Origin of the sequence: Gordonia hydrophobica NBRC 16057 (assembly GCF_001592365.1) — a bacterium.
In the GTDB taxonomy this organism is placed as follows: domain Bacteria; phylum Actinomycetota; class Actinomycetes; order Mycobacteriales; family Mycobacteriaceae; genus Gordonia; species Gordonia hydrophobica.
This window is the reverse complement of sequence record NZ_BCWU01000004.1, coordinates 57,672-113,918: the sequence shown is the minus strand read 5'-3', so window position 1 is coordinate 113,918 and position 56,247 is coordinate 57,672. Positions and strand designations below refer to the sequence as shown.

General features: G+C 67.8%; 56 protein-coding genes and 1 riboswitch (2 of these 57 running past the window's edge). Of the genes, 30 read left to right on the top strand and 26 right to left on the bottom strand.

Going from position 1 to position 56,247, the window contains the following annotated elements; all coding sequences use genetic code 11:
• Both GH2_RS08350 and GH2_RS22125 read left to right on the top strand, forming a co-directional pair.
• A protein-coding gene (locus tag GH2_RS08350; protein WP_066165810.1) for a PucR family transcriptional regulator crosses the window boundary here: on the top strand, positions 1-604 show its final stretch. It extends 1,025 nt beyond the left edge of the window; only the last 604 of its 1,629 coding nucleotides appear in the window; its start codon lies off the left edge, out of view; its stop codon occupies positions 602-604.
• A 212-nt stretch (positions 605-816) separates the two neighbouring features.
• A complete protein-coding gene (locus tag GH2_RS22125; protein WP_157086039.1) occupies positions 817-2,379 on the top strand; it encodes a PGRS repeat-containing protein in 1,563 nt (520 codons plus the stop codon).
• Positions 2,380-2,589: 210 nt separating this feature from the next.
• Here GH2_RS22125 and GH2_RS22260 read toward each other — a convergent pair whose 3' ends face one another.
• Positions 2,590-2,991, bottom strand: coding sequence for a short-chain fatty acyl-CoA regulator family protein (locus GH2_RS22260; RefSeq protein WP_372434453.1), 402 nt, complete (start codon positions 2,989-2,991; stop codon positions 2,590-2,592).
• Positions 2,992-3,002: 11 nt separating this feature from the next.
• Between GH2_RS22260 and prpD the strand changes: the two genes are divergently transcribed.
• Positions 3,003-4,505 carry a 2-methylcitrate dehydratase PrpD gene (prpD, locus tag GH2_RS08335; protein WP_066165800.1) on the top strand — a complete coding sequence of 501 codons (1,503 nt, stop codon included), beginning with the start codon at positions 3,003-3,005 and terminating at the stop codon, positions 4,503-4,505.
• A 71-nt stretch (positions 4,506-4,576) separates the two neighbouring features.
• On the top strand, positions 4,577-5,182 hold the full coding sequence (locus GH2_RS08330; RefSeq protein WP_066165797.1) for an NUDIX hydrolase: 606 nt from the start codon (positions 4,577-4,579) through the stop codon (positions 5,180-5,182).
• A 24-nt stretch (positions 5,183-5,206) separates the two neighbouring features.
• Here GH2_RS08330 and GH2_RS08325 read toward each other — a convergent pair whose 3' ends face one another.
• A complete protein-coding gene (locus GH2_RS08325) occupies positions 5,207-6,862 on the bottom strand; it encodes an FMN-binding glutamate synthase family protein (RefSeq protein WP_066165794.1) in 1,656 nt (551 codons plus the stop codon).
• Between the two features lie 102 nt (positions 6,863-6,964).
• Positions 6,965-9,265, bottom strand: a complete 2,301-nt coding sequence (gene metE, locus GH2_RS08320; protein WP_066165790.1) for a 5-methyltetrahydropteroyltriglutamate--homocysteine S-methyltransferase — start codon at positions 9,263-9,265, stop codon at positions 6,965-6,967.
• A gap of 75 nt (positions 9,266-9,340) precedes the next feature.
• Positions 9,341-9,557: riboswitch (cobalamin riboswitch) on the bottom strand.
• 239 nt (positions 9,558-9,796) lie between these two features.
• Here metE and GH2_RS08315 point away from each other — a divergent pair.
• Both GH2_RS08315 and GH2_RS08310 read left to right on the top strand, forming a co-directional pair.
• The gene (locus GH2_RS08315) at positions 9,797-10,246 is read left to right on the top strand and encodes a hypothetical protein (protein ID WP_239588583.1); all 450 of its coding nucleotides are present in this window, start codon (positions 9,797-9,799) and stop codon (positions 10,244-10,246) included.
• A 134-nt stretch (positions 10,247-10,380) separates the two neighbouring features.
• A complete protein-coding gene (locus GH2_RS08310) occupies positions 10,381-11,775 on the top strand; it encodes an amino acid permease (protein WP_372434452.1) in 1,395 nt (464 codons plus the stop codon).
• Positions 11,776-11,789: 14 nt separating this feature from the next.
• Here GH2_RS08310 and GH2_RS08305 read toward each other — a convergent pair whose 3' ends face one another.
• The 5 genes from GH2_RS08305 to GH2_RS08285 form a co-directional block, all read right to left on the bottom strand.
• Positions 11,790-12,146: a hypothetical protein gene (locus GH2_RS08305; RefSeq protein WP_066165785.1), complete on the bottom strand. Its 357-nt coding sequence runs from the start codon at positions 12,144-12,146 to the stop codon at positions 11,790-11,792.
• A 102-nt stretch (positions 12,147-12,248) separates the two neighbouring features.
• The gene (locus tag GH2_RS08300) at positions 12,249-14,054 is read right to left on the bottom strand and encodes an acetyl/propionyl/methylcrotonyl-CoA carboxylase subunit alpha (RefSeq protein WP_066165782.1); all 1,806 of its coding nucleotides are present in this window, start codon (positions 14,052-14,054) and stop codon (positions 12,249-12,251) included.
• Positions 14,055-14,262: 208 nt separating this feature from the next.
• The gene (locus tag GH2_RS08295) at positions 14,263-15,726 is read right to left on the bottom strand and encodes a condensation domain-containing protein (RefSeq protein WP_066165779.1); all 1,464 of its coding nucleotides are present in this window, start codon (positions 15,724-15,726) and stop codon (positions 14,263-14,265) included.
• Positions 15,727-15,742: 16 nt separating this feature from the next.
• Positions 15,743-16,168: a SufE family protein gene (locus GH2_RS08290; protein ID WP_066165776.1), complete on the bottom strand. Its 426-nt coding sequence runs from the start codon at positions 16,166-16,168 to the stop codon at positions 15,743-15,745.
• Positions 16,169-16,217: 49 nt separating this feature from the next.
• Complete coding sequence (locus GH2_RS08285) at positions 16,218-17,108, bottom strand: sulfurtransferase (protein WP_066165773.1); 891 nt, start codon at positions 17,106-17,108, stop codon at positions 16,218-16,220.
• 201 nt (positions 17,109-17,309) lie between these two features.
• Between GH2_RS08285 and GH2_RS08280 the strand changes: the two genes are divergently transcribed.
• Positions 17,310-18,209 carry a neutral zinc metallopeptidase gene (locus GH2_RS08280; protein WP_239588582.1) on the top strand — a complete coding sequence of 300 codons (900 nt, stop codon included), beginning with the start codon at positions 17,310-17,312 and terminating at the stop codon, positions 18,207-18,209.
• An 87-nt stretch (positions 18,210-18,296) separates the two neighbouring features.
• On the opposite strand, the gene GH2_RS08275 is transcribed toward GH2_RS08280, so the two are convergent.
• Genes GH2_RS08275 through GH2_RS08265 form a run of 3 tightly spaced genes read right to left on the bottom strand, consistent with a single transcriptional unit; the run spans position 18,297 to position 20,870 of the window.
• Complete coding sequence (locus tag GH2_RS08275; RefSeq protein ID WP_372434451.1) at positions 18,297-18,968, bottom strand: Maf family protein; 672 nt, start codon at positions 18,966-18,968, stop codon at positions 18,297-18,299.
• Positions 18,965-19,210 carry an acyl-CoA carboxylase subunit epsilon gene (locus GH2_RS08270; protein ID WP_066165768.1) on the bottom strand — a complete coding sequence of 82 codons (246 nt, stop codon included), beginning with the start codon at positions 19,208-19,210 and terminating at the stop codon, positions 18,965-18,967. Before GH2_RS08270 ends, GH2_RS08275 begins: the two co-directional genes overlap by 4 nt.
• A 34-nt stretch (positions 19,211-19,244) precedes the next feature.
• Positions 19,245-20,870, bottom strand: a complete 1,626-nt coding sequence (locus GH2_RS08265; protein ID WP_066165766.1) for an acyl-CoA carboxylase subunit beta — start codon at positions 20,868-20,870, stop codon at positions 19,245-19,247.
• 133 nt (positions 20,871-21,003) lie between these two features.
• Between GH2_RS08265 and GH2_RS08260 the strand changes: the two genes are divergently transcribed.
• Positions 21,004-21,810 carry a biotin--[acetyl-CoA-carboxylase] ligase gene (locus GH2_RS08260; protein ID WP_066165763.1) on the top strand — a complete coding sequence of 269 codons (807 nt, stop codon included), beginning with the start codon at positions 21,004-21,006 and terminating at the stop codon, positions 21,808-21,810.
• 45 nt (positions 21,811-21,855) lie between these two features.
• On the opposite strand, the gene GH2_RS08255 is transcribed toward GH2_RS08260, so the two are convergent.
• Positions 21,856-22,467 (bottom strand): hypothetical protein, encoded by a 612-nt coding sequence (locus GH2_RS08255; protein ID WP_066165760.1) that lies wholly within the window; start codon positions 22,465-22,467, stop codon positions 21,856-21,858.
• A gap of 115 nt (positions 22,468-22,582) precedes the next feature.
• Between GH2_RS08255 and GH2_RS08250 the strand changes: the two genes are divergently transcribed.
• Genes GH2_RS08250 through GH2_RS08240 form a run of 3 tightly spaced genes read left to right on the top strand, consistent with a single transcriptional unit; the run spans position 22,583 to position 25,257 of the window.
• Positions 22,583-23,191 carry a PH domain-containing protein gene (locus GH2_RS08250; protein ID WP_066165756.1) on the top strand — a complete coding sequence of 203 codons (609 nt, stop codon included), beginning with the start codon at positions 22,583-22,585 and terminating at the stop codon, positions 23,189-23,191.
• The gene (locus GH2_RS08245) at positions 23,188-23,889 is read left to right on the top strand and encodes a response regulator transcription factor (RefSeq protein ID WP_066165753.1); all 702 of its coding nucleotides are present in this window, start codon (positions 23,188-23,190) and stop codon (positions 23,887-23,889) included. The genes GH2_RS08250 and GH2_RS08245 overlap by 4 nt, the downstream gene beginning before the upstream one ends.
• An 18-nt stretch (positions 23,890-23,907) precedes the next feature.
• The gene (locus GH2_RS08240) at positions 23,908-25,257 is read left to right on the top strand and encodes a HAMP domain-containing sensor histidine kinase (protein ID WP_066165750.1); all 1,350 of its coding nucleotides are present in this window, start codon (positions 23,908-23,910) and stop codon (positions 25,255-25,257) included.
• Here GH2_RS08240 and GH2_RS08235 read toward each other — a convergent pair.
• A complete protein-coding gene (locus GH2_RS08235; RefSeq protein ID WP_066165747.1) occupies positions 25,229-25,789 on the bottom strand; it encodes a GtrA family protein in 561 nt (186 codons plus the stop codon). The two genes, GH2_RS08240 and GH2_RS08235, sit on opposite strands and share 29 nt — an antisense overlap.
• A gap of 90 nt (positions 25,790-25,879) precedes the next feature.
• Here GH2_RS08235 and GH2_RS08230 point away from each other — a divergent pair, with 90 nt between their 5' ends.
• On the top strand, positions 25,880-27,109 hold the full coding sequence (locus tag GH2_RS08230) for a 5-(carboxyamino)imidazole ribonucleotide synthase (RefSeq protein WP_084247387.1): 1,230 nt from the start codon (positions 25,880-25,882) through the stop codon (positions 27,107-27,109).
• A gap of 79 nt (positions 27,110-27,188) precedes the next feature.
• Positions 27,189-27,710 (top strand): 5-(carboxyamino)imidazole ribonucleotide mutase, encoded by a 522-nt coding sequence (purE, locus tag GH2_RS08225; protein WP_066165741.1) that lies wholly within the window; start codon positions 27,189-27,191, stop codon positions 27,708-27,710.
• A gap of 16 nt (positions 27,711-27,726) precedes the next feature.
• Here the strand turns inward: purE and GH2_RS08220 are convergent, their stop codons facing one another.
• Genes GH2_RS08220 through GH2_RS08205 form a run of 4 tightly spaced genes read right to left on the bottom strand, consistent with a single transcriptional unit; the run spans position 27,727 to position 30,630 of the window.
• Entirely contained in the window at positions 27,727-28,737 is a 1,011-nt protein-coding gene (locus GH2_RS08220) for an NAD(P)H-dependent flavin oxidoreductase (RefSeq protein ID WP_066166520.1), read from the bottom strand.
• 2 nt (positions 28,738-28,739) lie between these two features.
• Positions 28,740-29,438 (bottom strand): GNAT family N-acetyltransferase, encoded by a 699-nt coding sequence (locus tag GH2_RS08215; protein ID WP_066165738.1) that lies wholly within the window; start codon positions 29,436-29,438, stop codon positions 28,740-28,742.
• The gene (locus GH2_RS08210; RefSeq protein ID WP_066165735.1) at positions 29,435-30,256 is read right to left on the bottom strand and encodes a dienelactone hydrolase family protein; all 822 of its coding nucleotides are present in this window, start codon (positions 30,254-30,256) and stop codon (positions 29,435-29,437) included. Before GH2_RS08210 ends, GH2_RS08215 begins: the two co-directional genes overlap by 4 nt.
• Complete coding sequence (locus GH2_RS08205) at positions 30,253-30,630, bottom strand: nitroreductase family deazaflavin-dependent oxidoreductase (protein ID WP_066165732.1); 378 nt, start codon at positions 30,628-30,630, stop codon at positions 30,253-30,255. The genes GH2_RS08210 and GH2_RS08205 overlap by 4 nt, the downstream gene beginning before the upstream one ends.
• A gap of 90 nt (positions 30,631-30,720) precedes the next feature.
• On the opposite strand from GH2_RS08205, the gene GH2_RS08200 reads away from it, so the two are divergent.
• Positions 30,721-31,434, top strand: a complete 714-nt coding sequence (locus GH2_RS08200) for a TetR/AcrR family transcriptional regulator (protein WP_066166516.1) — start codon at positions 30,721-30,723, stop codon at positions 31,432-31,434.
• Positions 31,435-31,515: 81 nt separating this feature from the next.
• A complete protein-coding gene (locus tag GH2_RS08195; RefSeq protein ID WP_066166511.1) occupies positions 31,516-32,685 on the top strand; it encodes an acyl-CoA dehydrogenase in 1,170 nt (389 codons plus the stop codon).
• A gap of 90 nt (positions 32,686-32,775) precedes the next feature.
• Here the strand turns inward: GH2_RS08195 and GH2_RS08190 are convergent, their stop codons facing one another.
• Together GH2_RS08190 and GH2_RS08185 are read right to left on the bottom strand one after the other, a co-directional pair.
• Positions 32,776-33,468 (bottom strand): TIGR03089 family protein, encoded by a 693-nt coding sequence (locus GH2_RS08190; RefSeq protein ID WP_066166508.1) that lies wholly within the window; start codon positions 33,466-33,468, stop codon positions 32,776-32,778.
• A gap of 58 nt (positions 33,469-33,526) precedes the next feature.
• Entirely contained in the window at positions 33,527-35,266 is a 1,740-nt protein-coding gene (locus GH2_RS08185) for an LCP family protein (RefSeq protein ID WP_244885340.1), read from the bottom strand.
• Between the two features lie 166 nt (positions 35,267-35,432).
• On the opposite strand from GH2_RS08185, the gene rfbD reads away from it, so the two are divergent.
• Genes rfbD through manB form a run of 3 tightly spaced genes read left to right on the top strand, consistent with a single transcriptional unit; the run spans position 35,433 to position 38,352 of the window.
• Positions 35,433-36,350 carry a dTDP-4-dehydrorhamnose reductase gene (gene rfbD / locus GH2_RS08180; protein WP_066165729.1) on the top strand — a complete coding sequence of 306 codons (918 nt, stop codon included), beginning with the start codon at positions 35,433-35,435 and terminating at the stop codon, positions 36,348-36,350.
• Between the two features lie 9 nt (positions 36,351-36,359).
• A complete protein-coding gene (locus GH2_RS08175) occupies positions 36,360-37,241 on the top strand; it encodes a glycosyltransferase family 2 protein (RefSeq protein ID WP_066165727.1) in 882 nt (293 codons plus the stop codon).
• A gap of 37 nt (positions 37,242-37,278) precedes the next feature.
• A complete protein-coding gene (manB, locus tag GH2_RS08170; RefSeq protein ID WP_157086038.1) occupies positions 37,279-38,352 on the top strand; it encodes a mannose-1-phosphate guanylyltransferase in 1,074 nt (357 codons plus the stop codon).
• Positions 38,353-38,375: 23 nt separating this feature from the next.
• On the opposite strand, the gene GH2_RS08165 is transcribed toward manB, so the two are convergent.
• A complete protein-coding gene (locus GH2_RS08165) occupies positions 38,376-39,017 on the bottom strand; it encodes an O-methyltransferase (protein WP_066165718.1) in 642 nt (213 codons plus the stop codon).
• Positions 39,018-39,237: 220 nt separating this feature from the next.
• On the opposite strand from GH2_RS08165, the gene sigE reads away from it, so the two are divergent.
• The 4 genes from sigE (at position 39,238) to tatB (ending at position 42,264) form a co-directional block, all read left to right on the top strand.
• On the top strand, positions 39,238-39,861 hold the full coding sequence (gene sigE / locus GH2_RS08160; RefSeq protein ID WP_239588581.1) for an RNA polymerase sigma factor SigE: 624 nt from the start codon (positions 39,238-39,240) through the stop codon (positions 39,859-39,861).
• A 178-nt stretch (positions 39,862-40,039) separates the two neighbouring features.
• The gene (locus GH2_RS08155) at positions 40,040-40,318 is read left to right on the top strand and encodes an anti-sigma factor family protein (protein WP_239588580.1); all 279 of its coding nucleotides are present in this window, start codon (positions 40,040-40,042) and stop codon (positions 40,316-40,318) included.
• Between the two features lie 3 nt (positions 40,319-40,321).
• A complete protein-coding gene (locus GH2_RS08150; RefSeq protein ID WP_066165712.1) occupies positions 40,322-41,791 on the top strand; it encodes a S1C family serine protease in 1,470 nt (489 codons plus the stop codon).
• Between the two features lie 44 nt (positions 41,792-41,835).
• Positions 41,836-42,264 carry a Sec-independent protein translocase protein TatB gene (tatB, locus tag GH2_RS08145; protein WP_066165709.1) on the top strand — a complete coding sequence of 143 codons (429 nt, stop codon included), beginning with the start codon at positions 41,836-41,838 and terminating at the stop codon, positions 42,262-42,264.
• A gap of 359 nt (positions 42,265-42,623) precedes the next feature.
• Here the strand turns inward: tatB and GH2_RS08140 are convergent, their stop codons facing one another.
• The 4 genes from GH2_RS08140 to GH2_RS08125 form a co-directional block, all read right to left on the bottom strand.
• A complete protein-coding gene (locus tag GH2_RS08140; protein WP_066165705.1) occupies positions 42,624-43,766 on the bottom strand; it encodes an Mrp/NBP35 family ATP-binding protein in 1,143 nt (380 codons plus the stop codon).
• A gap of 82 nt (positions 43,767-43,848) precedes the next feature.
• Entirely contained in the window at positions 43,849-44,955 is a 1,107-nt protein-coding gene (locus tag GH2_RS08135) for a lytic transglycosylase domain-containing protein (protein ID WP_084247385.1), read from the bottom strand.
• A 135-nt stretch (positions 44,956-45,090) separates the two neighbouring features.
• Complete coding sequence (locus GH2_RS08130) at positions 45,091-45,600, bottom strand: DUF1003 domain-containing protein (RefSeq protein ID WP_066165701.1); 510 nt, start codon at positions 45,598-45,600, stop codon at positions 45,091-45,093.
• Positions 45,597-46,877 (bottom strand): magnesium transporter MgtE N-terminal domain-containing protein, encoded by a 1,281-nt coding sequence (locus tag GH2_RS08125; protein WP_066165698.1) that lies wholly within the window; start codon positions 46,875-46,877, stop codon positions 45,597-45,599. The genes GH2_RS08130 and GH2_RS08125 overlap by 4 nt, the downstream gene beginning before the upstream one ends.
• A 37-nt stretch (positions 46,878-46,914) precedes the next feature.
• Here GH2_RS08125 and GH2_RS08120 point away from each other — a divergent pair, with 37 nt between their 5' ends.
• The 6 genes from GH2_RS08120 (at position 46,915) to GH2_RS08095 (ending at position 53,061) form a co-directional block, all read left to right on the top strand.
• Positions 46,915-47,391 carry a YflT domain-containing protein gene (locus tag GH2_RS08120; protein WP_066165695.1) on the top strand — a complete coding sequence of 159 codons (477 nt, stop codon included), beginning with the start codon at positions 46,915-46,917 and terminating at the stop codon, positions 47,389-47,391.
• Between the two features lie 194 nt (positions 47,392-47,585).
• Entirely contained in the window at positions 47,586-49,088 is a 1,503-nt protein-coding gene (locus tag GH2_RS08115; RefSeq protein WP_084247384.1) for an extracellular solute-binding protein, read from the top strand.
• Positions 49,085-50,416 carry a carbohydrate ABC transporter permease gene (locus GH2_RS08110; RefSeq protein ID WP_084247383.1) on the top strand — a complete coding sequence of 444 codons (1,332 nt, stop codon included), beginning with the start codon at positions 49,085-49,087 and terminating at the stop codon, positions 50,414-50,416. Before GH2_RS08115 ends, GH2_RS08110 begins: the two co-directional genes overlap by 4 nt.
• 6 nt (positions 50,417-50,422) lie before the next feature.
• Complete coding sequence (locus GH2_RS08105; protein WP_066165689.1) at positions 50,423-51,253, top strand: carbohydrate ABC transporter permease; 831 nt, start codon at positions 50,423-50,425, stop codon at positions 51,251-51,253.
• A 3-nt stretch (positions 51,254-51,256) separates the two neighbouring features.
• Positions 51,257-52,426 carry an ABC transporter ATP-binding protein gene (locus GH2_RS08100; protein ID WP_066165687.1) on the top strand — a complete coding sequence of 390 codons (1,170 nt, stop codon included), beginning with the start codon at positions 51,257-51,259 and terminating at the stop codon, positions 52,424-52,426.
• Between the two features lie 44 nt (positions 52,427-52,470).
• Positions 52,471-53,061: a suppressor of fused domain protein gene (locus GH2_RS08095; protein ID WP_066165684.1), complete on the top strand. Its 591-nt coding sequence runs from the start codon at positions 52,471-52,473 to the stop codon at positions 53,059-53,061.
• A 19-nt stretch (positions 53,062-53,080) separates the two neighbouring features.
• Here GH2_RS08095 and GH2_RS08090 read toward each other — a convergent pair whose 3' ends face one another.
• Together GH2_RS08090 and GH2_RS08085 are read right to left on the bottom strand one after the other, a co-directional pair.
• Positions 53,081-53,467, bottom strand: coding sequence for a hypothetical protein (locus tag GH2_RS08090; protein ID WP_157086037.1), 387 nt, complete (start codon positions 53,465-53,467; stop codon positions 53,081-53,083).
• A gap of 357 nt (positions 53,468-53,824) precedes the next feature.
• Entirely contained in the window at positions 53,825-54,922 is a 1,098-nt protein-coding gene (locus GH2_RS08085) for a magnesium and cobalt transport protein CorA (protein ID WP_066165678.1), read from the bottom strand.
• Positions 54,923-54,989: 67 nt separating this feature from the next.
• On the opposite strand from GH2_RS08085, the gene GH2_RS08080 reads away from it, so the two are divergent.
• Entirely contained in the window at positions 54,990-55,604 is a 615-nt protein-coding gene (locus tag GH2_RS08080) for a MarC family protein (protein ID WP_066165673.1), read from the top strand.
• A 23-nt stretch (positions 55,605-55,627) separates the two neighbouring features.
• On the top strand, positions 55,628-56,247 hold the 5' portion of the coding sequence (locus GH2_RS08075) for a glycine betaine ABC transporter substrate-binding protein (protein WP_084247381.1). It continues 277 nt past the right edge of the window; 620 of the gene's 897 nt are visible here — the first part of the coding sequence; it begins with the start codon at positions 55,628-55,630; its stop codon lies beyond the right edge, outside the window.

Below are 56,247 nucleotides of genomic sequence, written 5' to 3'. Positions count from 1 at the left end.
ATTGCACGCCAGCGCGTTCGCGACAACAGCGTTGACCACGGTGCTCGACGGTCGCGCGTACCTGCTGCTGCCCGCGGTCCGATCGACAGCGCTCATCCGGTGGACCCGGGGACTGGTGACCCGGTTCGACGGCGATCCGATCCTTGCGGGCGCCGTCCTGCGGGCCGCGGTCGTCATGCCGCTTGCGGGACTCGCTGAGGTCTCGACCGGGCGCGTCGAAGTGGATCGGGTGCTGTCGGCGACGGCGTCGGACACCGAATCCGCTCGCGTGACGACTCTCGCCGAGTCGCGGACCGCGGTCCTGCTCGGGGAGATTCTGGCGGTCCTGTCTCAGCGCGACGACCTGACCGACCCGCGTCTGACGACACTCGTCGACTACGACGTCGAACACGACGGCGACCTCGTCCCTTCCGTCGCCGCCTACCTCGCCGCGCACGGCAACGTGCGGAACGCCGCCCGGACGCTCGGTGTCCACGCCAACACCCTGCGCTACCGGATCGACCGCGCTCAGCAACTCTCCGAGTTGCGGTTCGACGACGCCGACGACCGACTGCTCACCGAGATCGGGTTGGCGATTCGTGCCCGTTCGACGCGCCGGGATTAGCGGATTGGTTCCTGGCGAGCTTCGCCTACCGCCACCGCCGCTGTTCCACCGAACAGGTGATAACCGGTCAATACGGCCAATATTGCCCGGCGCACTGCCTACGGTGTTAGCACCGATCCCGATGCCGACCATCCGCCAACGGTCGTGGCCACGGATTGATCCGCGACGACTCCGTCGACGCACCGGCCGGTTTCTCACCGGAAGGCGCCACCATGTCAGGTCGACACCAAGCACATCCCTCGCATCCCTCCATCCGCACCGCGGGCGTCCGCAGCATTGCGCTCGCTTCCACCCTCGTCCTCGGCGGAGCCCTCGCAGCACCGGTCTCCGCCGCCACCAGCAATGCTGAAAACATCGAACCCGCGCGCACACTCGTCGAGTTGGCGAGGAATCTCGCTCCCGCACCGTCGGTGGGAAGCTCGCTCGGCGCAGTGCACAACCAGAACACCGGCACCACGCTGCGACAACTCCACGCCGCCGGAACGAACCCCGCGGCAAGCGCCGGCATCAAGAACCTCGCGCAGCGAGTCGACACCACCCTGCGCAACCTCACCGGCAACAGCCTCGCCGCGACCGCAGCGACCTTGAGCAACCCGAGGCCTCACACTGCGAACGTTGTTCCACCACTGCTGTTCAGCAACCCGATCACCACCCCACTCGCCACACCCACAGCACCCACCGCGGCGGCGGCACAACCAGTGCGCTCCACCCTCGTCACCGTCACCGACAGCGACGGGTTCACCCTCAACTTCATCATCTTCACCATCGGCTACAACCCCACTGCCAGCCCCGGCACCGGCGGCCTCCAACTCTCCGTCCTCGGCGTCCTCCTGGTCGGCGACGGTGCTGACGGCACCGCGGAATCCCCCAACGGCCAAAACGCAGGCCTCTTGTGGGGCAACGGCGGCAACGGCTACAACGGAACCGCCGGAACCGTGGGCACGGACGGTGTCGACAATGACTTTGGTCCCGGCGGGATGGGTGGGGACGGTACCAACGGAGGCAACGGAGGCAACGGAGGCAACGGCGGTTGGCTCTTTGGAACGGGTGGCAACGGCGGTAACGGAGGCAATGGAGGTAACGGGGGTAACGGAGGCAACGGCGGAGCCTCTCTCGTCGACGCCACTGGCGGCGACGGCGGCGACGGCGGCCAAGGCGGCACGGGCGGTACGTCCGGCCGTGGTGGCCTCCTTGGAGGGACCGGTGGGACAACCGGCCAGAGCGGACTCGTCGGCGACGGAGGCAATGGCGGCAACGGCGGCGTTCGCGGATACGGAGGAGGTGGCTCCGCGAACGGAGGGGCCGGGGGTGCCGGCTACCACGGCGGAGACGGCGGAGACGGCGGCACGTTAGTGGGCGAGGGAAATGTGGCCGGTGGAGACGGTGGAGACGGCGGAGCCGGCGGAATCGGCGTGGTTCAGGGAGGCAAGGGCGGTGACGGCGCGAACAGCGTCGGAGACCTCCAAGGCAACGGAGGCAACGGAGGCAACGGAGGCAGGGGAGGCGATGCATCGGCCCAGGACGGTATGGGCGGGGCTGGTGGCGACGGCGGTGACGTCAGCTCCTTCGACCAAGCCGGCAACGGAGGCAACGGTGGCAACGGTGGCAACGCTCCTTCCGGCACCGGGGGCGACGGCGGCAACGGTGGCACAGGCGCTGGGGGTGGAATGGATGGGTCCGGCGGCAACGGCGGCTACGGAGTGACCGGCGGAGCCGGGGGCGAAGGCGGACCCTTCGGTGGCGGCGGCAGCGACGGCATCAGCACTGGCCCCTGACGACATCGCACCCCGGTACACATCGAACCGTCCGCCCCGAGGATTTGCCTACGCACCCTCGGGAATCGAGGGGCGTTCTGACGGTAGCGCTCCTCGCACCGGATTGGTGAGGTACCTGATTGAGCCGATTGAGGAACATCGCCGGTCGGGCGATCCGCGGCCACTGTCGATGGTGGATCGGGAAATTGTCGGGTCGGGTGAGCTTCTCGGTCAACTCAGCGAGCGCAGGCCCCCTATTCCTCGCCATTCCGCATTCGCGTCAGCGCGCCGGGCGGTAGGGCACCGAGTCGCTGATCCGCTCGTCGATCGCGATGCCGTGGCCCAGCATGGGGAAGGCGCGCTGCGCGCAGTCGCGTAGACGAGTTCGTCGGCGTGCGCGAGATCGCACCCGAGACCGATGGAGAAGTCCGAAGGCGTCGACAGGTATCCGGCGGATCGGCCGCCGACGGTGCGAGCCAAGCAGAGTTCGCGTGCGGCCGCGTCGCCCGGACCTGCGAAGAAGTCGGCGGGCAGATCGAAGTCGCGGTGATCGCCAGCAGCAGGGGCGCGGTGATCGGACACCGATTCCTCTCGAATTGATTCAGGTCTTTCATTGCCATTGGTCTGCTGCATACGGTGCAAATGTGAGAAACCACGAAGTCCGTACCCGCCGCAGCGCGGAAGAGTTTCCGATCACCGACCACCTGGCGTACAAGATCGCTCAGGTGGCCGTCGACCCGGTCGCCGTCCCCGACGACACCGCCGCCATGATCGTGAACCGCATCATCGACAACGCGGCGGTCAGCGCCGCGTCCGTAGCTCGTCGCCCGGTCACCAGCGCGCGCAGGCAGGCCCAGACCAGACCGCTCGACGGCGGTTCGACGGTCTTCGGCATCGACGGTTCATATGCGCCGGAGTGGGCGACCTGGGCGAACGGCGTCGCCGTTCGTGAACTCGACTTCCACGACACGTTCCTGGCTGCCGAGTACTCACACCCCGGCGACAACATTCCGGCTCTGGTGGCCGTGGGACAGCGGGTCGGTGCGAGCGGCGCCGATCTGATCCGCGGTCTCGCGACGGCCTACGAGATCCAGATCGACCTGGTGCGCGGCATGTGCTTGCACGAGCACAAGATCGACCACGTGGCGCACCTCGGTCCGTCGGTCGCCGCCGGCCTGGGAACCATGTTGGGGCTCGACGTCGACACCGTCTACCAGGCGGTGGGACAGGCCTTGCACTTGACGACCGCAACCCGTCAGTCACGCAAGGGGCTGATCTCCAGCTGGAAGGCGTACGCGCCGGCGCACGCAGGCAAGATCGCCGTTGAGGCCGTCGACCGTGCCATGCGCGGCGAGGGTGCACCGTCCCCGATCTGGGAGGGCGAGGACGGCGTCATCGCCTGGCTGCTGGGCGGACCCGAGGCTCGCTACACCATTCCGCTGCCCGACGCCGGCGAGCCGAAGCGCGCCATCCTCGACTCGTACACCAAGGAACACTCGGCCGAGTATCAGAGCCAGGCGCCGATCGATCTCGCTCGCCGCCTGCGCGATCGGATCGGTGACCTGGGCCGGATCGAGTCGATCGTGCTGCACACCAGCCATCACACCCATTACGTGATCGGCACCGGATCGAACGATCCGCAGAAGTTCGATCCGACGGCGAGCCGTGAGACGCTCGATCACTCGGTGATGTACATCTTCGCCGTTGCGCTGCAGGACGGTGAATGGGATCACGAGCGTTCGTACGCGCCCGAACGCGCCGCTCGCCCGGACACGGTGGAGCTGTGGAAGAAGATCTCGACGGTCGAGGATCCTGAGTGGACTCGCCGCTATCACTCGAGCGATCCTCGCGAGAAGGCCTTCGGTGCGCGCGCGGTCATCACGCTGGCAGGCGGTGAGGTCATCGAAGACGAGCTCGCCGTCGCCGACGCGCATCCGCTGGGGGCCCGGCCGTTCGCCCGTGAGCAGTATCTGGCGAAGTTCGCCCGCATGGCCGACGGCGTCGTCGATCCGGCCGAGCAGGAGCGGTTCACTGCTGCCGTGACCGGCCTCGCCGGGATTCCGGCCGGCGGGCTGGAGGCACTCAACGTCCGCGTTATCGCTGACGTCCTCGCCTCCGCTCCCGAGACTGGACAGGGGATTCTCTGACGGCTCCGGGCGACCCGGCCGGAACGCGATGTGGTGGCAGCGGCCGGGGACGCGCAGGGTAGAGATGAAGCATGGACATCACGCGGCAGGTGGCGCAGGAGCGAGTCGAGCACTGGGACCGGAGGGTGATCGTCGATCCCGAAGGTCGGCTGCGTCGGTCGGCGGTCGCCATCACGGTGGTGCGCCGCGGCGACACTCACGGCATCTACATCGCGCGACGACCGGCCACGCTGCGGAACCACTCGTACCAGTTCGCGCTTCCCGGCGGTCGACTGGATCCAGGGGAGACCACGACGCAGGCAGCGCTTCGAGAGCTCCATGAGGAGATCGGCATCGACCTGGGCGACGACGCCGTGCTCGGACTGCTGGACGACTATGAGACGCGATCGGGCTACCTGATGACCCCGGTGGTGTGCTGGGTGGACGACGACCCGGCGGTGACGCCGAGCCCGGACGAGGTGCACCAGCTCTTCTTCGTGACCTTCGACGAACTGCGCCGTCCACCGATCTTCAGTTCCATCCCGGAGTCGCCGAGGACGCTGGTCGCGCTCAACATCGCGGGAACCGTGGTGCACGCACCGACCGCCGCCGTGATCTACCAGTTCGCCGAAGCCGTTCTCGCCGGTCGGGCGACGCGCGTCCACGATCTGGAGCAGCCGGTCTTCGCCTGGAAGTGAGGCGCCCGACCGCACAGTGCGGGTTCACACCGCCAGGCGCGGTGCGAGGCCCTCGTGAGTCGGGACTCGGCGAGACGGGTCGGGGATGTGCTCGGCGGTCAGCACGAACGTCTCGGCGCGTGAGCACTCCCAGTCGCGGAGCCACGAGTCCGGCGGGTCGTCGAGCAATTGCCCCGGCGTGAGCCACTCGTAGATGTCCGCATACGACTGCGACTCGTTGGGGCTCATCGTCCGCATCAGCATTGACGGATGCAGATCGTCGAAGTCGTCCAACCCCATCGACGCCACGAGTTGCTTCGCGTTCTCCACCACGTGTCGTTGGAAGTTGTAGACCCGTTCGGTCTTGTCCGGAACGTTCAACGCCCGCGCGCGGCGCGGATCCTGGGTCGCGACGCCGACCGGGCACTTGTTGGTGTGGCAGACCTGCGCCTGAATGCACCCCACCGCCATCATCATGGCTCGGGCGGCGAGCGTGAAATCGGCGCCCTGGATCACCCGTTTGACGATGTCGATGCCGTTGGTGATCTTGCCCGACGCCCCGACCCGGATCTGATCGCGCAGCCCGGTTCCGACGAGGGCGTTGTGCACGGTCATCAGCCCCTGGGTCAGCGGCATGCCGACGTTGTCCGCGAATTCGATGGGCGCCGCACCGGTTCCGCCCTCGGCGCCGTCGACGATGATGAAGTCAGGCGCGATCCCGGTGCTGCGGATGGCTTTACAGATGCCGAGGAACTCGCTGCGCGAACCGAGGCACAACTTGAAGCCGACCGGCTTGCCGCCGGACAGCTCGCGCAGTTGTGCGACGAACTCGCACAATCCGATGGGTGTGTGGAACGCGCTGTGCGACGGTGGCGAGACCACGGTCTCGCCGACGGGCACGCCGCGCATCCGGGCGATCTCGGCGGTCACCTTCGCACCCGGCATCACCCCGCCCAGTCCGGGCTTGGCACCTTGAGACAGTTTGATCGAGATGCACTTGACCTGGGCGTGGGCGGCCTTCTCGCGGAACGCGTCGGGGTCGAAGTGGCCGTCGGCGGTACGGCAACCGAAATAGCCGGTGCCGATCTCCCAGATCAGATCACCGCCCGGTCGGAGGTGGTAGGGGGACAGTCCGCCCTCGCCGGTGTCGTGCGCGAATCCGCCGCGCGCCGCACCGCCGTTGAGCGCGAGAACGGCGTTCGCCGACAGTGAGCCGAAGCTCATCGCCGACACGTTGTACATCGCGATGTCGTACGGCTGGGTGCAGTCCGGACCGCCGATCCGTGCCCGGGGCACGCCTTCCGGTGCAGGCTGGGCGGCGATCGAATGCCGGACGTATTCGTAACCGACGGCGGTCACGTCGCGCTGCGTCCCGAACGGGTCGACGTCCTTGATGTTCTTGGCGCGCTCGTACAGCGTCGTGCGCGTCTCCCTGTCGTACGGTGTGCCGTCGGTGTCGCGCTCGACGAAGTACTGCTGGATCTCCGGTCGAATCGACTCCAGCAGAAACCGGAGGTGCCCGAGGACCGGGTAGTTCCGCAGAATGCTGTGGCGCGCCTGCACGAGGTCGTACACGCCGACCGCGCCGAGGAAGGCCACCGGCACCGTGAGGAACAGCCACCAGGGCGACACCATGAAGACCAGCAGCAACGACAGTGCGGAGACGATCCAGACCCCTATGACCGATAGCCACCGAAGCATGATGATCTCCTCACTGTCGTCGCTGAGTGCTGCGCGTCGTGGCGGACTCAGCCGTGTCGGACATACGGCCTCACCCTATGCCCGCGACGCCGCGCACCGCAGTCATCCGGCGAGGGCCGCGGCCTCCTCCCGAACGAGGACCGCCGCCGCGACCATGCGTCGCAACGCCGCCGTCACCTCGTCTGTCCGGCGGGTCTTGAGACCGCAGTCGGGATTGATCCACAGCCGTTCGGCCGACACCGCCTGCAGTGCTTCGCGGAGTGAGTCGGCGATCTCATCGGTGCTCGGAACACGCGGTGAGTGGATGTCGTACACGCCCGGGCCCACCTGGTTCGCGAAGCCGGCCTCGTTCAGATCGTCGAGGATCTCCATGTGCGAGCGCGCGGCCTCGATGGAGGTGACGTCAGCGTCGAGCGCCGCGATCGCACCGATCACCTCGCCGAACTCCGAGTAGCACAGATGCGTGTGCACCTGCGTGGCGTCGGCGACACCACCGGTCGCGATGCGGAACGACGTGATCGCCCAGTCGAGATAGGCGTCACGGTCGGCGGCCCGCAGGGGCAGCAGCTCGCGCAGCGCAGGCTCGTCCACCTGGATGATGGGGACGCCGGCGCGTTCCAGATCGACGGTCTCGTCGCGGATCGCCAAGGCGACCTGGCGCGCGGTCACCGCCGCAGGCTGATCGTCGCGCACGAACGACCACGCGAGGATGGTCACCGGACCGGTCAGCATGCCCTTCACCGGTCGACTGGTCAGCGACTGCGCATAGGTGGTCCAGCCGACCGTCATCGGCGTCGGGCGCGCGACGTCGCCGAACAGGATCGGCGGGCGCACGCACCGCGAACCGTACGACTGCACCCAGCCGTTCGCGGTGGCGAAGAATCCGTCGAGCTGCTCGGCGAAGTACTGCACCATGTCGTTGCGTTCCGGCTCGCCGTGGACGAGAACGTCGAGCCCGGCCTTCTCCTGCAGCTCGATCACGTCGGCGATCTCGCGTTGGATCCGATTCCGGTACTTGCAGGCGTCGATGCTGCCGGTGCGCAGGGCGTGGCGGGCCTGACGGATCGCGGACGTCTGCGGGTACGAGCCGATGGTCGTGGTCGGCAGGACGGGCAGATTCAAGGCGGCGTCCTGCAGCGGTCGACGTGCGCTCGCGGTGGTCCGCGTCCAATCCGCGGGTTCCAGCGCGTCGAGCCGATCGTGGACTGCGGCGACGTGGAGCCGCGGATCGGTGGCCCGTGTCGCGAGGGCGAGTCGCGCGGCCTCGAACTGGCCGGCCTGGTCGTCGCGTCCGTGCACCAGTGCACGCGACAGCGTTGCGACCTCGGCGAACTTCTCGTCGGCGAAGGCCAGCCACCCGGCGAGCGCGGCGTCGAGCTGAGATTCACCGCGCAGCGTGTACGGCACGTGCAGGGTGGAGCACGAGGTGGAGACGGCCAGCGAGCCGACGTGCGGGCGCAGCGCCGTCAGGGCGTCGAGCGCGCGGTCGAGGTCGGTGCGCCAGACGTTGCGACCATCGACGACGCCCGCGACGACGAGCTTGTCCGCCAGGTCCGCCGCGACCACGGAGTCCGCGGTTCCTGCGACGAGGTCGACCCCCACCGCGTCGACGGCGGTGCGGCCGAGTGCTGCGAGCCGGTCGCCCGCCTCGCCGAAGTAGGTCTGCACCAGCAGGCGCGGTCGTGCCGATGCCGCCGACAGCTCCGTGTAGACGCGCTCGGCGAGCTCGGCCAGTCCCTCGGCCTGGTCGGTGACCAGGGTCGGCTCGTCGAACTGGACCCACTGCGCCCCGCCCTCGGCCAGCTGTGCGAGCAGCTCCACGTACAGGGGGAGCAGGTCGTCGATCCGCGACAGCGGCGCCTGCGCGCCGCCCACTGCCTTCGACAGTGCGAGGAAGGTGATCGGGCCAATCACCACGGGCCGTGCCGGAACGCCGAGGGCGCGCGCCTGCGCGAGCTCGTTCAGGACGGCGGTCGCGTCGACGGCGAACGACGTGTCCGGACCGATCTCCGGCACCAGGTAGTGATAGTTCGTGTCAAACCACTTGGTCATCTCCAGCGGGGCCACCTCGTCGGTGCCGCGGGCGGCCGCGAAGTAGCGGTCGAGCGGATGGGCGATTCCCGCGACGCGCGGCGGCAAGGCGCCGAGCAGCACCGCGGTGTCGAGCATCTGGTCGTAGTACGAGAACGTGTTGACCGGGACCGAATCGAATCCCGCCTGTACCAGCTGATTCCAGCTGTCGCGGCGGATGCCGTCTGCGGTCTGGGTCAGCGCAGCGGCGTCGATCCGACCGGCCCAGTACGCCTCGACGGCGCGCTTGAGTTCGCGGTTCGCACCGATCCGGGCGACGCCGGGGACGGTTGCGTGGAAGGTGGTGTTGGTGCGTGTCTTGTCGTCAGACATGACTGATTCTTCTCTCCTGCATGAGTTCGTCACGACTGTCGCCCGTGGCCGCGGGGCGAACAATCATCGGATGCGGCGCATCCGATGCATCAGGCAGGTCTTCGGGCTCGTCGGCGCGTGAGCCTGAGGAAAGACAGAGCCCACTTCTACTGGCCGTCGCTTGCCAGGGCCGATGCCGGGGCGGCGGCGGCCTGGTGCGTGTGACGGCGGTCGTTCCGACATACCGCTGCGGGTCAGCTCCGGGTTCTCACCGGATTCCCTCTTCGCGGGCGGACACCGCATCGGCGGTGTTCTCGCGTCGACGCCCGGAGACGAGAAGCAGGGGCTCCATAGTTATCTCGACCGGGCGAACCAGTTGCAGAATCGATGTTAGACGAGCGAGTACGATTGGTCATCATGGCTACCGGTGGTGATTTAAACTCCGCTGTGCACAAGCGCCCAATCGCAGGAATCGTCCTCGTTGCCCGCGGAGATGAGCGTGTTCCTGCAGGTGAGAATGATGTTCCGGCTGCCGCACGACTGATGTCGCGCGTGTCAAGTCTGGGTGCGGGCGGATGCGACGAGATCTACATCGCGTTGGGATCGCGCGTGGTTCGAGCCCCCGACTCGTCGTCGACCACCCTCTATCTGCCCGAGTGGTACGACAGTCTGGACGCCTGCTCGACGGCGGCCTTGAACTTCGTCGATGAGCACCCCACGCTGTCCGGGGCCGTGGTGCAGACGCTGGACAGTCCGGACGTCGGCGAGGTGGCCGTCGAACGCGTCATCGAGGCGTCCGACGACTGCCCGAACACGATCTGCCGAGCCTCCTACGGCGGAAAGCCCGCGCAGCCGATCTATCTCGGCGCGGAACGGATTCGGCACGTGATCAGTCGGCTGGGCGCGGGCCTGTCGGCCGTGCACTACTTGATCGAGAACCGGGACGACGTGGTCCTCGTGGACTGCACCGACCTCGGGAACCCGGTCGACTCGCCGCTGTAGGCGCATCCTGCGTTGTTAGAATTCCTTGTTTGCCGTGGACGGTCGTGCCGTCACCGGCAGTAGCAGCCTTCCCAGAGTTCGATCGGCGCCGACCGTCCGGGTTCGGGGATTCGACACGCGACAGGGTTCGACACGTGACAGGGGAGCAGTTCGTGAACGGCGCAGCGCGGGAACTGAAGCGCGGACTCAGTGCACGGCACATCAGGTTCATCGCACTCGGCTCAGCGATCGGCACGGGGCTGTTCTACGGGTCAGCGGCCGCCATTCAGAAGGCCGGGCCGTCGGTCCTGCTCGCCTATCTGATCGGCGGCGCGATCATCTACCTGGTGCTGCGCGCGCTCGGGGAACTGTCGGTGCGCAGGCCCGTGGCCGGATCGTTCGGCGATTTCGCGACTGAGCACATCGGGCCGCTCGCCGGGTTTCTGACCGGGTGGACCTTCATCTTCGAGATGATCGTGGTCTGTCTCGCGGACGTCACGGCATTCGGCGTGTACATGGGCTTCTGGTTCCCGGAGGTGCCCCGGTGGGTGTGGGTGTTGGCGATCGTCTTCGTCATCGGCGCCGTGAACCTGTTCAGCGTCAAGGTCTTCGGTGAGTTGGAGTTCTGGTTCACCCTGGTGAAGGTCGCCGCGATCGTGGCGATGATCGCGGGCGGTGCCGCCATTCTGATCTGGGGCTTCGGCGTTCACGACACCGACAGCGGGCTGTCGAACCTGTGGGTCGACGGCGGGTTCATGCCGAACGGCGTCGGCGGGTTTCTCGCCAGCTTCGCCGTCGTGATGTTCGCCTTCGGCGGCAGCGAGATCATCGGCATCACCGCGGGCGAGGCGGAGGATCCGAGCAGGACGATCCCTCAGGCGGTGAACACGGTTCCGGTCCGCATCCTGTTGTTCTACGTGTGCTCGCTGCTGGTGATCATGGCCATCATCCCGTGGAACCAGATCACGTCCGACCGCAGCCCGTTCGTGCAGATCTTCTCCGCGCTCGGCGTCGGCCCGGCAGCGACCGTGCTCAACGTCGTGGTGATCACGGCGGCGCTCTCGGCGATCAACAGCGACGTCTTCGGTGCGGGCCGCATGATGTACGGCCTGGCGTTGCGCGGACAGGCGCCGACGATCTTGACGAGGGTGTCGCGCAACGGGGTCCCGTGGTTCACCGTGGCGATCATGGTGGTCGCCTTGCTGATCGCCGTCGTCCTCAACGCGGTGATCCCGGAGTCGGTCTTTCTGATCATCGCCTCGATCGCCACGTTCGCGACCATCTTCGTCTGGGCAATGATCCTGCTGTCGCAGTATCGCTCACGCCGCGCCATGACCGAGCAGGAGCAGCGTGACCTGGCTTTCGGCGTGCCGTTCTGGCCGTACGGTCAGCTCCTCGCGATCAGCTTCCTCGGCGTCGTCGCCCTGTTGGTGGCCTGGGATGCCGACACGCGCGTCGCCTTCGCGGTGGGCGCCGGGTGGTTGCTGGTCCTGACCGCGGCCTATTACGCGTTCGTGGTGCGCGGGAGAGCCGTCGACGGGGCGCAGTAGAGCAGAGGCGAGTATCAGCGACCCGGCAGTGCCGTGCGCAGGGGAGCGGGTTCCACGTCGAGGAGTGCGGCAGCGCAGCGCGTGGCCGGATCGACGGCCGCGGCGAGCGCGTCGTCGAATCCGTCTCGGGCGATGCCGGTCGTGACGCCGTCCGCGTCGACGCCGATCAACGCAGCGAGTTCGCCCGTGGTGGGCACGCACACCGCCCAGATCAGGCGGGACTCGTCGTCCCAGGCGGCATCGGCGTCGGCGACGTATCCGGCCGGATCGCCGACGCCCAACAGGGTCAGGGCGGGCACGTCGGACAGACGGTCGTCGTTGCGCAGGGCGCGCAGATACCAGGCGCCTGCATTCACTTCGACAGCTTCCACAGGAGTACTCCTTCGTCCACAAACGCTTTCTGCCGTACTCCATGGCCCGAATCAGGGCACGGAGTACGGCAGAAGGTCAGATTCGCGGTTGGACCGCTCGAATCACTTGATCTCGAGCAGGACGGTGCCCTGTGTGACGGCTGCGCCGGCCTCGGCGGACAGCCCGGTGACGGTGCCCGCCTTGTGTGCGGTCACGGGGTTCTCCATCTTCATGGCCTCCAGGACCACGACCAGATCGCCCTCTTCGACGGTGTCGCCCTCGGCCACCGAGACCTTGACGACGGTGCCCTGCATCGGCGCGGTCACGGCATCGCCGGAGACCGCGGCGCCGCCGCCCTTCTTGCGGGTGCGTGCCTTCGGCTTCTTGCGGACGGCTCCGTTGGAACCGCCGCCGAGCGCGAGGTCACCCGGGAGCGAGACCTCGACGCGACGACCGCCGACCTCGACCACGACCTTCTGGCGCGGTGACTCGTCCTCGTCGTCGATCGGCTCACCGCCGGTGTACGGCTCGATGGTGTTGTCCCACTCGTTCTCGATCCACTTGGTGTAGATATCGAACGTCTCGACGCCGTTCTCATCGGTGTGGCCGATGAAGGCGGGGTTGGAGACGATGTGACGGTCGAACGGAATGACCGTGGCGAGGCCTTCGACCTCGAACTCGGCCAGGGCGCGGCGGGCGCGCTCCAACGCCTGGGTGCGGTCGTTGCCGGTGACGATGAGCTTGGCGAGCATCGAGTCGAACTGGCCGCCGATGACGTCGCCCTCGCGGACGCCGGAGTCGACGCGGACGCCGGGGCCGGTGGGCTCGCGGTAGACCTTGATCGGGCCCGGGGCCGGGAGGAAGCCGCGGCCGGCGTCCTCACCGTTGATGCGGAACTCGAACGCGTGGCCGCGCGGAGCCGGATCCTCCTTGATCTGGAGCTCCTTGCCCTCGGCGATCAGGAACTGCTGGCGGACCAGGTCGATCCCCGCGGTCTCCTCGGTGATCGGGTGCTCCACCTGCAGGCGGGTGTTGACCTCCAGGAACGAGACGGTGTCGCCCTGAACGAGGTATTCGACGGTGCCTGCGCCGTAGTAGCCGGCCTCGAGGCAGATGGCCTTGGCAGAGCTATGGATGCGATCGCGCTGATCGTCGGTGAGGAACGGCGCCGGGGCCTCCTCGACGAGCTTCTGGAAACGACGCTGCAACGAGCAGTCGCGGGTGCCCGCGACGATGATGTTGCCGTGCTGGTCGGCGACGACCTGTGCCTCGACGTGGCGGGCCTTGTCCAGGTACTGCTCGACGAAGCACTCGCCGCGACCGAAGGCGGCGACGGCCTCGCGGGTGGCCGACTCGAACAGCTCCGGGATCTCCTCGATGGTGTGGGCGACCTTCATGCCGCGGCCGCCGCCACCGAACGCTGCCTTGATCGCGACCGGAACGCCGTACTCCTTGGCGAAGGCGACCACCTCGTCGGCGTCCTTCACCGGGTCCTTGGTGCCTGCTGCCATCGGCGCCTTGGCGCGTTCGGCGATGTGACGCGCGGTCACCTTGTCGCCCAGATCGCGGATCGACGCGGGCGACGGGCCGATCCAGGTGAGGTTCGCGTCGATGACAGCCTGCGCGAAGTCGGCATTCTCTGAGAGGAAGCCGTAGCCGGGGTGGATGGCGTCGGCGCCGGACTTGGCCGCGGCGTCGAGGATCTTGTCGAACACGAGGTACGACTCGGCCGAAGTCTGGCCGCCCAGTGCGAACGCCTCATCGGCCAGCTGCACGAACAGCGCGTCGGCATCCGGCTCGGCGTACACCGCGACGCTGGCGATGCCCGCGTCCTTGGCGGCGCGGATCACGCGCACGGCGATCTCACCGCGGTTGGCGATGAGGACCTTCTTGATGGTCGTCTGGCTGATCTCAGCGGAACTGGTCACTGGCACTCCTGTGGCCGCCGGGCGGCGGGCCGTTGTCGGGGACGGTGTTCACCATCCAGGGTCGACGGGCTGCGTCTCGTGCGGGGGCTTCCCGCTCGTGGCGTCTCACACGTTGTCCGCGAGGGGCGGACGACGTGATTTCCGCGACTCAGATTAACGCACCGAGCGATTGTTCGGTGCCGGGGATGTCACGAAGTCTGCAAATGGTTTACCCCGCTCCCGTGATACTCGCGAGTAATCGCGCAAACGCGTCGAGGAACGCCGGGACCCGGTCGGCTCCCTCCGCGGGGTACCGGGCATGCATGCGCAGACCGCCCGGTGTGCGGTTGACCCACACGTAAACCTCGTCGTCGGCGTAAGAATGGCTGCGTAGGACGCGGGCCAGGCCGGCGTCGGCGAGGTCGGCTCGCGGCGTCGCCCGGGTGTCCATGTACGACACCACCATGCTCGGGCTCCCGACGGCGCCTATGAGATCGGCCACACGAAGGAAAGGGAGTGCCGCGCCGTACTTGGATCGGGCGCATGCGTCGGTGCCGCGGCGTGCGGCTTCGGCGACCTCGGGGGAGTCGTGGATGTCGATCGACAGGGGAGTCAGACCGACGAACCAGCCGAGCGAATGGAGCCACCAGCGATCGGTGCGGGTGTGCTTGGGCATGATCACCACGAACTCGTCAGCAACGGTCGTCTCGCGGAAGGCGACCGACAGAACGCCGAGCAGCCCGCCGATGACGGACGCGTCCGATGTTGCGCAGAAGTCTTCGAAACGGCGCGACTGGGCGTCGTCGAGCAGCAGGCACGTCCGCGACGGCTGGCAGGGCTGCGGCGGTGCGGCCTCGGCGGTGCCGCCTGCGGGGCGGTGATCGACGACCGTCCGAACGGGCGCCGGTGTCAAGGCGTGGGCGGTCGCCGAGTCGTCCAGGAGCGGGTTGCGGGGAAATCGGCCGCCGTGGGGCGCGAGGAACGCGGACCAGACCTGGGCGGCGAGGTGGTCGGCGTCCGCCTGATCGGCCTCACGTCGCTGCGCGTCACTGAAATCCAGATAGCTGCCCGTCGGTTCCAGGACCGGTGGGCGTCGGACACGGGCGGCCCGATACAGCTCCGCGAGTTCGTACTGGGCGGTGACCAGCGAGTAGCCGTCGACCAGGGAGTGATCAGCGGCGAAGAGGAGGGTGAAGCTGCGCGGCCGGGCGACGGTCGCGAACCGGTAGGCCGGCCAGTGCAGAGGCGCCGTGGCGCGGTCGAACGATCCGGCGACCTGCTCCAGCAGGAGCGGGGTCTCGGTGTACCAGCCGATCCGCGACATCTTCAGGTGCACGGTGTCGCGCTCGGTCGAGTAACGCTCGGTCCGATAGTGAGCCTCATGATCGGCCTTCAGCACCACGTGCGTGCGAAGCACCTCGTGCCGGTTGATGTACGCGACCATCGCCGCCCGCACCGAGGGGATCGAGAGCGGCTCGTCGAACTCGATCGCGATGCCCAACCACGATTCGCGGCCACCCTCGCGATGTGTTCGTGCGCGATACTCGAAGGCCGAACGCAGATGCTCCTCGTGATTGTGGGAGGTCTCGCGTGCATCGCGACGCCAACTGCCGAGGCCGCCCGGCACAGCCGGGATCCATTCGACGAGTCCGCCCGGCTCGATCGGTGCATCGAGAATCTGAAGGAAATCCATTGCGCGGGAAGCGAGTTCAGGCTGCGGTCTGCTCTGTGACCTGACGCTTGATCCGGGTGATCATGCCGGCCATACCGTTCAAGCGGAGCGGGCTGATCACCGACGCCAGGCCGAGATCGTGAAAGAAGTCGCTCGGCACCGCGGTGATCTCCGCGGCCGTTGCACCGTCGAGTCCCTCATGCAGGATCGACGCGAAGCCGCGCGTGGTCGGCGCCTCGGGCGGTGCGCTGAAATACAAGCGCACCGCCGAGGGGTCCGACGCGTCGACCGACAGGAAGATCGGCGACTGGCACTCGGGAACCGGCTCCATCGCCTCCACCTGGAGCGAGTCCGGCAGGTCCGGAAGGTCGCCGGCGAACTCGAGCAACAGCGTCACCTTGTCGGGATCGGCGAGCTCGGCGAAGTCGGCGACGATCTCGGCGAGTGCATCGGGCAGCGACATGGAAACCTTCTCTGTACGGACCTGGTCGGTGGACACCGTTACCGGTGGATCAGTCGGCGACGGCGCCGGGCTCTTCGCCGACGGCGATGGGGACGCGCACACGATTGCCCCACTCGGTCCACGAACCGTCGTAGTTGCGCACGTTCTCGAAGCCGAGCAGGTACGTCAGGACGAACCAGGTGTGGCTGGAGCGCTCGCCGATGCGGCAGTACGCGATCGTCGGGGTCTTCGGATCCAGATCCGCGTAGACCTCCTTCAGCTCCTCCAGCTTGCGGAACCGGTGATCGGGCGCCGCAGCCTTGGCCCACGGGATCGAGACGGCAGTCGGGATGTGGCCGCCGCGCAGAGTGCCCTCCTGCGGGTAGTCCGGCATGTGGGTGCGTTCGCCGGTGTACTCCTGCGGGGAGCGCACGTCGATCAGCGGTGTGGTGCCGAGCTCTGCGATCACGGCATCGGCGTAGGCGCGGATCTTGGTGTCGTCGCGCTCGACCACCGGGTAGTCCGACGGCGGGTACACGGGAACCTCGAACGAGGTCTCGCGCTGCTCGTCCATCCACGCGTCACGGCCGCCGTCGAGGAGACGGACGTCCTCGTGACCGAAGAGCGTGAACACCCACAGGGCGTACGCCGCCCACCAGTTGCTCTTGTCCCCGTAGATGACGACGGTGTCGTCGCGGTTGATTCCCTTGTCCCGCATCAGGGCGGCGAACTGCTCGCCGTTGATGTAGTCGCGCGTCACCGGGTCGTTCAGATGCAGATGCCAGTCGACCTTCTGCGACGTCGGAATGTGTCCGATGTCGTAGAGGAGCACGTCCTCGTCCGACTCGATGATCTTGAGTCCCGGCGCCCCGAGGTGCGCCGACAACCATTCGGTCGTCACCAACCGTTCCGGATGTGCGAAGTTGGCGAATGCCGGGTTCGGATCAAATTCCACAGTCACTGAGGGTCTCCCGCCTCTGCTGATTCTCCCTACGCCGTAGCTGGCGCCACATTCAGCATACGGACGTGGGCCGCTCGACTGCTCGTCGGACCTGCTCGACCGTGTCGCGCACCGGAATCCGATCAGTCCTCGGCATTCGATGGAGTCGGACGAATGACATCAACGGCCCTTTCCGACGACTTCAGTGTTAGCGTTCCGATCATGCTGAGTCGGGGATGGGCCAGTCCGCGTGGGATCGCGGGGATGGTGTCGGTAGTCGTCGTCGGAGTGCTCCTGCTCGCCGGATGCGGAGTCGACGGCACACCGACGCGTGAGATGCCGAAGGAGCCGCTGCACTGCTCGATCGCCGACTGTCCCGAACTGCCGGTGTTCTCCTCGAAACGACTCGCGGAGTCGGGGGTCACCGACGCCAACGCCTCGACGGCTGTCCCGCAGTACCTCGGCGACGTGCTCGACGACCTCGACGCGGTATGGCAGGACTGGTTCGCGGCACTCAACATCGAGGAGGCCACGGCGGGCCGCGTCCTGATCCGGTCGGGGAACTCGTTCGTCAGCGACTGTCTACGCGAGGAACTGCCGAACGGGATTCCGAGCGACTTCCCGAACGCCTTCTTCTGCCCGCGCGACAACCAGCAGGACGGTGCGGGCGCCGACCGCCAGGGGTCGGTGATCCTCCCCGTCGACACCTTCGCCGACATCTGGAACGGCAAGCTCATGGGCTCGGACGGATTCCTGCTCGGCGACTTCAGCGCGGCGACGATCGTCGCCCACGAGTACGGACACAACGTGGTCTATCGACTCGCGAAGGCATACGGCCTCGACACCGGGCCCGCAGGCGACAACAGCGAACTCATCGCCGACTGCTTCGCAGGCAACTGGGCCGCCACCGTGTTCGAGCGCAAAGATCTCTCGTTCAAGGAGATGCTGCAGGCGGCCGCGCTGATGATCAGCATCGGCGACGCGAAGGAAGGACAGGGCCACGGAACGTCCGTCCAGCGCGCCCTGGCGCTGTGGCGGGGCTTCAGTGACAACTTGAAGCGACAGGGGCAGCCGGTGGACTGTTTGAAGCAGTACTGGCCGCGCGTGTTGGCGGGGTCGTAGGGGGACAGGCCCGGGAATCAATCGTCTCGTCCCAGCGCACCTCACGTGGTTTCGACCGACGCCTCGGCTTACGCCTCGGAAGTCGGCTCAACCTGGCGCTCCGCGCCACAGCTCTGTGACGTCTACGCCCACTTCGGCTAGGAGTCGGCGGACAAGCGGCAGGCTGATGCCCAGCACCGACGACGGGTCGCCGTCGACGCCGTCGATCAGCCAGCCGCCGAGACCGTCGAGGGTGAAGGCGCCCGCCACCTCCAGCGGTTCGCCAGTCGCCGCGTAGGCGTCGATGACGTGGTCGGGAGCGTCGGAGAAACGGATCGCGGTCGATTCACTGCGGCTGGTCGACGCGACGACCGCGCCGCCGACCACACGGCGCACACAATGACCGGTGATCAGGTGGCCGGTGCCGCCGCGCATCTGCTTCCAGCGGGCCACGGCGACGTCGACCGTGTGCGGCTTGCCTGCGAGCTCGCCGCCGATCAGCAGCATCGAATCACAGGTGAGGACGACGGCGTCGGCCGCCGTCGATCCGCCCGCGGCGAGGACGGCGCCGGTGACGGCGTCGGCCTTCGCCTCCGCGAGACGGGTGACGATCTGTTCGTGCGGTGCGTCGGCCAACCTCTCGAGCAGCGCGTCCTCGTCCACATCCGACACGACGACCGTCGGCCACAGACCGGCGCCCGTCAGCACGCGCAGGCGTGCCGGCGAGGCCGATCCGAGGACGACGGTCGTCGCGGTGTGGTGCTCGGGACCGATGGTCACCAACCGCCGCGGTTGGTGAAGCTGCCCGGCTGACCCCAGGTCTGACGGAACAGATCGACGGGGCGGCCCCACTCGTTGCGATCCTGGGGACCGGAATCGGCCGAACCCCCGCCGACGGTCGCGAAGACGCCGACCAGGGCGGCGATCTCCTCATCGGTGGGATTGCCGTCGACGACGGTCAGGAAGGGGCGGACGGGCTTGTCGTCGCTGGTCGCGTCGACGGCGGGGACGTCTGCACTCATGCATGTCGCCTTTCTCGGGTCGCGGACGGAACGGTCACAGGGGGATGTTGCCGTGCTTCTTCGGCGGCACCTGAACCAGCTTCCGCTCAAGCAGCTTGAGCGCGTTCGCGATCTGCCCGCGCGTGTGGCTCGGCGGGATCACCGCGTCCACGTACCCGCGCTCGGCAGCGACGTACGGGTTCACCAGGGTGTCCTCGTACTCCTGCTGCAGTTCCAGGCGCAGCGCGTCGACGTCGGCGCCGTTGGCCTCCGCCTCCTTGATCTTGCCGCGGTACACGAAACCGACGGCGCCGGAGGCGCCCATGACGGCGATCTGGGCGGTCGGCCAGGCCAGGTTCACATCGGCGCCCATGTGCTTGGAGCCCATGACGTCGTATGCGCCGCCGTACGCCTTGCGGGTGATGACGGTGATCTTGCCGACGGTCGCCTCGCCGTAGGCGTACAGCAGCTTGGCGCCGCGGCGGATGATGCCGTTGTACTCCTGTTCGGTGCCGGGCAGGAATCCGGGCACGTCGACCAGGGTGACGATCGGGACGTTGAAGGCGTCGCACGTGCGGACGAAGCGAGCGGCCTTCTCGGAGGCGTCGATGTCCAAGCAGCCGGCGAACTGGGTCGGCTGGTTCGCGACGATGCCGACGCTGCGGCCGTCGACGCGACCGAAGCCGACGACGACGTTCATCGCCCGCTCGGCCTGAACCTCCAGGAACTCCTCGTCGTCGAGGATGTTCCGGATGACGGCGTGCATGTCGTACGGCTGGTTCGGGGAGTCCGGAATGATCGTGTCGAGCTCGAGGTCTTCGGGGGTGAGGTTCTCCTCGATGGAGCCGACGCGCTCCGGTGCCGGCAGGCGCGGGGCCTCCGCGCGGCAGTTGCTGGGGAGGTAGGAGAGGAGTTCCTTGACGTAGTCGAGTGCGTCCTCTTCGTCCTGACCGACGTAGTGGGCCACGCCCGACTTGGACATGTGCGTGTGTGCGCCGCCGAGGTCCTCCTGGGTGACGTCCTCGCCGGTGACCGTCTTGATGACGTCCGGGCCGGTGACGAACATCTGGCTGGTCTGATCGACCATCACCACGAAGTCGGTCAGCGCGGGGGAGTAGACGTGACCACCTGCGTTCGGTCCCATGATCAGCGAGATCTGCGGGATCACGCCGGAGGCGCGGACGTTGCGTCCGAAGATCTCGCCGTACAGGGCGAGCGAGACGACACCCTCCTGGATGCGTGCGCCCGCGCCCTCGTTGATGCCGATCAGCGGGCGACCGGTCTTGAGTGCGAGGTCCATGACCTTGACGATCTTCTCGCCGTAGACCTCGCCGAGGCTGCCGCCGAACACGGCAGCGTTCTGACTGAAGACGCAGACCTCGCGCCCGTCGACGGTGCCGTAGCCGGTGACGACGCCGTCGCCCATCGGCCGACGCTCGGCGAGTCCGAAATTGGTGGAGCGGTGCCGTGCCAGGGCGTCGAGTTCGACGAACGAACCCTCGTCGAGCAGGTGGGTGATCCGCTCGCGAGCGGTCAGCTTGCCCTTGGCGTGCACTTTCTCTGCGGCGCCCTCGCCCACCGGGAACTCGGCCTCGGCGAGCCTGTTGCGAAGGTCGGCGAGTTTGCCGGCCGTCGTATGAATGTCAGGTGCGGCGCCGTCATCGCGCGAAGCAGTGGTCATGGACAACGATGCTAACTTCCCGAGCGCCCGCTCGGTCAAGTGCCGTGAGAATGTGAGAATATCCTCACATTCGGCCTCACTCCTGCTCATCGATGTGAGTACATTCACCGAATCGGTCGTACAGTGCTCTCTCATGGGAATCGACGTGCCGGATCAGCGCAGGATCGTCGCGGGCCTGACGGGCACGCGGTGGACGCGAATCGAGGTGGTCGCGGAGACCGGATCGACCAACGCCGATCTGCTCGCGCGAATCGATGCCGGCGAGGACGTCGACGGCACAGCATTGATCTCGGCCCGGCAGACGTCCGGGCGTGGCAGGCATGCGCGCGTCTGGGAGACCCCGCCCGGGCAGCTCGCGATCTCAGCGGCGCTGCGGGTCCCCTCCGACGCCGTCGTGCATCTGGGGTGGCTGTCGCTCCTGACGGGGCTGGCGGTGCACGACGCGGTCAGCGAACTCGCCGGTGCAGCGCTGGAGCTGAAGTGGCCCAACGACGTGTTGGCGCCCGGCCGCGGCAAGCTGTCGGGAATTCTCTCGGAGTTCCGGCTGACCTCGGGCGGCGAGCCGTCGACCGCGGGCATCGCGGTGATCGGCACGGGATTGAATCTGGATCTGCCTGCGGGGTCGGCGCCCGACACCGCTGCGTCGATCAGTTCGCTGGTCGCCGGGGAGGTGGATCAGACCGCGGTCGCCGCCGCCTACCTCCGGGCGCTGTCGGAGCGGCTGGCGGCATGGCCGGATCGGATCGGGGAGCTCGCGGCGAGCTACCGCGAGGTCAGCGCGACTCTCGGTTCGCGAGTGCGACTGATCCTGCCCGGTGACACGGAGGTGATCGGCGACGCCGTCGACATCGACGACGAGGGCCGGATCATCGTCGACGGACCCGACGGTCGGATCACGGCGTCGGCCGGCGACGTCACGCATCTGCGTCCCGCGACCTGATCGGTTCGCTCCGGCCGGTCGGGCGCACGGCGCGCGACGCCGGGGCTATCGGCGGGAGTTGGCGCTGGCGCGACTCATCGTCGGAATCAAGGTCAGTACCGGCATGCCGATGATGAAGTGCAGGATCGCGGTTCCGATGCCCGACGAGATCTCCGCGGACAGGAACAGCGGAAGGATCACGGCGGCGGCGACGAGCAGTCCGACGATCCAGCTGTAGAACTGGTCAGGGGCCGGTGTGCCGATCTGCAGCAGATACCAGAGCGCACCGCCGAGGATCGCGACGACGAAGCCGGTGACGGCGAACCACAGTTCGTCCTGAGCGAGCGGATTCCAGATCCCGAGCCGACCGCTCTCGTTGACCTTCTGCGTGACGGCTCGGATGATCCAGGCGGCCAACCACGCGGCGAGTCCGGTGACGACGCCGGTCATCAGGACGCCGCCGCAGAACTTCACCGGGTCGACGTCGGGGCCGCGTCGCGGAGCCCGTCGCGGTGCCGGGTTCGGGTCGTAGCCCTGCGCCGGGTACCCCTGCGAGTATCCCCGGTCGTACCCTGCGGTGCGCGGGTCCTGATTCAGGTAGTCGTCCTGCCTGCTGTAGGCGCGAGTCGGGGGCGGCTGCTGCTTGTTGTAGGGGTCGCGGGGATCGTTGTACGTCATGGTCCTTGCCTGTGTGGTCGCTGACGGTCGTCGCTGCCGGGCGGGCTCGGCTCGAACCGCCAGTGTAACGCCGAATCAGGTTGCTCTTAACGATCCCGCACTAAGGTGAACTCTCATGGGTTACCCACGCGAGAATCTGGCGCCCGGTGAAGTCGTGATCATTCACCGTCACCCGCACTGGAAGAGCCTGGTGCTGCCGGTGTTGATCTTCTGGCTGGTGACGGCCGTCGCCGGCGTCGCACTGGGTTACGTCCGCACGTCGACGACGTTCGAGGGCAGCCGGTCGGTGCTCACGATCATTCTCGCGGTGGTGTGGCTGGCGGCCGCCGGATGGTTCCTGGTGCGGCCGCTGCTGTCGTGGAAGACGACCCACTTCGTCGTCACGGACCGTCGCGTCATCTACCGCAACGGGATCATCACCCGGTCAGGCATCGACATTCCGATCCGCCGCATCAACACCGTCGAATTCCGGCACGGACTGGTGGACCGGATCCTGCGTACCGGCACGTTGGTCATCGAGTCCGCGTCGGACGATCCGCTCTCGTTCCGCGACATCCCGCAGGTGGAGGCGGTGCACGCACAGCTGTACCAGGAGCTCCTCGAGGAGGACGAAGCGTACGGCGACACCCGCAGCGGGCAGTTTCGCGACCCGCGGCGCGACGACCCGCGTCGTGATGACCGCGATGCAGGCGGCCGCGATCACCGCGATGAGCGGCGTCGATGACCGGGGCACGCTCGGTGCTGCTCGCGGAAGACGACGCGGCCATCGCCGAACCGCTCGCGCGGGCGCTGACCCGCGAGGGCAATGAGTGCGACATCGCCGCCACCGGGCCGGAGGCACTGGAGAAGGTCCTGGCCGGCGATTACGGCCTGCTCATTCTGGACCTCGGCCTGCCCGGGATGGACGGTCTCGAGGTCTGTCGCCGGGTCCGGGCGGAACTGCCGACGTTGCCGGTCCTCATGCTCACGGCCCGCACCGACGAGGTGGACTTCGTGGTCGGGCTCGACGCCGGCGCCGACGACTACGTCGGCAAACCGTTCCGGCTCGCCGAACTCCTCGCCCGGGTCCGGGCGCTGATGCGACGCACGGTGGCCGCCGCCGACGAGGTCGAGACACTGGAGACGCTCGACAGCGGCGATATCCAGTTGGATCCGAAGGCGCGGCGCGTCGTCGTCGACGGCGAAGAACTGACGCTGGCGAACCGAGAGTTCGAACTCCTGCGGTTCCTGATGGAGCGCCCCGGCGAGGTGACCTCGCGCGACGACATCCTCAACGCGGTGTGGGGGTCGACAGACCTGCGGTCGTCGAAGACCCTCGACATGCACATCTCGTGGGTGCGGCGGAAGATCGGCGACGACCACCCGAAGAAGCGCAAGCACATCGTCACCGTCCGCGGTGTCGGCTTCCGCTTCGATCCGTAACGGCGTCGAGAGCCTCCGATGCGTCGCCGAATACTGAAGATGATGATCGCGTCCCTCCTGGCGATGGGCGTGATGTTCGGAGCGCCGATGACCATCATCACCTGGGACTGGTTCTCCACCTCCACCCACCAGGACCTCACGCAACGCCTGACGCGGATGAGCGAGCACGTGCTGGCCGAAGAGGCCGCCGGGCGAGCGGTCGAGCCACGCGACCTGGACCTGGAGGAGTTCCGTCTCCTGGTGCCCGCCAACGGCCGCCTCACCCTCACCTATCGCACCCCGGACCCCAGCGCTCCGGACGGCTATCGCCTCGGCACGAGACAGACCGGATTCGCCTTCACCGGTCAAGCGGTCGCCGAATCGATCAACATCGGTCCCAACGCCGACCTCACCCTCGCGATCCCGCTGCGGGACGTCCGTCCCACCCAGCTCCTCGCCGTGCTGACCCTGCTGTTGGCGATCGCCGTCGCGGTCCTCGGCGGCGCCGTCGTCGCGGTCGTGACGGCGCGACGGCTGTCGGAGCCGCTGTCCGACGTGGCGCGCCGTGCCGCGGACATGGCGCGGGGCGACTTCTCGTCGGACTGGCCGACCTACGGCATCGATGAACTCGATCGGGTGTCGACCGCGCTCGCCGATGCGAACCAGGAGATCGCGCTCCGGCTGGAGCGGGAGGGCGAGATCGTCGGCGACGTCTCCCATCAGCTGCGCAGCAGGCTCACCGCCATCCATCTGCGACTCGATGAACTGACCCTGCACGACGACCCCGCCGTCGTCAGCGAGGCCGAGGCCGGCATGGAACAGGTGGAGCGACTGGCGAACGAGCTCGACGAGATGATCGCGGCGTCGCGCGCCGATTCGAAAGCGCGCGTGGCCATCGACGTCGCCGCCGTCGTCGAGCGGCTGGTGCAGGACTTCTCGCCGACGTTCGCCTCCGACGGCCGGGCGATCCGCATGGAGATCGACGACCCGGCGCCGTACGTGTACGGGCGGCCGGGCCGACTGCGCGAGGCCCTCAGCGTGCTGGTCGACAATGCGAGCGTGCACGGCGCCGGAGCCTGCGTGATCCGCGTCGGGACCGTGTCGAGTTCGGAGATGGTCCGCATCACCGTCGCCGACTCCGGGCGCGGAGTCGCGGACGATCTGGTGCCCGTCATCTTCCGCCGCGGCGTGTCCAGCGGTGGTCGTAGCGGATACGGACTGTCGTTGGCGCGAGCTCTGGTCGAGGCGGACGGCGGTCGTTTGGACCTGGTGCAGCGACGTCCGGCGGTGTTCGGGGTGGTAACCCCGATGCACGCGGTCGCCGTGGAAGCGGTCGACGGCTCAGCCGACGACGGCGAGATCAGGCGTGTCCGAGTTCCTCATCGCTGAGCTCGTCTGAGTTCGGGTGGACGTCGGTGGATCCGCCCTCGCCGCCGCGCGGCTGCTCGTCGGGAAAGGCGAAGCGGCGCAGTGCCCAGAAGCGGAAGCCCATGCCGATCAGATTGCCGATGATCATGCCGAGCATGAAGTCCACGATCGCCAGTTCCAGGCCGTGGATGTTCTCGCGCATGTTGAAGACGTTGTTGCCCAGCCACAGCGGACCGGCCGCCAGGAGCACACCGATGCCGCTGATGATGAAGAACAGCGCCGCCTCGTGCGACCGCTCGCGGCCGCCGCGGTTCTTGAACGCCCACTCCCGGTTGAGCACGTAGCTCAGGACCACCGCGACGCCGCCCGAGATCACGCGGGCGATGGTCGGCTTGGGCTCCAGAATCGTGAACGCGAGGATGAAGTAGACCACGGTGTCGACGACGAACGTGGTGCCGCCGACGATGGCGAACTTGATGAATTCGCTGTGCTTCACGACGAGTCGTCGCAGGGGGTGCGGGAGGCTGTTCACTACCCCGTCAATGGTCGGCACAAGGTTCGAGTGTACGTAACCGGGGCACGAACGCCGGCATCGACCGGCGGCCCTGCACGACGAAAGTCACGGACATGACACCATTGCACCGTGACTTCTAGCCCAGATCGACGTTCTACCGGCATGCCCACCGTGACCATGATCGGTGGCGGTCAGCTCGCGCGCATGACGCACCAGTCGGCCGTCGCGCTCGGCCAGTGCCTGCGTGTTCTCGCGGGCGGCGCGACCGAACCCGCCGCTCAGGTCAGCGCGAACGTGGTGATCGGCTCCCACAACGATCTCGAGGCGCTGCGCGCTGCCGCGGAGGGATCGGTGGCGCTGACCTTCGACCACGAGGGCGTCCCGCTGGCGCATCTGCAGGCGTTGGAGGCCGACGGCGTGCAGGTCCGCCCGCCGTCCGCGGCCCTGCACTTTGCGCAGGACAAGCTCGCCATGCGTCGACGGCTGTCGGAACTGGGGCTCCCGGTCCCGGACTTCGTCGACCTGTCCGGCAGCGTCCCCGCGGCACGGGAGGCGCTGATCGCGTTCGGTGCGGCGCACGAGTGGCAGGTGGTGCTCAAGGCCGTCAGCGGGGGGTACGACGGCCGCGGGGTCTGGATCACCGACAACCGCGACGACGCGCTCGCGGCCTTCGACGCCAACGCCGGGGGCGACGCGGTGCTGATGGCCGAGCAGAAGGTCGCGATGGCGCGCGAACTCTCGGCGATGGTTGCGCGGTCGCCGTACGGACAGGGCGCCGCATGGCCGGTGGTGGAGACCGTTCAGCGGAAGGGACAGTGCGCCGTCGTGCTGGCGCCTGCTCCCGGCCTGAGCGAGGAGTCCGCGCAGCGCGCCCAGCAGATGTCGTTGCGGCTGGCCGACGAACTGGGGGTGATCGGCGACATGGCGATGGAACTCTTCGAGACCGTCGACGGCGACCTGATCGTCAACGAGCTCGCCATGCGGCCGCACAACAGCGGGCACTGGACGATGGACGGTGCGGTCACCTCGCAGTTCGAGCAGCATCTCCGCGCGGTCCTCGATTACCCGCTCGGCGACACCTCGCCGCGCGCGGACGTGGTCGTGATGGCGAACATCCTCGGTGCCGACCAGTCGCCGGACATGTCGATGGACGAGCGTCTGCATCACCTGTTCGCGAGGATGCCCGACGCGAAGGTGCACCTGTACGGCAAGGACGAACGCCCCGATCGCAAGATCGGTCACGTGAACATCGTCGGGCTGCCCGGTCACGGCGTCGACGAGGTCCGCGAACGCGCCGAGCGCGCCGCTCACTGGATGAGCACAGCCACGTGGACCGACGGCTGGGATCCGCACCAGTAGGCTCCGCCGCTCGATCCCGCACACCACTGCACCCCGCACCCCGACACGATCCCGAACACCCACACGACAGGGAGATCCGATGACCACTGAGCCCACCCCGCCGACCCCGCGCGTCGGCCTGATCATGGGCAGTGACTCCGACTGGCCGACGATGAAGGCCGCTGCGGAAGCACTCGCCGAGTTCGGCATCCCGTTCGAGGTCGGCGTCGTCTCCGCCCACCGCACCCCGCAGCGCATGCTCGACTACGCGAAGGCGGCCGCGGGCCGAGGCATTCAGGTGATCATTGCCGGGGCGGGTGGTGCGGCGCACCTACCGGGCATGGTCGCCTCCGCGACCCCGCTGCCGGTGATCGGTGTCCCGGTGCCGCTCAAGTACCTCGACGGCATGGACTCGTTGCTCTCGATCGTGCAGATGCCCGCGGGTGTCCCGGTCGCCACCGTCTCCATCGGCGGCGCCCGGAACGCCGGTCTGCTGGCCGTCCGCATCCTCGGCGCCTCGGATCCGGCGATCGCCTCGGCGATGGCCGAGTTCCAGGCGAGCCTGGAGGAGATGGTCCTGGCGAAGGACGAGAAACTGCGTCGCAGCATCTTCGAGGACTGACGTCTAGGTGTAGTTCCTAGGGCTGCAGGCTCGCCACCACGTCGGCCGCGGGGATCGCCTGGGCGGCGCGGAAACCGCGGCCGGCCCACAGGTTGATCACGTCGGGGTCGGCTGCACCTGCTCGACGGATGGGCCCGGTCAGGGTGTTGACCTGCGGGTAGACCGGCGGTGCGTCGGCGTCGTGCGCGGCGATGAAATCGTTGACCAGACCGCGCGCGAGGCGTCCGGAGTAGGCACGGGTGGTCACCGTCTCGGTGAACCGCGGGTCGACGAGGGCATCGCGGTGCGCCTGTCTGGTCCCGGCTTCGGGGCATCGCAGCAGGAGCGTGCCGACCTGCACGGCGACCGCGCCCGCGTCGATGAGCGCGCGCACATCGGCGACGGATGTGACGCCGCCCGCCGCGACGACGGGCAGGCCGGTCGCCTCGACGACGGCGCCGGTCAGGGGGAGCGTGTCGATCTCGGGGTCGGTGTCGAGGATCCCGTAGGTGGCGCGGTGTCCGCCCGCGGACACGCCCTGCGCGCAGACGGCGTCGACGCCCGCGTCACGAGCGATGACGGCTTCGGCGACGTTGGTCACGGTTCCCGCGACCAGGACGCCGGCGGCCTGCAGCCGCGCGATGGTCTCGCGGTCGGGGCAGCCGAAGGTGAACGACGCGACCGGAACCCGCTCCTCGATCAGCACCTGCACCTTGCCGTCGAACGAGTCGTCCGTGTACGGCACATCGTCGGGCAGATCCGCGCCGAGTCGGGCGGCCAAGGGCTCCAGGCGTGCCCGATAGGCGGCGAAGGCAGCCGCGTCGAACGGAATCTCTTCGGGCACGAACAGATTGACGCCGAACGGCCGGTCGGTGAGGGAGCGGATGGTCGCGATGGTGTCACGCAACTGGTCGGGGGAGAGGTAGGCGGCGCCGTAGAACCCCAGCCCGCCTGCGTTCGAGACGGCCGCGGTCAGTTCCGGGGTCGAGGTGCCGCCCGCCATCGGGGCTCCGGCGATCGGGACGGACAGGTGATCGAAACTGAACATGGTCATGCTCCTTTCGGAACCCGGACGATCTCCAGGTCGACGATGCTGCGCAGGACGAAGCCCATCGACTCGTAGAGGCGACGCGCCGGGTTGTCGGCGGTGGTGTGCAGGAACGGGGTGTCGCCGCCGGTGACGGTCTCGTGCGCGACGGCGGCGACGAGCCGTCGTGCCAGACCGCGGCCGCGGGCGTCGGGATGCGTGCAGACCGCACTGATCTCGACCCAGCCGGGGAGTCGGAGACGCTGCCCGGCCATGGCGACCAGCCGCCCGGCGTCGTCCCGAATCCCCAGATAGCGGCCCATCTCGATGGTGCGGGGCAGAAACGGTCCGGGTTCGGTGAGTTCGACGAGTGCGGTCATCTCGGCCACATCGCTCGGGCCGAGCACGACGACCTCCGGATCGGCGCGGGGTTCGACGCCCTCGCCCGAGTACTGGACCAGACCGAAGGTCTCGAGGTGGTGCCATCCCGCCGGTGTCGGCGTGCGGCAGTCGCGCAGTCCCACCGTGTTTCCCGGGCCTGCGAGCGCGGCCATGTCGGCCCAGTCGTCGGTGGTCATCTCGCGCGGATGTCCGTAGAACACCGACACGTCGGGGTGAAAGGCCGCAATGCGACCGCGGACGCGGGCGAACTGGGCCTGCCGCCCGCGCAGTGCACCGGTGAACGGATCGTCGAGCGGGCTCAGATCGACGACGCCGGTCATGCGAGCTTCCGCTGGAAGAAGTCGATGATGTCGTCGAGCGTGTCGCGCGTGGGCTGTCCGGGCTCGTCGATCAGATGTTCCGTCACCACCGAGTGCGGTGGGATCAGGGCGTCCGGTGAGGCAGCGGTGTCGGGCAGCTCGACGCCGATGAAGGCGTCGCCGAGCTGCTCGCGGAGAAACTCGAACCGGCTGCCGGGGACCAGCGCATCGCCCTCGAACCGGGCGCCCATCACCTCCAGGCCCCGGGCGCACCGGGCTTTCACGGTGGCGAGATCGTCGGGCGAGATGTCGATGTTCCGTCGACGCCCGGGCGTGATGCCCACCGGCAACGACGGTTGCGACAGCACCGGCGCCAGCAGCGTGTCGTCGACGGCCATGGCGAGCGCGAACCCGCCCGACACGCACATGCCGATGGCCCCGACCCCCGGACCGCCGCATTCGGCGTGGGCATGACGAGCCAGTGCGCGCAGCCAGACCACCACCGGTGAGGACTTGCCCGTCGCGAACACCGTGAACTCGCGACTCACACAGATCTTCCCGAGGGAGCGCGCCATCAGCCCGCCGACCCGTGGCAGATCGCCGAGACCGCTCGGCTTCGGGTCGGCGCCGTCGACGCCGAAGAACGACGGCACGAAGACGGTGCAGCCCGCATCGCTGACACGACGCGCGAAATCCGCGACCTTCGGGGTGAGTCCGGGGATCTCGGGGATCACCACCACCGCCGGTCCACTGCCGCGGCGGTAGAAGCGATGGGTCACTCCGGCATCGGTGAACTCACCGCGCTCGAAGTCCGCCAGTGTGTCCGCGTGTGCGCTCACGCCTTCTCCACGATCCGGCCGTAGAGGACCGAGTCGGCGAGGAGCGCCGGGATGCGAGCGGACTTCACCACGTCGGGGGAGTCTGCGGGCAGGACGCGAACGCCCGCCACCGACACCTGCTTCCCACCGCGCACCAGCGTGAACTCGCCTGCCTCGAGAACGTTCTTGACCCAGTCCGATTCGGCGCCGTAGTTGAGGGCGATGCTCACACGGCCGTCGTCGACGAACGCCAGGACCGGGGTCTGGTACGGGCGTTTGGACGTTCGGCCCACGTGCTGGACGACCGCCCACGGTGCGATGCGCCCCGCCCAGAGTCCCTGGATCGGGTTGGTCACGTACTTGTTGGCGCGGGCGACGATGCGGGGAACCTTCATACTTCCAGCTTGCCGTATGGAACCGCACTCGGCGAGGCCGACCGGGCCGGGTTGTGGGCGGCGAGTGCACAACTGAGCGATACTGTCGCCATGGCCACGACCGATCAGGTGCACACCGAGCCCGCGGAATTCCGCATGCACGTGGTCACCGAGGCCATCAGACTGTTCTCGGCCAAGGGCTACGAGTCGACGCCCGTCGACGAGATCGCCGCGGCCGCAGGAGTTTCGCGCAGAACGCTGTTTCGGCAGTTCCGCTCGAAGGAAGATCTGATCTTCGCCGATCACGAGACCTTGCTGGAATTGGTGGCCGAGCATCTGGACGACCCCGTACGCAGTGACGCCGACCCGTGGTGGGCGGTGTGCGAGGCTGCCGAGCTGGTCTTCGCGCATTATGCGACGATTCGCGACGTCGCTGTGCGGCGATACCGCGTGGTCTCCCAGGTGCCCGCACTGCGCGACCGAGAACTCGTCACGACGTATCGCTACCAACGTGTCTTCGAGGACTTCCTGCGGCGCGCGCGGCCCGCGGTGCCACGGGTGCGGATCATCGCCTTCGCCGCGGCGGTGACCGGCGCGCACAACTATCTGCTGCGGTCGATGGTGCGTGGCGACGACGGTGCCACCGCGGCGGATCTGCGACGTGAACTGCGCGCGATCCGCGCCTCGGCGGACGGATTCGTCGACGATGAGCGCCGACGCGACGCACCGCAGCAGGTCGCGGTGGTGACTTTTCCCAGCGGCAGCACGCCGGACGAGATCGCCGAGGCGGTCCGTGCGGGATTGACTCGGCACTCAGTGCCGTGATGAAGTGAGAGATAACCGATGGACGGCACTCAGTGACAGGCTGGGGCGTCACGAAAGCTGCGTGTCAGCGAAGGAGAGATGATGGGCAAGTTCGGAAACCCCGATTTCGACCTCTTCCAGCTTCCGGAGGAGCATCAGGCACTGCGTGACGCCATCCGTGCGCTGGCCGAGAAGGAGATCGCGCCGCACGCCAAGGACGTCGACGAGAACGCGCGCTTCCCGGAGGAGGCTCGCGCCGCACTCGTCGCCAACGGATTCAACGCGGTCCACGTCCCCGAGCAGTTCGAGGGACAGGGCGCGGACTCGGTCGCCGCCTGCATCGTCATCGAAGAGGTGGCACGCGTCGACGTCTCGGCGTCGCTGATCCCCGCCGTCAACAAGCTCGGCACCATGGGACTGATCCTGTCGGGGTCCGATGAGCTCAAGGCGCAGGTGCTGCCGTCGATCGCGTCGGGCGAGGCGATGGCCTCGTACGCGCTGTCCGAACGTGAGGCCGGCTCCGACGCCGCGTCGATGAAGACCCGCGCCCGCAAGGACGGCGACAGCTGGGTGCTCAACGGTTCCAAGTGCTGGATCACCAACGGCGGCAAGTCCACCTGGTACACCGTCATGGCGGTCACCGATCCGGAGAAGGGCGCCAACGGCATCTCGGCGTTCATGGTCCACAAGGACGATCCGGGCTTCACCGTCGGCCCGCTGGAGCACAAGCTCGGCATCAAGGGCAGCCCCACGGCGGAGCTGTACTTCGAGAACTGCACCATCCCCGCCGATCGCATCATCGGCGCGGAGGGCACCGGTTTCAAGACCGCGCTGGCCACTCTCGACCACACCCGTCCGACCATCGGCGCGCAGGCCGTCGGCGTCGCCCAGGGCGCCCTCGACGCCGCGATCGAGTACGTCAAGGACCGCAAGCAGTTCGGCAAGACCCTCAGCCAGTTCCAGGGCGTCGAGTTCATGATCGCCGACATGGCGATGAAGGTGGAGGCCGCGCGCCTCATGGTCTACACCGCGGCCGCTCGTGCCGAGCGCGGCGAGGGCAACCTCGGCTTCATCAGCTCGGCGTCGAAGTGCTTGGCCTCCGACGTCGCGATGGAGGTGACCACCGATGCCGTCCAGCTGTTCGGCGGCGCCGGCTACACCACCGACTTCCCAGTCGAGCGCATGATGCGCGACGCCAAGATCACCCAGATCTACGAGGGCACCAACCAGATTCAGCGCGTGGTCATGAGCCGCGCACTGCTCCGCGGCTGAGCTCGTTCCGCAGACACAGCGTTCCCCGTCACCACGATGGTGACGGGGAACGCCGCGTCTCGTCGTGGTCCTCTCGTCGTCGCCCGGCGGTCACCGCCAAGTGACGGTCGCCTTCTCCGTCGACGCGGTCTTCGCCAAGGCGGCCTCGTCGGCCGAACCGTCCACGTAGACCAGCGAGGCGCCGGCCGCCAACGGCGCGGCGAAGTTCGCGACCAGGTCGGCGACGGTGTGCCACGGTCGAACCGAGAGCACCCGGTCGTCGGCGCCGAGCCCGTCCGGGGCCGCGGTGAGCACCTGCTGCACGGTCACCGAATCGACGGCGAGGCGGCCCGCTCCGGACGGGACGAAGTGATCGCCGTGAGCGCGGATCGATTCGCCGAAGTCGCTGATCCCCACCGGAAGGTCTCGCACGCCCATCGCGAACGGATCGAGCGGCACGACGACGATCTCGTCCTCATCGTGGGAGTCGATCCGATCGCGGCTGGTGAACACCACTCGCCCGTCACCGTCGTCGGCGATCAGCACCTGGGCTCCGGCCCACCACGAGCCGAGCAGGATCGCGGCGGTCTGCCAGTGCTCGGGAAGATCGACGCGCACCGGGTCGCCGGGGAGCACGCCGATCTCGTCGCGCAGATAGTTGCCGATCTTCGCGGCCCAGTTGCCGAGCGTCGCACCGGACAGCTCCGTGCGCTCGCCCGTCGAGTCGTTGTAGTAGGTCAGCATCGGGCGCGCCTGATCGGCGGCGGCCGCCAGGATCGCACCGGTCACGGTGGTGTCGCTCATCGGTTCCTCTTCCACAGGTGAGGGGGCCTCCCTCGGTCGGCCGCCAGGTGTTCGGGCGTCAGTTGACGCACACCGGACCGTCGGTGTCGGCCTTGATCACCGGGGCCGGTTTGTTCGCGGTCGACGATGCCGACGAACTGCCGTCGTCACCGGCTTCGGTGGTGTTCGAGATGGCGCCGAGACCGTAGTTGTAGGTGTTCGTCAGCACCAGCCGGAGCGTGTTGTCCGGCAGCGACGAGTCCTCGCGGATCTCGATGGAACCGGCCTTCAGATCGTTGCGCAGTTGCTTCGCGCCCTCGCTGTCCGTCGACTTGGCGAAGATCAGCGAGTCGAACTCGTTCATGGGCTTCGTGGACGTCTCGCCCTTCTGATACCCGCGTTTGGCGAGCAGCCGCATCACGTTGCCCGCGAGCCCCTCGGTGGTGCCTGCGTTGACCACGTCGACCTTGTAGTCGGCGCGCGGATTGTCGTTGGCCGCGGTCTTGCCGGTTCCGAGCTGCTCGTTGATGAAGGTGTGCACGGCCTGCGTGTCGACGGCGAGAACGCTCTGGGTGCCGTCCTCGCTCCAGGCCTGATCGTCGGCGATCGGAATGGTCGTGAACTTCACGTTGCCGCCGGTGAGATCCTTGAGACTCTCGGCGAAGGTGAGGATGTCCCACCCGTCGTCGAGCACCACCGACCGCGACACGGCATCCTGGAGATCCTGCAGCTTGGAGGTGTTGGTCAGTGTCTGCGTCGACAGGATCTTCTGCGCCAGCGACGCCATGTACACCTGCTGACGGGTGATCCGGTCGAGGTCGCCGCGGGGGAGCCCGTGTCGCTGGCGGACGAAGCTGAGCGCCGTCGGACCCATCAACTTCTGCTTGCCCGCGCGGAACCGGGCGCCGGAGAACGGCTCGTTGACCGCGTTCTTGAGGCAGACCTCCACGCCTCCGACGGCGTCGGTGAGGAGCGCGAAACCGAGCAGGCCCACCTCGGCGTAATGGTCGACGGTGATGCCGGTGAGGTTCGCGACGCTCTCGATGAGGGCCAGCCGACCGGCCTTGGTGCCGTCCTTCTCGGCCTGCGCCTCGTCGACGCCCTTCTCCACTTCGCTGCGCCGCACGCCTTCGCGGGTGGTGCCGTATGCGGCGTTGATCTTGCTCATGCCCAGACCCGGCACATCCACGTAGGTGTCGCGGGGGATGGAGATGGCGGTGGCCTTGGATCCGTCGTTCGGGATGCGGACGAGGACGATGGTGTCGGTGCTCGTGCTGACGTCGCCGCCGACGCGCAGCCACTTGAGCTCCTCGTCGGACAGCGGATGGCCCTTGGCGTCGACGCGGGAGTCGGTGCCGACCAGAAGGACGTCGACGGCGCCGTCGTCACCGCCGCCCAAGCCGAGATCGGAGAGGAGGGTCACCGACCCGTTGAGGCTCCGGACCTTGACCCAGCCGAGGCCGGTGACGACCAGGACCATGACGGCGAGCAGCGCGATGAGCGTGCGGCCGATGTTCTTGGGTGCGATTCCCGCGATCGGCCGGGTGGCCCAGAGCTTCAGAGCGGCGCGGAAGCTGCCCGGTGGCGTCGCCGACTGGCGCCGCGCGGATGTGTGCGGACGCGGCGGACGGGTCGTGGCTCCGGTGTGGATCTCCGCCGAGTCACGGCGTGTCCGAGGCCCGGCTGCGGTGCCGGTCGGGGCGGAGCGACGGCGCTGTGAACCGCTGGACCGACGCGCGGATTCGGCGGAACCGGCACCCGACTTCTTCGGGCGGTCCGCCTTTCCCGGCTCGTGCGAGCGTTCGCCTCGTGACTCCACCTGTCGCGCTGTCCCTTCGCTCGATTCCACCGCCGACCTTCGCCAGACTACTGATTCGACGCCCGTAACCCGGGGAGGCGCAGCCGGAACCGGTCGCGGTGATCTCCGGCACGCGTCCGGCCCGTCGAGCCGCGACGACGCTGACGATGGGCAAGGATGAGTCTTCATGAGCAGTCAGCGGTTCTATGTGGTCGGTGCAGGCGGTCAACTCGGCGGCCACCTCCTCGCGACGGCGGGACCACGCACCGTGACCCCGCTGACGTCGGCCGACATCGATGTCAGCGACATCGGTTCGGTGCGTCGCGCGCTCGCCGCGCTGTCGACCGGCGACGTGGTCGTCAATGCGTCGGCGTACACCGCGGTCGACGCCGCCGAGTCCGATGCCGCCGCGGCCTTCGCGGTGAACGCCGACGGCCCGCGGCACCTGGCCGAGGTGGTTCGGGCAGCCGGCGCGCGACTGATCCACGTGTCGACCGACTACGTCTACGAGCGGCCGATGCTCGGCCCTGACGGCGCCTGGCGCCCGTTCGAGCCGGACGACCCGACCGGATCGCCTGCCACCGTCTACGGCGCCGGAAAACTGGCGGGGGAGCGCGCTGCGATCGCCGCCGACCCGACGACCGTGGTGGTCCGCACCGCCTGGGTGTTCACCGGTGGGCGCGACACCGAGGACTTCGTGTCGACCATGATCGGGCTCGAGCGGAACCGCGACACGCTGCGCGTGGTCGCCGATCAGACCGGATCGCCGACCTACGCTCGCGACCTCGCCGTCGGTCTGTGGGAACTCGCCGACGCGCTCGAGCGTGACGCGTTCCGCGCGGGCGCGATCGTGCACGCCGTCAACGCCGGTGACGCCACCTGGCACCGCCTCGCGCAGGCGGTGTTCACGGAGATCGGGGCCGACCCGCACCGCGTCGAGCCGTGCACCACGCAGGAGTTTCCGCGGCCCGCCCCGCGCCCCGCATACTCGGTGCTCTCGACCCGAAGCTGGGCTGAGGCCGGGCTCACACCGCTGCGGACCTGGCGTGACGCACTGCACGCCGCACTGACCGCGCGGTCAGCTGACGACGATGTCCTCCGTTAGTCTGAGCCGGTGACTGCCAGCTTCGCCGTCGTGACCGTGACTTTCTCCTCGGGCGACTACCTCCACAACTTCCTCCGCACGCTGCCGTCGGCGTCGACGCAGACACCGCAGGTGGTCATCGCCGACAACGGATCCACCGACGGGGCGCCGGAGCAGGCCGTCGCCGACCACGACAACGTCACGCTGGTGCACACCGGCGGCAACATCGGCTACGGCGGGGCGGTGAACCGCGGGGTCGCCGAGATCGACCCGGAAGTCGAGTTCGTCCTCGTCGCCAACCCCGATGTGGAGTGGTCACCGGGCGCGATCGACGAGCTGCTCGCGGCCGCGACGCGCTGGCCGCGCGCCGCGAGCCTCGGGCCGCTGATCACCGAGCCCGACGGCGGCGTCTACCCGTCGGCGCGTCGGGTCCCGGACCTCGTCTCCGGCAGCGGGCATGCGATTCTGGGGGCGATCTGGAAGTCGAACCCGTGGACCGCTGCCTACCGGAACGACGACGCCGAACGCACCGAACGCCCCGTGGGCTGGCTGTCGGGGTCGTGCCTGCTGCTGCGCCGCGTCGCCTTCGACAACGTCGGCGGCTTCGATTCGCGGTACTTCATGTTCATGGAGGACGTCGACCTCGGCGACCGCCTCGGCCGGTCCGGATGGCTCAACGTATTCGTGCCGACCGCGTCGGTGATGCACGCGAAGAGTCATTCGGTCAGCAGACATCCCGAGAAGATGATTCCGGCGCACCACGAGAGCGCCTACCGTTTCAACGCCGATCGGAACCCCGGGCCGTTGCGGGCGCCACTGCGGGTGGCGCTCCGGGCGGGCCTGGCGATCCGATCGAAGATCGCCGTCGCAGCCGCCCTGCGCGAACAGCGCAGATCCGGCGATCACGCATGAGCTCGACCACGACATCGTGGACAAGGAAGGAAACCCTGTGACTTCACCGGTTCAGGCACTGGTCCTCGTCGGAGGCAAAGGCACCCGGTTGCGCCCGCTGACGCTGTCGGCGCCGAAGCCGATGCTGCCGACGGCCGGCACGCCGTTCCTGACGCATCTGCTGTCTCGGATCCGCGAGGCCGGGATCACCGACGTCGTGCTCGGCACGTCGTACCAGGCGCACGTCTTCGCCGACCATTACGGTGACGGCTCGGCACTCGGGCTGAACCTGACGTACATCACCGAGGACACCCCGCTCGGCACCGGCGGCGGCATTCGCAACGTCTACGACGCGCTGACCGCCGACACCGTCCTGGTGTTCAACGGCGACGTCCTGGGCGGCACCGACATCCGCGACGTCCTCACCACGCATCAGTCGTCGGGCGCGGAGGTGACCCTGCATCTGGTGCGCGTGGGTGATCCGCGGGCGTTCGGCTGCGTGCCGACCGACGCCGACGGTCGTGTGACCGCGTTCCTCGAGAAGACGCAGGACCCGCCGACCAACCAGATCAACGCCGGCACGTACGTCTTCAATCGGTCGGTGATCGGCGAGATCCCCGCCGGTCGTCCGGTCTCGGTGGAACGCGAGGTGTTCCCCGCGATCCTCGCGCAGGGCAGGCACATCCACGGTCACGTCGACGACGCCTACTGGCGCGACATGGGGACGCCCGAAGACTTCGTGCGCGGCTCGGCCGACCTCGTTCGCGGGATCGCGCCGTCGGCCGCCGTCGCCAAGCCGTGCGGGGAGTCGCTGGTGCTCGACGGCGCCGACGTCGCGCGCGGCGCGGTCCTGATCGGCGGCACCGTCGTCGGTCGTGGCGCCCACATCGGGGCCGGTGCGCGCCTCGACGGCGCGGTCATCTTCGACGGCGCGACGGTGGCGAACGGCGCCGTCGTGGAACGCAGCATCGTCGGCTTCGACGCCGTCGTGGGCGCCCACGCGCTGGTGCGCGACACCGTCATCGGCGACGGCGCCAACGTCGGCGCCCGCTGTGAACTGCTGCGCGGGGCCCGCGTGTGGCCGGGCGTCGAGATCCCCGACAGCGGGATCCGCTTCTCCACGGACGTCTGACCGCCGCGGCGGTCAGACGGTCGTCACGCCTTCGCCGCCGCCAGCAATCCGGTGCCGACCGGGATCACCGCGGGCAGCAGCCGGTCGTCGTCGGCGATGATCGACGCGGCCTCGCGGGCGGCGAGCGTCCGCGGATCGTCCGCATCGCGGTCGGCGATGGTGCCGTCGGCCGAGGCATTGTTGACCACGACCAGTCCGCCCGGACGCAGAATGCGGATCGCCTCGGTGACGAACAGCGGGTAACTCAACGGCGCGCCGTCGACGAACACGAGGTCGTAGGTCTCATCGGCGAGGCGGGTGAGGACATCGGTCGGCGCACCGTTGATCAGGCGCGTGCGCCCCGGCGCGATATGGGCGTCGGCGAAGGTCTCGCGCGCCGCGCGATGATGCTCGGACTCGGGATCGATGGTGGTGAGGACACCGTTCTCCGGCATCCCCGCCAGCAGCCACAGACCGCTGACGCCGACGCCGGTGCCGATCTCCACCACGTGCTTGGAACCGGCGACGCGGGCCAGCAGTGACAGCAGCGCGCCGGTCGCGGGCGAGACCGCCGACGCACCGAGTTCCTCGGCGCGCAGCCGAGCCTCGGCGAGCGCCTCGTCCTCGACGATGGCTGCTTCGGCGTACTCACTCATGGAAGCGGCGGCGGCCGCGGTGTCACTCATGTCATCGAGGGTGCCATACCGCGTTGACCTGCGGTTGCGGGCACGCCGGTCGTGCCGGTTCTCATCCTCAGTAAACCTTCAGGTCAGTGCCAGGGACACCACATTCGGGTACGAGAGGGTAGAACCCGACAGCCTGGGAAATATCGATCGTTCCGAAAGCGTTGTTACCGGGGAGACCCCGTCCGCGCCGGACGCGAAGAGAGGAACTGGCACCAGCACGATGACCGTCCCGATGAAGAGCAAGGCCTCAGCCGACGACACCGTCGGAGCCTTCCAGGGCACCGCAGGATTCGACGCCACCGGCGATCGTAATCTGATGCCCTCGTGGGACGAGCTCGTCGCTGAGCACGCCGATCGCGTCTACCGGCTCGCGTACCGCCTGTCGGGCAACCAGCACGACGCCGAGGATCTGACGCAGGAGACCTTCATCCGCGTCTTCCGGTCCTTGACCAAGTACAAGGCGGGCACGTTCGAGGGGTGGCTGCACCGCATCACGACCAACCTGTTCCTGGACATGGTGCGTCGTCGCGGCAAGATTCGCATGGAAGCGTTGGAGACCGAGTACGACCGCACTCCCGCCGACACGCCGGACCCGCAGCAGGCGTACGCCGACGCGAACCTCGATCCCGATCTGCAGGCCGCACTGGATTCATTGGCTCCGGAGTTCCGCGCCGCCGTCGTTCTGTGCGACATCGAAGGACTGTCGTACGAGGAGGTCGGCGCCACCCTCGGTGTCAAGATGGGAACCGTCCGCAGCCGCATTCACCGCGGTCGCCAGGGCATCCGCGAATTCCTGGCCGCGCGGGGGTACACCGACAGCCGCTCCGTAGCAGCGGCCGAGTGACCCCGGCGGCTCGCCGTCGCGTCTTCCGCTACCCTGGTCAGTCGGAAGGCGAGACCAGCAGGTGCGTGCGATGAGAGGGGTGACACCGATGAACCCAGGCCAGATGGGGCGCTTCCGCGGAAGCCGTCGATCCGCCGGATCGTCGCCGCTCACGCCGAACCCCGGCTACGGTCAAAGCGTGGGTTTCGCCTCGACCGAACATCTGAATCCGGAAGCCGTTGTCGCGTATGTCGACAACGAGCTGTCCCGGCAGGCGGCCGCGCGCGCCGACGAGCATCTGCGACTCTGCCGCGACTGCGCGGGCGAGGTCGCGGCACAGGCCCGCGCGCGGTCGATGCTGCAGACCTGCCGCAACGAGTTCAGTGTTCCCGATTCGCTGCGTGCGCAATTGAGTCAGATCCCGACGCAGGAGATCGACCTGCGCGGCACCCGTCGACCCAATCGCTGGGGCCGCTGACTCGTGACCGACACGCCCTCCTCGTCTGCTGGTCGGTCGACCGATTCGACGCTGCCCGTATCCGCGCCCCGGAGTGAGCCGCCTGCTGCCGACGTCGCGGCGGTCTTCGGGCGACCGGACGGGGTTCAGGGGTCGTTCGCCGGTGAGCACGTCCCGGCCGACCGTCCGGAACCGCGGGTCGCACCACCCGACGCCGTGTTGGCCGAGGCGTTCAGCAAGCCCGCGGGCGTGACCGACACGCTGCAGCGCGATCCCTATGCGGTGCCGGAGCCGGAGGAGACGCCGGAACCCGACCCCTGGCGTGATCCCGACAGCACGGCCAGCATGTCCCGGCCCGCCGTCCCGGTGCCGATGCCGACCGGTCCGACGGACCGCGGACCGAAACTCGGCATTCGTGAACTCCTCTTCGGCGGTCGCGTGCAGTGGTGGGCGTTGGCGACGCTGGGCATCCTCGCGCTGCTGGTCGGCGTGTTCGGCGGACTCATCGGGCGCTGGACGGCCGAGGTCGCGACGCCGTTGCACTCGAACTCGGTGCAGCTCGACGGTTCGGCGCCCGACACCGACGCTTCGAGCAACGTCGCCCGCGTGGTGCAGGCGGCGCAGAAGTCTGTGGTGACGATCGAAGTCAGGACTGCCGTCGAAGGCGCGTCCGGCTCGGGCTTCATCGTCGACAAATCCGGCTACATCGTCACCAACAATCACGTGATCTCCAAGGCGGCCAACGATTCCAAGGCCAAGCTCGAGGTGGTCTTCTTCGACCGCCAGCGGGTGCCCGCCCGGATCGTCGGCCGCGACATCAAGACCGACCTCGCCGTCCTGAAAGTCGACGACGTCGCCGATCTGACCGTGTCGAAGCTCGGAGACTCCGACAAGCTGCAGATCGGGCAAGAGGTCATCGCGTTCGGCTCACCGCTCGGCTTCGACAAGACTGTCACCAGCGGCATCGTCAGCGCCACCGGCCGAGCCGTGCCGCTCCGGCCGGATGCCGAGTCGGACACCGACGCCGTCATCAACGCGATTCAGACCGATGCGGCGATCAACCCGGGTAACTCCGGCGGTCCGCTGCTGAACGACGACGCGCAGGTCATCGGCGTCAACACCGCGGGTGCGATGACCGGGGGCGGTTCCATCGGCCTCGGCTTCGCGATCCCGATCAACGAAGTGATGCCGATCGCGAACGCGCTGATCAAGTCGGGGAAGGTGAACCATCCGTCGATCGGTATCACCGCGGCCACGGTGCGCAACGACCGGATCTACGGCGCACAGGTACGCGACGTGGCCGACGGCAGCCCGGCATCCCGAGCCGGCGTCCGCGAGGGCGACGTCGTGACCAGATTCAACGGACACGCGATCGAAGGCGCCGACGAGTTGACGGTTGCGGTGCGCACGTCGAAGATCGGTGACGCGGTGAAGTTCACCTACTGGCGCGACGGCCGGTATTTCGACGGTGAGATCACCCCGGTCAGCGATTAGCGGACCGCAGCATGTTCGGCGTGGAGAGAGCGGCGTAGAAGACGATGTTCAGCAGTGTCGGATGGGGTGAGATCCTCATACTCTTGGCAGCCGCCCTGATCATTCTGGGGCCGGAGCGCCTTCCCGGCGCGGTCTCCTGGGCGATGGGTTCGATCCGAAAGGTCCGCGATTACGCGACCGGTGCCAGCTCGCAGTTGCAGGACGAGTTGGGTACTGATTTCGAGGACATCCGCAAGCCGCTGAGTCAGCTCAACGAGCTCCGCCAGATGAGCCCGAAGAGCATCGTCACCAAGCATCTCTTCGACGGCGATTCGTCGACGATCGACGACTTGAGCACGTCGGTCCGCGATTCGCTCGACATCAGTCGAGTCCAGCCGCGTCAGTCGGCCCCGCAGGTCGACATGCGCAAGCCTGCTGCCCCCGAGCCGCAGGCGCCGCGCAAGGCCGACGTGACCGATTGGGACGCGACGTAGCTCGACGATGGTCGTCCCCACGTTGGTCGAGTGCTGCACGCAGGTTATCGAGACCGTCGTGAGTTCAGCTGGTATCAGGGGGCTGTGCGCTGCCTGAGAACTGCCCGCTCAGGAGCTTCCGACGGAACATTGCCGCCGGAAGGTTCTGAGGAAGCAGATCTCAGCACCATGGGACAGTAGGCCGCACGCGGAGCGCCGATATCAGATCGAACGCAGGCCTCGCTCGACGCTGCGCCAGCTTGTTCTTTTCCTCGGTGGGTGCTGACGGGGACGTGGATCTCGATAAGACCACGTGCTTGCTGCGCTCGCAGGTGGAACCCGACCCGCCTGAGCGGTGACGGCCACCGGGAATCAAGCGTCTAGTGCCGCGTGGTGTCCAGGTTGAGGCTCATGCCCGCCAGTCCGCGGCGTCGGACCGCGAGCTTGTCGGCGATCGCGCGCAGTGCGGAACCGGATGCCGACTCGGGTGCGGACAGCACGACCGGGGTGCCCGCGTCGCCGCCTTCGCGCAGTTTCTGCTCCAACGGCACCTGACCGAGGAGTTCGACGGTGGAGCCGACCGCGCGGGTGAGGCGTTCGGCCACCCTGGCGCCGCCGCCCGAACCGAACGGTTCGATGCGTGAGCCGTCGGGCAGGTCCATCCACGACATGTTCTCGACGACGCCGAGGATGCGCTGGCGCGTCTGCAACGCGATGGCGCCTGCCCGCTCCGCGACCTCGGCGGCGGCCTGCTGCGGTGTCGTGACGACCAGGATCTCCGCACCGGGGATCAACTGGGCGATCGAGATCGCGACGTCGCCGGTGCCGGGCGGAAGGTCCAGGAGGAGGATGTCCAGGTCGCCCCAGAACACGTCCGCGAGGAACTGCTGCAGAGCGCGGTGCAACATGGGACCGCGCCAGGTGACAGGGGTGTTGCCGTCCGTGAACTGGCCGATCGAGATGAACCGGACGCCGTGGCTCTGGGGCGGCATGATCATCGACTCGACCTGAGTCGGCTTCTGATCGCTGCCGAGCATGCGCGGCACGCTGTGTCCGTAGATGTCGGCATCGAGCACGCCGACGGTCAGTCCGCGGTCGGCGAGCGCTGCGGCGAGATTGACGGTGACGCTGGACTTGCCGACGCCGCCCTTGCCCGACGCGATGGCGTAGACGCGCGTCAAGTTGCCCGGTTTCGAGAACGGAATCTCCGGCTCCGGTCGGTCGCCGCGCAACTTCTTGCGGAGCTCGGTGCGCTGCTCGTCGTTCATGACGTCGAGTTCGACGCGCACCGTGCCGACGCCCGGTACGTCGGACACGGCGGTCTCGACGTTCTCGGAGATCTTCGTCTTCAGCGGACAACCGGCGGTGGTCAGGAAGATCCCGACGTCGACGGTGCCGTCGTCGGCGACCGCGACGGATTTGACCATCCCGAGATCGGTGATCGGACGGCCGATCTCCGGGTCCATCACCTTGCTGAGTGCGGACCGGATGGTGGATTCAGTGGGGCTGGCGGAGGTGGTCACAGGGCCGAGTGTAGTTCCTACTCGCGCGAAGCGGCTCAGACGGTCCCGCAGGCACTACCGCTCGGCCCTACCGTTCCGACTCCTACCGCTTCGGCACTGCCTTCGACGCCGACGGTTTGGCGGGCGTGGTCGATTTCGACTTCGGCTTGGGTGCGGGCTGTCCGGGGATGAGGCCGGGCGGCAGGCAGATGGTGCCGAGACACGTCGGCGGCGGCTTCGGCTTCGACGTGGATGGTTTGCTGGACTTCGGCGTCGACGGTGTGGTCGACTCGTCGGACTTCTTATCCTTCTTCTTGTCCTTGTCGTCCTTCGCAGACTTCTTGTCCTTCTCGGACGGCGCTTCGGACATCTCCGGGATCGGTGTCGTCGGCATCACACCGACGGCGTAGGCGGCCGCCCACGCGAGGACGTTGTTGGCGTAGGGCACTGAGCGGTTGTAGCGCAGCACATTATTGACCTGGTTGGGCTTGGCCATGAAGTCGGTGACACCCGCACACAGGTAGCGACCTGCGGAGTACGTGGCGTCGAAGATGTTGTCCGGATCGGACTTTCCGTCGCCGTTCGCATCGGACCCCCACGCCGCCCAGGTGCTGGGGATGAACTGCATCGGGCCCATGGCGCGGGCGTATCCGTTGCCGTGCTTGATGACCTCATTGCCTGCCAGGCTGCCGTCGAGCACCGGTCCGCGGATCGCGCTGCGGGTGTTGCCGTACGCGTCGACGTTGCCATTGCCCGCGTGGCCGGACTCGATGCGTCCGATGCCTGCGAGCAGGAACCAGGGGAGCTTGCACTGAGGCGTCTCCGCGGCGACGCGGGTCGCGGCGAGCTTGTAGGCCTTGAGGACGATGCCGGGGATCCCGAGGGGGCCAGAGGGGAGATTGGCGGCGATCCGGAACTGCGCGGGCCCGTCGAGGACGTCGGGCTCGGCGGGTGGCGCGAAACCGACGAGCGTAGTGCCTGCGGAGGGCACGGTCATCGGCGTCTTGCTGGCGGCCAGGGCCGCGCGCTCGTTCGCGAGACTGACGTCCGACACCGACGCCGGCAGGGACAATGACGTGGAGTCGGGGGCAGCGACGCTAGACACGGTGCCACTGAGGACCATTGCTCCGAGCGCCACGGCGGTTGTTCCGACGGCGAGCCCGCGACGCGACAGATGAACGCGGTTCGGGCGGTTACGCCACAAAGTCATCCCCATACAGCCTTCTCTGGTTCATGTGTCCTCGACCGCGATTGCCCGCGTGTCGCTGACGCCGAATCAAGGACGAGTCTGCAATCATCCCCCCGGTTCGACTGTGAGCAAGCATACATGCGATGGTTTCTTCGGTCATGTCGGATCGGCGTCTGGCTTCTCAGCCATCCGCTCGGCGATCCGATCGACGAGCTCATCGACCAGGTCGTCGAGCTCGTGCCGAAGGTAGTCACGAGAGACGGTGTCGCCCACGGCCAACCGCACCGCAGCCAGCTCACGGGCAAGGAACTCGGTGTCGTCCTTCGTCTGCGCGGCGCGCGATCGGTCCTCTTCGAGCGAGACGCGGTCGCGGTTCTCCTGCCGATTCTGCGCGAGCAGGATCAGGGGCGCCGCGTACGCGGCCTGGGTGGAGAACGCCAGATTCAACAGGATGAACGGGTACGGATCCCACTCGAACGCGAAGACGCCGATGTTCAACGTGATCCAGACGATCACCACGACGGTCTGGATCGCCAGATAGCGTCCGGTGCCCAGGAAGCGCGCCACCCGTTCGCTGTAGACGCCGATGAGGTCGGAGTCGAGGTTGACGTTGATCCTGGTGCGGCGCGTGCTCGGCGTGTCGAGGTGGCGGCCGACTGGGCTCATCGATCGGTGCCTTCCATGTCGGTCTCACGCCAATCGCGCGGGAGCAGGGCGTCGAGCAGGTCGTCGACCACCACGGCGCCGAGCAGATGGCCGTCGTCGTCGATGACCGGTGCGGACACCAGGTTGTAGGTGGCGAAGAACCGGGTCATCGTATCGAGCGAATCGCCGGGCAGCAGCCGTGGCATCTCGGTGTCGAGGATTCCGCCGACGAGGTTCGCCGGGGGTTCACGCAGGAGCGCCTGCGTGTGGACGGCGCCGAGGAACTTGCCGGTCGGCGTGTTGGTCGGCGGTCGGACGACGAACACCATGCTCGCCGCCGCGGAATTGACGTCGGGGTTGCGCACTCGCGCCAAGGCTTCGGACACGGTTGCGTTGGCGGTCACGATCAGCGGTTCCGGTGTCATGACGCCACCCGCGGTGTCGGGGGAGTGGAGCAGCAGACGACGAACCGATTCAGAGTCCTCCGGGTCCATGCGGGCGAGAAATGCTTCGGCCTCCGCCTGCGGGAGTTCGCCCATCAGGTCGGCGACGTCGTCGGGGTCCATCGCCTCCAGGACGTCGGCGGCGCGATCGGGTTCGATGCTGCCGAGGATGTCGCTCTGATCGTCGGTCGGCATCTCCTGCAGAACGTCGGCGAGCCGCTCGTTGTGGAGGGCCGATGCGATCTCGTTGCGGCGCTTGGTCGGCAGTTCGCGGAGAGCGTTGGCGACGTCGGCCGCGCGCATGTTCTCGAACTGGGCGAGCGCCATCTCGACGCCCTGACCGGGCCGCGACAGTTCCAAGCGCGTCATGCCGTGGACGTGCCGCCACTGCACCACGATCGTCTCGCCGCGCCGACGCAGTCCCTTTCGCACCGTGCGCAGCGCGACGCGGTTCACCACCCAGTCGCGGGTGCGGGTCTGCTCGATCGCGAGATCGACCACCGTCAGTTCCTCATCCTTCAATTCCGGGTAGTCGGGGTCGTCGATCCGTGCGCGGGTGTCGAGGATCTGTCCGACAGCCAGCGCCTCATTCGGCCGCAGCTGCAACCGGCGGAGATTGACGTGGCCGGTACTGAGGGTGACCGCGTCAGGCTCGATGCTGGTGACGCGGAGCATCGGGACGAAAATGCGTCGTCGGGTGGTCAGTTCGACCGCCAGGCCGAGCACGCGCGGCTGTTTGCCCGGCATGTGCATCGAGACGACCACGTCGCGGACACGGCCGATCGACTCGCCGTCGGGACCAAGGACGGCGAGGCCGACTAGTCTGGCGACAAAGACCTTGAGGGCTGGCGTCATACGTCAAGCCTAAAGTCATCCGAACCCGGGAGCCGAAATGACGAATCCGATGCGACAGACACCGGGCCTGCCGACGCCGCCCAAAGGTTGGCCGGTGGGCTCCTACGACACCTACGCGCAGGCGCAACGGGCCGTGGACTACTTGTCCGACAACGAGTTCGCGGTCGAGAATCTCACGATCGTCGGCGTGGATCTGATGCAGGTGGAACGCGTCCTCGGCAGGCTCACGTGGAGCAAGGTGATCGTCGGCGGACTGGGCTCCGGCGCCTGGCTCGGCGGCTTTTTCGGTCTGCTGATGACGCTCATCGTGGGGTTCTCGTGGACGCCGATCGTCTTCGGCCTGATCGCGGGCATGGTGTTCGGCCTGATCAGCACCGCTATTCCCTATGCGGCGACACGCGGTCAACGGGATTTCACGTCCACCATGCAACTGGTGGCCGGCCGCTACGACGTCCTGTGTGATCCGCGCGCTGCGGAGAAGGCCCGGGACATGCTGGCGCGCCTCGCCATCTAGCCGGGATCCCCGCGCTCGGCAACCGCTGCGACCTGACTCGTTCGACCTGTCGGGAAAGTCACCGATCGGACACGATGACGCCAGTCTGGCGATCGTGTGCGCTGTGTCACCTACCTGTGGGATAACGTATGGCCCACATCAGCTTTCACAGCTGATTCTTAGACGAGGGCCGAAGGTAGGAGGCTGGCAGCGAGATGAGCAAGGGCTATTCCGTGCCGGAAGGTCATTCAGGGCCGGAAGGACATTCAGGCGCATCACCCGGCCGCAGACGACGGAGGTTGGTGACCCGGTTCGCCGCGGCGGGAGTGGCCGCGGCAGCGGCTGCCCCGCTGCTCGTGGGTTGCTCCAGCGGTTACGACGCAGGCGTCATCAACGTCTACGCCGCCGCTGACGGGTTCGATTTCGTGAAGCAGCAGGCCCAGACCTGCACCGACGAGTCCGGCGGCAGGTATCGGATTCAGGCCAACGTGCTGCCGAAGAGCGCCGACGACCAGCGCCTGCAGTTGGCGCGACGGCTCGCGGGCAACGATCACACGATGGACCTGATGGCGATGGACGTGGTCTGGACCGCCGAATTCGCCAACGCGGGCTGGATGGTTCCGGTGCCGGACGATCTCGCTGCCGAGGTGGAGAAGGACAACCTCGAGGGACCGGTCGAGACCGCGATGTGGAAGGGGCCGAACGATTCGGAGAAGCGACTGTATGCGGTGCCGATGTGGACCAATACGCAGTTGCTCTGGTACCGACCGGATCTGATGAAGGACAAGCTTGGCAGCAGCAAGGCTCCCAAGACGTGGGACGAGCTGCTCGCCGACACCCAGGCCATCAGAGAGGCGGGCGGACCGAGCCAGATCATGGTGCAGGCCAAGCAGTACGAGGGCTTGATGGTGTGGTTCAACTCCCTGCTGACCAGTGCAGGCGGCACCGTCCTCGATCCCGACGATCCGTCGAAGGTGACGCTCAACGACACCCCCGAGCATCGAGCGGCGACATTGAAGGCGCTGCAGGTGATGCGGGCGGTCGCGACCGCACCCGGCCGCGACCCGTCGATCACGCAGTCCGACGAGGGCACCGCGCGTCTGGGCATGGAGACCGGCGTCGCGGCATTCGAGTTGAATTGGCCGTTCGTCTGGGCGTCGGCCCGGACCAATGGAGCCACTGGCGACGTCGCCTTCCTGAAAGACCCGCTCGCGCCGTATGCGGAGCTGTTGACCAACGAGGACAATCCGCCGACCGACGCGCAGCTGGCGCCGATCAACAAGACGATGCAGAAGTACTTCAACTTCGCGCCGTACCCGGGCGTGTACCCGGACAAGCCCGCCCGGTCGGCGATCGGCGGATTGAACCTCGCGGTCGCGTCGACGTCGCGGCAGCAGGAACTGGCTTTCGAAGCGGGCAAGTGCCTGACCAGCGAGGAAGCGCAGACGATGTACGCGGTCTCTGGCGGTACGCCACCGACGATCGCGTCCATCTACAACGACAAGGCGTTCAAGCTCGCGTATCCGATGGGCGACGAGATCCGGAAGGCGCTCGACGACGCCGGAGCCACGCGTCCGGCATCGCCGCAGTACCAGGCGATCTCGACGCTCGTCACGGCCACGCTGGCGCCGGTCGACTCGTGGGATCCCGAGACCATGGTCGACAAGCTCGCCGAGCAGGTGCAGCGGGCGATCGACGGTGAGGGGATCATCCCGTGACCGACGAACGCGATGACGACACGCCCGGCACCTCGCCTGGTCGGTACGGTCTGAACCCCAACGGGCCGGTCCCCGACAGTGCGCCCGGCAAGCACTCTCGACCTGAAGACGTCGAGGGGCCGACCGCTGCGGAGCCACCCGTCTCCGACGACGCACCGTCCGTGCACTCGGACGTGTGGGTGGCGCCGCCGTCGGCGACGGCGCCGGAACCCGGCCGGCCGCAGCAGACACCACCGCCGCAGTCCGCTCACCCGCGGCCGGCTGCGCCGCTCCCACCGCAGCCGACACCCCAGCCGGCACCGCGGCCGCACTCGCCGGTCGCTCCGGAACCGGCGCCGGCCGCGGTCAGTCCGTCGCCGGTCGGCCCCGGCACGAATGGAGGTTCGATGTCCGAGATCCTCGACACCGGTCCCACTCCGGCGATGGCCAATGCGCCGAAGCTGAAGACGACCGGCCGCAAGTCGTCCGAGCGCAAGTTGGCCTACTGGCTGATCGCTCCGGCCGCGATCGTGATGGCGCTGGTCACCGGCTATCCGATCGTCTACGCATTCTGGTTGTCGCTGAACAAGGCGACGTTGACCGCCCCCGACGAACAAGAGTTCATCGGCTTCGGGAACTACGCGACCGTCCTGTCCGACGGCTACTGGTGGTCGGCGTTCGGCGTCACGGTGTTCATTACCCTGGTGTCGGTCGCGATCGAGTTGGTGCTCGGCATGGCGGTGGCGTTGGTGATGCACCGAACACTGTTCGGCCGCGGCACCATCCGCACCGTGGTGCTGATCCCGTACGGCATCGTCACCGTTGCGGCGGCCTTCTCCTGGTACTACGCCTGGACACCGGGCACCGGCTACCTCGCGAACCTACTGCCCGAGGGGTCGGCGCCGCTCACCGAGCAGTGGCCGTCGTTGTTCATCATCATCCTGGCCGAGGTCTGGAAGACGACGCCGTTCATGGCCCTGCTGCTGTTGGCGGGCCTGGCCCTGGTTCCCGATGAGCTGCTCAAGGCGGCCCAACTCGACGGGGCGGGCGCATGGACACGACTGTTCCGGATCATCCTGCCGCTGATGAAGCCCGCGATTCTCGTGGCGCTGCTGTTCCGCACGCTCGACGCGTTCCGCATCTTCGACAACATCTACGTGTTGACGGCGGGCTCCAACGGCACCGGCTCGGTGTCGATGCTCGGCTACAACAACCTGTTCAAGGCGTTCAACCTGGGCGTCGGATCGGCGATCAGCATCTTGATCTTCCTGTGTGTGGCGATCATCGCCTTCGTGTTCATCAAGGGGTTCGGCACCGCCGCCCCCGGTTCCGACGACGAGGGGAGGTAGCCACCGATGGATGCGAATGTTCGACGTAAGGTCGGCTGGGCCGTCGCCAATGTCCTGGTGGTCCTGTACGCGGTGATTCCGCTCTGGTGGATCATCAGCCTGTCGTTCAAACCGACCGGCAGCGTCACCGACGGCAATTTCATCCCGAAGCAATGGACGTTGGAGAACTACAAGGGCATCTTCGACACCAGTGCCTTCACCTCTGCGCTCATCAACTCGATCGGCATCGGGCTGATCACCACGCTGATCGCGGTCGTCCTCGGCACCATGGCGGCCTACGCCATCGCCCGCCTGGAGTTCCGAGGCAAGAAACTCCTCATCGGCGCCGCACTGTTGATCGCGATGTTCCCGCAGATCTCGCTGGTGACGCCGCTGTTCAACATCGAGCGTCGACTCGGGCTGTTCGACACCTGGCTCGGACTGATCCTGCCGTACATCGCCTTCGCGCTGCCGCTGGCGATCTACACGCTGTCGGCGTTCTTCCGCGAGATCCCGTGGGACCTGGAGAAGGCCGCGCAGATGGACGGCGCGACCCCCGCCCAAGCGTTCCGACGGGTCATCGTTCCGCTCGCGGCACCCGGTGTGGTGACGGCGTCGATCCTGGTGTTCATCTTCGCCTGGAACGATCTGCTGCTGGCCTTGTCACTGACCTCGACCGAGAACGCGGTCACCGCGCCGGTGGCGATCTCGCAGTTCACCGGTAGTTCTCAGTTCGAAGAACCCACCGGAGCCATTGCGGCAGCAGCCGTCGTGATCACGATTCCGATCATCATCTTCGTACTCTTCTTCCAACGTCGTATCGTTGCCGGTCTGACGTCCGGCGCGGTGAAGGGATAACCCATGGCCGACATCGTTCTGGAGAACGTTTCCAAGCAGTACCCGGACGGCTCGACGGCCGTGCACGAGGTCAACCTCACCATCGCCGAGGGCGAGTTCGTGATCCTGGTGGGTCCGTCGGGCTGCGGCAAGTCGACGACCCTCAACATGATCGCCGGACTCGAGGACATCACGTCGGGCGAGCTCCGCATCGGCGGCGCGCGAATGAACGAGACCGCGCCCAAAGACCGCGACATCGCGATGGTGTTCCAGAGTTACGCGCTGTATCCGCACATGTCGGTGCGGCAGAACATCGCGTTCCCGCTCTCGCTGGCGAAGGTCGACAAGAGTGAGATCGATCGCCGCGTCAACGACGCGGCCACGATGCTCGACCTCACCGAATACCTGGACCGCAAGCCCGCCAACCTGTCGGGCGGCCAGCGGCAGCGCGTCGCGATGGGGCGTGCCATCGTCCGCACGCCGAACGCGTTCCTGATGGACGAGCCGCTGTCGAACCTCGACGCCAAGCTCCGCGTCCAGATGCGCACCGAGATCGCCGCGCTGCAAGCCCGTCTCGGCACCACCACGGTCTACGTCACGCACGACCAGACCGAAGCGATGACGCTGGGCGACCGCGTCGTGGTGATGCGGGCGGGTTACATCCAGCAGGTCGGTGCCCCGCAGGAGCTCTACGAGCGCCCGGCCAACCTGTTCGTCGCAGGCTTCATCGGCTCGCCCGCGATGAACTTCCTGCCCGCACAGCTCACGGCGACCGGTGCGGACACACCGATCGGGCATCTCGAGTTCCCGGATCACCAGCAGATCACCGAACGAGCGCGCCAGGCCGGTTCCAACGGGGAGGTGCTGCTCGGCATCCGCCCGGAGCATCTCGTCGACGCGGCCCTGACACACGAGGCCGAACTGGCACGGTTCCGGACGTTCCCCATCACCGTCGACCTGGTGGAGTCGATGGGCTCGGACAAGTACGTCTACTTCGGCTGGAGCGCATCGGACACCGCGAGCAAGGTGCTGACGCAGTTGGCCGAGGACCTGGGGTCGACGACCGCCGGCGGTCAGAAGGTGGCACGCCTGTCGCCGTACACGCAGGCACGTCGCGGCGACAGTCTCACGCTGGCGCTGAACCCGGATCGACTGCATGTCTTCGACACGGCGAGCGGCGTCAACCTGCGCTGACCGCACCTGGTCGACACTCACCCCGCCCGTGATTCACTGGTGGGGTGAGTTCGTCTTCGGGATCGGTCGCCGATCGAGTTGTCGCGCATGTGTCCGGGATCGTCGGCTCGGAGCCGCAGCGAGCGTCGGTGACGTTCGTCGGCGTGCAGCCGATCGACGTTCTGCGTTTCGTCGACGGCGACGACGTGGTGTTCGCGACCGTCGGGTGCTCGCGGCACCCGATGCACGATCCGACCGACATCGTCGCCGACCCGGTGACGGGGCCGCGCGCCGAGGTGACGATGTCGATGCGGGCCGTCACCGCCATGCAGGGACTGCACAAATCACTCGCCATGCTGGCCGCAGCCCCGGCCGTCGAAGGGTTGATCCTGGACGTCGACTCGCTGGTCGACCTGCAGCAGCCCCTGTGGGCGGGTGCCATCTGCTCGGCATTCCTCCTGACCGCGGACGACCGCGTGCCGGACCTGCCCCTCGACCACCCGGCTGAGCCGGTCCGCTTCCTCCGCGCCATCCCGATCACCGCGAACGAGGCGGCGTGGGTGCGCCTCAAGGGCGCCGACGAGCTGCGTGCGGCTTGGGCCGAAGCCGGCGTCGACGTCGCGGACCCGACCCGCGCGGCCGTCACGCCGGGGTAGGGCCCAACTGTGTAGTTCGTTACCCGGAGGAGGTAACGAAGCTGAGACCGTCCAATTCGACGACGACTCCGAACTCCTGGTACTTCACGTCGCGGAAGCCGCGGCGACCGACGTCGGTCGGTGCTTGGCGGACGCCACGGGGGAGCCCGTGCGCCCGTTCGACGCGCGTGAGGTACGTGTGCTCGAGCGCTGAGCAGGCGCCGTCGCGGATGTCGATCAACACTGTCGTGAGGAAGCCTCGACGCCTCATTCGCACCCGGTTCGCCATCGCGCCGAGCAGTCGGTCCGCGGTGGTGAGCCGCGCCTGCACCGCGTCGGCGAGGCAGGCGATGGCGCGCAGGTCGGTGGCCATGTCGGCGGCGACGTCGAGCAGTGCCTCTTCGAGACGGATTCGGGGAGGCCGCATGTTGTCGTGGGTCTTGTCCGGTGACAGCGCCCGGTGATGCACGACGACGCCCGGCCGACGCGACACTCGTCGCCCGGCTGCGACGATGATGTGGATCGGTTCGTCGTCGTGACCGGTGCAGTCCCGGCGTTCGGCGGCGCGCAGGGCCGAGCCGTGACTCAGGACTGCGGGTGCCGCGTCAAGCGCCGCACACCACGCGCGCTGCAGCCACGTCAGTTCGCCGGTGTGCGTGATGTAGACGCCTGGGTACTGGCGTACCCACAGACCAGATTGCAGGCGCTGTCGGACGAAGGCCGCGAGCCGTCCACATGTAGTTCGTTACCCGCTCCGGTTCACGAACTACATGCTAAGCGCGAGCTACAGCCAGTGGTGCTTGTGGAAGATCCGCCAGAGGGAGAAGCAGACGGAGAAGAGAGCGATCAGCAGGATCGGGTAGCTGAGCTTCCAGTGCAGCTCGGGCATGTAGTCGAAGTTCATGCCGTAGATGCCCGCGGCCGCCGTCGGGATCGCGGCGATGCCCGCCCACGCGGAGATCTTCCGCATGTCGGTGTTCATCTGCGTGCTCACCTTGGTCGCGGCGGCGTTCAGAAGCGCCGTCAAACGTTCGTCGTACTCGCTGACCCTCTCGTTCACCAGCGTGAGGTGGTCGGCGACGTCGCGGAAATGGCGGCGGATCTCCTTGCTGTTGGGCGTCAGCGAGGTCGATTCGAGCATGCCCTTGTTCTCCGACAACAGGTTGAGCGGCGAGCCGAGTGGGGAGACCGCGCGCCGCAACTGCAGCACTTCGCGTTTGAAGAGGTAGACGACGTCGATGTCGACGTCGCGCGACGACGCCGCGAAGACGCGTTCCTCCACCTCGTCGACGTCGGACTCCATCTCCGCGACCACGGCGACATACGAGTCGACGACGCGGTCGGCGACGGCGTGCACGACGGTGGCGGGTCCGAGCTTCAAGTGGTCGGGCTTCGCCTCGAGCCGGTGTCGGACGCCCGCGAGATGCGTGTGCGCGCCGTGCCGGACGGTGATGACGAAATCGCGGCCGGCGAGCACCATGATCTCGCCGGTCTCGACGATGTCGTTGGCCACCTCATCGTCGTTGTGGTCGATGTACTTCACGGTCCGCAGGACGAGGAACAGCGTGTCGTCGTAGAGTTCGAGCTTCGGCCGCTGGTGCGCGTGGACGGCGTCCTCGACCATCAGCGGATGGAGACCGAACGCTTCCGCGACATCGCTCATCTGTCGTTCGTCGGGCTCGTGGAGTCCCAGCCAGACGAAGCCGCTGCCGGTGGCGCGCACAAAGGCCAGGGCTCGGCGGAAGTCGGTCCCGGTGGGTTGGCGAATGCCGTCGACATAGACGCCGCAGTCCACGACAGCGCGCGCGGCAGGCACCGGCGGCGCGTTGACGGGCGCATTCTTTCCCGGGCCGCGGTTCCCCGGCTGCAGCATTCTCGGCATGGACGGCACAGGTCGACCTTAGCGGCCGCGGAGTGCCTACGCTGCGAGCACGCCCTACACTCAGTCCGTGGTTTTCGACGTCGCAGTCTTCACGACGACAGCCGTCACGCTGATCGTCATCATGGATCCACCGGGCCAGATCCCGGTCTTCCTGTCGCTCGTCGGCAAGCACTCATCCGAGTATCGGCGCAAGGCGGCCTGGCAGGCGCCGCTGGTGTCGTTGTTCGTGATCAGCGTGTTCGCCGTCGGCGGTCGGGCGATCCTGGCCTATCTGCACATCGGGATTCCGGCGCTCCAGGGTGCGGGCGGGCTGCTGCTGCTCTTGGTCGCGTTGCAACTCCTGCTCGGTTCGCCGGGCGCCAAGCAGCGGGCCGACGAGGACGTCAATGTGGCGCTGGTGCCGCTGGGCACGCCGCTGCTCGCCGGACCGGGAGCCATCGCGGCGGTGATCGTCGCGGTGAGCCAAGTGCACGGGGAGCTCGGCGGATACCTCGCCGTCGCCGCCGGAATCCTGGTGGCGCACATCGTGGTGACGCTGGCGCTGCTGTTCTCCACCAACATCATCAACGTGCTCAAGATCTCGGGGATCACGCTGCTGGCGAAGATCGCCGGTCTGCTGTTGGCGGCGATCGCCGTCCAGTTGATCGCCACCTCGGTGATCGGGTTCGCGGCCACCGCATGACTGCTCGGCTACCGTTGACCTCGATGCTTCCCCGACCCCGCACACCTCGCCCCCGTTCTGCCCGGCAGTCCGCAGCGCTCGCCGCGATCGCAGGCGTCCTGATCGCGCTGCTGACCGCGTGCGGACCGGACGATGACGAACCCTTCCGGGTCGGCAGCGACCAGAGTCCGGCGATGCGCGTCGCGGCGGCGATCTACGCCGGAGCCCTCGCTCGGACCGGCGTCCGTGTGGAGATCGCGCCGACCGTCGACGGCGACCGCGACCTCCTCGACGCGACCGCACGGGGCGAGAAGGACCTCTTCCCGGCCTTCACCGGCGACCTCCTCGTGGCGCTGACTCCGAAGCCTGACGCGACGTCGGCCGACGACGTCGAGACCGCGGTCAACCGCGCGCTCCCGCAGGGTGTCACCATCGGTGATCCGGCGGCCGTCAGCGATCGCAGGCAGGTGGTGTTGGCGCAGCGGCTGGTCGACGCGCACCGCCTCACCGACTTGGCGGACTGCGGTGAGCTCCCGTCGGGGCTGCCGTTGGCGACGACCGGGACGTTGAGCGATGACGAACGCGCCGCGTTCAGCCTGTGCCGGGTGGGGCCGATCGAGGAGAACCTGACACCCGCCCAGGTCGTCGCGCGGGTGGAGGCCGG

Coding starts and splice junctions, on each gene's coding strand:
- GH2_RS22125 (WP_157086039.1), top strand. CDS start 817: ATGTCAGGTCGACACCAAGCACATCCCTCGCATCCCTCCATCCGCACC.
- GH2_RS22260 (WP_372434453.1), bottom strand. CDS start 2,991: ATGCAGCAGACCAATGGCAATGAAAGACCTGAATCAATTCGAGAGGAA.
- GH2_RS08330 (WP_066165797.1), top strand. CDS start 4,577: ATGGACATCACGCGGCAGGTGGCGCAGGAGCGAGTCGAGCACTGGGAC.
- GH2_RS08325 (WP_066165794.1), bottom strand. CDS start 6,862: ATGCTTCGGTGGCTATCGGTCATAGGGGTCTGGATCGTCTCCGCACTG.
- metE (WP_066165790.1), bottom strand. CDS start 9,265: ATGTCTGACGACAAGACACGCACCAACACCACCTTCCACGCAACCGTC.
- GH2_RS08295 (WP_066165779.1), bottom strand. CDS start 15,726: ATGGATTTCCTTCAGATTCTCGATGCACCGATCGAGCCGGGCGGACTC.
- GH2_RS08290 (WP_066165776.1), bottom strand. CDS start 16,168: ATGTCGCTGCCCGATGCACTCGCCGAGATCGTCGCCGACTTCGCCGAG.
- GH2_RS08280 (WP_239588582.1), top strand. CDS start 17,310: ATGCTGAGTCGGGGATGGGCCAGTCCGCGTGGGATCGCGGGGATGGTG.
- GH2_RS08270 (WP_066165768.1), bottom strand. CDS start 19,210: ATGAGTGCAGACGTCCCCGCCGTCGACGCGACCAGCGACGACAAGCCC.
- GH2_RS08265 (WP_066165766.1), bottom strand. CDS start 20,870: ATGACCACTGCTTCGCGCGATGACGGCGCCGCACCTGACATTCATACG.
- GH2_RS08260 (WP_066165763.1), top strand. CDS start 21,004: ATGGGAATCGACGTGCCGGATCAGCGCAGGATCGTCGCGGGCCTGACG.
- GH2_RS08255 (WP_066165760.1), bottom strand. CDS start 22,467: ATGACGTACAACGATCCCCGCGACCCCTACAACAAGCAGCAGCCGCCC.
- GH2_RS08250 (WP_066165756.1), top strand. CDS start 22,583: ATGGGTTACCCACGCGAGAATCTGGCGCCCGGTGAAGTCGTGATCATT.
- GH2_RS08245 (WP_066165753.1), top strand. CDS start 23,188: ATGACCGGGGCACGCTCGGTGCTGCTCGCGGAAGACGACGCGGCCATC.
- GH2_RS08240 (WP_066165750.1), top strand. CDS start 23,908: ATGCGTCGCCGAATACTGAAGATGATGATCGCGTCCCTCCTGGCGATG.
- purE (WP_066165741.1), top strand. CDS start 27,189: ATGACCACTGAGCCCACCCCGCCGACCCCGCGCGTCGGCCTGATCATG.
- GH2_RS08220 (WP_066166520.1), bottom strand. CDS start 28,737: ATGTTCAGTTTCGATCACCTGTCCGTCCCGATCGCCGGAGCCCCGATG.
- GH2_RS08215 (WP_066165738.1), bottom strand. CDS start 29,438: ATGACCGGCGTCGTCGATCTGAGCCCGCTCGACGATCCGTTCACCGGT.
- GH2_RS08205 (WP_066165732.1), bottom strand. CDS start 30,630: ATGAAGGTTCCCCGCATCGTCGCCCGCGCCAACAAGTACGTGACCAAC.
- GH2_RS08200 (WP_066166516.1), top strand. CDS start 30,721: ATGGCCACGACCGATCAGGTGCACACCGAGCCCGCGGAATTCCGCATG.
- GH2_RS08195 (WP_066166511.1), top strand. CDS start 31,516: ATGGGCAAGTTCGGAAACCCCGATTTCGACCTCTTCCAGCTTCCGGAG.
- GH2_RS08190 (WP_066166508.1), bottom strand. CDS start 33,468: ATGAGCGACACCACCGTGACCGGTGCGATCCTGGCGGCCGCCGCCGAT.
- rfbD (WP_066165729.1), top strand. CDS start 35,433: ATGAGCAGTCAGCGGTTCTATGTGGTCGGTGCAGGCGGTCAACTCGGC.
- GH2_RS08165 (WP_066165718.1), bottom strand. CDS start 39,017: ATGAGTGACACCGCGGCCGCCGCCGCTTCCATGAGTGAGTACGCCGAA.
- sigE (WP_239588581.1), top strand. CDS start 39,238: ATGACCGTCCCGATGAAGAGCAAGGCCTCAGCCGACGACACCGTCGGA.
- tatB (WP_066165709.1), top strand. CDS start 41,836: ATGTTCAGCAGTGTCGGATGGGGTGAGATCCTCATACTCTTGGCAGCC.
- GH2_RS08135 (WP_084247385.1), bottom strand. CDS start 44,955: ATGACTTTGTGGCGTAACCGCCCGAACCGCGTTCATCTGTCGCGTCGC.
- GH2_RS08130 (WP_066165701.1), bottom strand. CDS start 45,600: ATGAGCCCAGTCGGCCGCCACCTCGACACGCCGAGCACGCGCCGCACC.
- GH2_RS08125 (WP_066165698.1), bottom strand. CDS start 46,877: ATGACGCCAGCCCTCAAGGTCTTTGTCGCCAGACTAGTCGGCCTCGCC.
- GH2_RS08120 (WP_066165695.1), top strand. CDS start 46,915: ATGACGAATCCGATGCGACAGACACCGGGCCTGCCGACGCCGCCCAAA.
- GH2_RS08115 (WP_084247384.1), top strand. CDS start 47,586: ATGAGCAAGGGCTATTCCGTGCCGGAAGGTCATTCAGGGCCGGAAGGA.
- GH2_RS08105 (WP_066165689.1), top strand. CDS start 50,423: ATGGATGCGAATGTTCGACGTAAGGTCGGCTGGGCCGTCGCCAATGTC.
- GH2_RS08100 (WP_066165687.1), top strand. CDS start 51,257: ATGGCCGACATCGTTCTGGAGAACGTTTCCAAGCAGTACCCGGACGGC.
- GH2_RS08090 (WP_157086037.1), bottom strand. CDS start 53,467: ATGCGGCCTCCCCGAATCCGTCTCGAAGAGGCACTGCTCGACGTCGCC.
- GH2_RS08085 (WP_066165678.1), bottom strand. CDS start 54,922: ATGCCGAGAATGCTGCAGCCGGGGAACCGCGGCCCGGGAAAGAATGCG.